At 61.5% G+C, this 43,001-nt stretch carries 33 protein-coding genes and 1 tRNA gene (1 of these 34 running past the window's edge); 16 read left to right on the top strand and 18 right to left on the bottom strand.

Going from position 1 to position 43,001, the window contains the following annotated elements; translation table 11 throughout:
• Positions 1-148: 148 nt before the first annotated feature.
• Complete coding sequence (locus tag ACTJKT_RS19330) at positions 149-913, bottom strand: TOBE domain-containing protein (RefSeq protein WP_440788193.1); 765 nt, start codon at positions 911-913, stop codon at positions 149-151.
• 64 nt (positions 914-977) lie between these two features.
• Positions 978-1,718, bottom strand: coding sequence for a ComF family protein (locus ACTJKT_RS19325; protein WP_440788192.1), 741 nt, complete (start codon positions 1,716-1,718; stop codon positions 978-980).
• 91 nt (positions 1,719-1,809) lie between these two features.
• Between ACTJKT_RS19325 and bioB the strand changes: the two genes are divergently transcribed.
• The 10 genes from bioB to ACTJKT_RS19275 all read left to right on the top strand — a co-directional run bounded on the left by bioB (position 1,810) and on the right by ACTJKT_RS19275 (position 14,281).
• On the top strand, positions 1,810-2,865 hold the full coding sequence (bioB, locus tag ACTJKT_RS19320; protein WP_007926062.1) for a biotin synthase BioB: 1,056 nt from the start codon (positions 1,810-1,812) through the stop codon (positions 2,863-2,865).
• Between the two features lie 140 nt (positions 2,866-3,005).
• A complete protein-coding gene (bioF, locus tag ACTJKT_RS19315) occupies positions 3,006-4,184 on the top strand; it encodes an 8-amino-7-oxononanoate synthase (protein WP_440788191.1) in 1,179 nt (392 codons plus the stop codon).
• Complete coding sequence (locus ACTJKT_RS19310; RefSeq protein ID WP_440788190.1) at positions 4,177-4,908, top strand: alpha/beta fold hydrolase; 732 nt, start codon at positions 4,177-4,179, stop codon at positions 4,906-4,908. Before bioF ends, ACTJKT_RS19310 begins: the two co-directional genes overlap by 8 nt.
• Positions 4,901-5,713: a malonyl-ACP O-methyltransferase BioC gene (gene bioC, locus ACTJKT_RS19305; RefSeq protein ID WP_210688550.1), complete on the top strand. Its 813-nt coding sequence runs from the start codon at positions 4,901-4,903 to the stop codon at positions 5,711-5,713. Before ACTJKT_RS19310 ends, bioC begins: the two co-directional genes overlap by 8 nt.
• Positions 5,710-6,390 (top strand): dethiobiotin synthase, encoded by a 681-nt coding sequence (gene bioD, locus ACTJKT_RS19300; RefSeq protein WP_025807318.1) that lies wholly within the window; start codon positions 5,710-5,712, stop codon positions 6,388-6,390. Before bioC ends, bioD begins: the two co-directional genes overlap by 4 nt.
• Positions 6,391-6,497: 107 nt before the next feature.
• Positions 6,498-6,794, top strand: a complete 297-nt coding sequence (locus ACTJKT_RS19295; protein ID WP_009051193.1) for a hypothetical protein — start codon at positions 6,498-6,500, stop codon at positions 6,792-6,794.
• A 302-nt stretch (positions 6,795-7,096) separates the two neighbouring features.
• Positions 7,097-8,902 carry a phenylacyl-CoA dehydrogenase gene (locus tag ACTJKT_RS19290; protein WP_025807319.1) on the top strand — a complete coding sequence of 602 codons (1,806 nt, stop codon included), beginning with the start codon at positions 7,097-7,099 and terminating at the stop codon, positions 8,900-8,902.
• 219 nt (positions 8,903-9,121) lie between these two features.
• Complete coding sequence (locus ACTJKT_RS19285) at positions 9,122-10,414, top strand: GGDEF domain-containing protein (protein WP_440788189.1); 1,293 nt, start codon at positions 9,122-9,124, stop codon at positions 10,412-10,414.
• Between the two features lie 90 nt (positions 10,415-10,504).
• On the top strand, positions 10,505-12,301 hold the full coding sequence (locus tag ACTJKT_RS19280; RefSeq protein WP_440788188.1) for an acyl-CoA dehydrogenase C-terminal domain-containing protein: 1,797 nt from the start codon (positions 10,505-10,507) through the stop codon (positions 12,299-12,301).
• Between the two features lie 201 nt (positions 12,302-12,502).
• The gene (locus tag ACTJKT_RS19275) at positions 12,503-14,281 is read left to right on the top strand and encodes an acyl-CoA dehydrogenase C-terminal domain-containing protein (RefSeq protein WP_440788187.1); all 1,779 of its coding nucleotides are present in this window, start codon (positions 12,503-12,505) and stop codon (positions 14,279-14,281) included.
• Between the two features lie 237 nt (positions 14,282-14,518).
• On the opposite strand, the gene ACTJKT_RS19270 is transcribed toward ACTJKT_RS19275, so the two are convergent.
• Complete coding sequence (locus ACTJKT_RS19270) at positions 14,519-15,448, bottom strand: LysR family transcriptional regulator (protein WP_440788186.1); 930 nt, start codon at positions 15,446-15,448, stop codon at positions 14,519-14,521.
• A 102-nt stretch (positions 15,449-15,550) separates the two neighbouring features.
• Here ACTJKT_RS19270 and ACTJKT_RS19265 point away from each other — a divergent pair, with 102 nt between their 5' ends.
• From ACTJKT_RS19265 to ACTJKT_RS19245, 5 genes are all read left to right on the top strand, one after another.
• The gene (locus ACTJKT_RS19265) at positions 15,551-16,249 is read left to right on the top strand and encodes an MOSC domain-containing protein (RefSeq protein ID WP_440788185.1); all 699 of its coding nucleotides are present in this window, start codon (positions 15,551-15,553) and stop codon (positions 16,247-16,249) included.
• Entirely contained in the window at positions 16,246-17,529 is a 1,284-nt protein-coding gene (locus ACTJKT_RS19260) for an aspartate aminotransferase family protein (protein ID WP_440788184.1), read from the top strand. Before ACTJKT_RS19265 ends, ACTJKT_RS19260 begins: the two co-directional genes overlap by 4 nt.
• A gap of 275 nt (positions 17,530-17,804) precedes the next feature.
• Positions 17,805-18,176 carry a type II toxin-antitoxin system RelE/ParE family toxin gene (locus ACTJKT_RS19255; RefSeq protein ID WP_440788183.1) on the top strand — a complete coding sequence of 124 codons (372 nt, stop codon included), beginning with the start codon at positions 17,805-17,807 and terminating at the stop codon, positions 18,174-18,176.
• Positions 18,154-18,474, top strand: a complete 321-nt coding sequence (locus ACTJKT_RS19250; protein ID WP_440788182.1) for a helix-turn-helix domain-containing protein — start codon at positions 18,154-18,156, stop codon at positions 18,472-18,474. Before ACTJKT_RS19255 ends, ACTJKT_RS19250 begins: the two co-directional genes overlap by 23 nt.
• Before the next feature lie 131 nt (positions 18,475-18,605).
• A complete protein-coding gene (locus ACTJKT_RS19245) occupies positions 18,606-18,764 on the top strand; it encodes a YqaE/Pmp3 family membrane protein (RefSeq protein WP_003228885.1) in 159 nt (52 codons plus the stop codon).
• A gap of 51 nt (positions 18,765-18,815) precedes the next feature.
• On the opposite strand, the gene ACTJKT_RS19240 is transcribed toward ACTJKT_RS19245, so the two are convergent.
• The 10 genes from ACTJKT_RS19240 to ACTJKT_RS19195 form a co-directional block, all read right to left on the bottom strand.
• Positions 18,816-20,657, bottom strand: coding sequence for a S9 family peptidase (locus ACTJKT_RS19240; protein WP_440788181.1), 1,842 nt, complete (start codon positions 20,655-20,657; stop codon positions 18,816-18,818).
• Positions 20,623-21,795 carry a pyrroloquinoline quinone biosynthesis protein PqqE gene (pqqE, locus tag ACTJKT_RS19235; RefSeq protein WP_440788180.1) on the bottom strand — a complete coding sequence of 391 codons (1,173 nt, stop codon included), beginning with the start codon at positions 21,793-21,795 and terminating at the stop codon, positions 20,623-20,625. Before pqqE ends, ACTJKT_RS19240 begins: the two co-directional genes overlap by 35 nt.
• Positions 21,767-22,042, bottom strand: coding sequence for a pyrroloquinoline quinone biosynthesis peptide chaperone PqqD (pqqD, locus tag ACTJKT_RS19230; protein WP_025807331.1), 276 nt, complete (start codon positions 22,040-22,042; stop codon positions 21,767-21,769). The genes pqqE and pqqD overlap by 29 nt, the downstream gene beginning before the upstream one ends.
• Positions 22,039-22,791, bottom strand: a complete 753-nt coding sequence (gene pqqC / locus ACTJKT_RS19225; RefSeq protein WP_016704071.1) for a pyrroloquinoline-quinone synthase PqqC — start codon at positions 22,789-22,791, stop codon at positions 22,039-22,041. The genes pqqD and pqqC overlap by 4 nt, the downstream gene beginning before the upstream one ends.
• 136 nt (positions 22,792-22,927) lie before the next feature.
• Positions 22,928-23,839, bottom strand: a complete 912-nt coding sequence (gene pqqB, locus ACTJKT_RS19220; RefSeq protein ID WP_053281165.1) for a pyrroloquinoline quinone biosynthesis protein PqqB — start codon at positions 23,837-23,839, stop codon at positions 22,928-22,930.
• Positions 23,840-23,910: 71 nt separating this feature from the next.
• Positions 23,911-23,985, bottom strand: coding sequence for a pyrroloquinoline quinone precursor peptide PqqA (gene pqqA, locus ACTJKT_RS19215; protein ID WP_009045898.1), 75 nt, complete (start codon positions 23,983-23,985; stop codon positions 23,911-23,913).
• Between the two features lie 156 nt (positions 23,986-24,141).
• Positions 24,142-26,607, bottom strand: a complete 2,466-nt coding sequence (gene pqqF, locus ACTJKT_RS19210; protein ID WP_440788179.1) for a pyrroloquinoline quinone biosynthesis protein PqqF — start codon at positions 26,605-26,607, stop codon at positions 24,142-24,144.
• 48 nt (positions 26,608-26,655) lie between these two features.
• The gene (locus tag ACTJKT_RS19205; RefSeq protein WP_440788178.1) at positions 26,656-27,450 is read right to left on the bottom strand and encodes a carbon-nitrogen hydrolase family protein; all 795 of its coding nucleotides are present in this window, start codon (positions 27,448-27,450) and stop codon (positions 26,656-26,658) included.
• A 107-nt stretch (positions 27,451-27,557) separates the two neighbouring features.
• Complete coding sequence (locus tag ACTJKT_RS19200) at positions 27,558-29,240, bottom strand: flavin monoamine oxidase family protein (RefSeq protein ID WP_063433212.1); 1,683 nt, start codon at positions 29,238-29,240, stop codon at positions 27,558-27,560.
• A gap of 182 nt (positions 29,241-29,422) precedes the next feature.
• Positions 29,423-29,884 carry an Lrp/AsnC family transcriptional regulator gene (locus ACTJKT_RS19195; protein WP_440788177.1) on the bottom strand — a complete coding sequence of 154 codons (462 nt, stop codon included), beginning with the start codon at positions 29,882-29,884 and terminating at the stop codon, positions 29,423-29,425.
• 221 nt (positions 29,885-30,105) lie between these two features.
• On the opposite strand from ACTJKT_RS19195, the gene ACTJKT_RS19190 reads away from it, so the two are divergent.
• Complete coding sequence (locus ACTJKT_RS19190; RefSeq protein WP_440788176.1) at positions 30,106-32,463, top strand: glucose/quinate/shikimate family membrane-bound PQQ-dependent dehydrogenase; 2,358 nt, start codon at positions 30,106-30,108, stop codon at positions 32,461-32,463.
• 87 nt (positions 32,464-32,550) lie between these two features.
• On the opposite strand, the gene ACTJKT_RS19185 is transcribed toward ACTJKT_RS19190, so the two are convergent.
• The 5 genes from ACTJKT_RS19185 to ACTJKT_RS19165 all read right to left on the bottom strand — a co-directional run.
• Positions 32,551-33,354, bottom strand: coding sequence for a lipopolysaccharide biosynthesis protein (locus ACTJKT_RS19185; protein ID WP_440788175.1), 804 nt, complete (start codon positions 33,352-33,354; stop codon positions 32,551-32,553).
• Between the two features lie 665 nt (positions 33,355-34,019).
• Positions 34,020-36,722, bottom strand: a complete 2,703-nt coding sequence (gene rdrB / locus ACTJKT_RS19180; protein ID WP_440788174.1) for an antiviral RADAR system adenosine deaminase RdrB — start codon at positions 36,720-36,722, stop codon at positions 34,020-34,022.
• On the bottom strand, positions 36,722-39,337 hold the full coding sequence (rdrA, locus tag ACTJKT_RS19175) for an antiviral RADAR system adenosine triphosphatase RdrA (RefSeq protein WP_440788173.1): 2,616 nt from the start codon (positions 39,335-39,337) through the stop codon (positions 36,722-36,724). Before rdrA ends, rdrB begins: the two co-directional genes overlap by 1 nt.
• Before the next feature lie 516 nt (positions 39,338-39,853).
• Positions 39,854-39,930 (bottom strand) — tRNA-Ile (locus ACTJKT_RS19170).
• A 15-nt stretch (positions 39,931-39,945) separates the two neighbouring features.
• Positions 39,946-43,001 carry the 3' portion of a bifunctional diguanylate cyclase/phosphodiesterase gene (locus tag ACTJKT_RS19165; protein WP_440788172.1) on the bottom strand. It continues 688 nt past the right edge of the window, so only the last 3,056 of its 3,744 coding nucleotides appear in the window; its start codon lies off the right edge, out of view; the stop codon is at positions 39,946-39,948.

Here is a 43,001-nt window from a genome sequence, read left to right as displayed (position 1 = left end):
CTACAGGGGGAACCCAATAGTTCGCGGTACACGCGGGCAATGTAGCCGCTGCCGTAGGCTGCGATAGGTCCGCAGGACCTTCTGCGAGATCAGCAGCGCCGCCCGCTGCGCGGCCGAGTACATGGGGCCGCGGGTTATTCCGGTCTGTTTACAGCGGCGTGCCGAGCAGCACATTGGATGGCGAGAACTGCACCCGCACCGGCTTGCCGACGCTCAAGCCCAGGGTCCGCAGTTGCAGCGGTTCGGCCAGGGCGCAGAGGGTCTGGCCGCTGGGCAGGACGATGCGGATTTCGCTGGGGCCGTCTTCGGCGTCGAGGATGGCTTCCAGGCTGCCTTGCAGGCAGTTGTATCCGGAGGTTGCGGGCTGATCGATGGCCAGCAGTTCCAGCCAACCAGCCTTGATCAAGGCCACCACTCCGGTGCCGGGCTCCAGTTCCAGACGCAGGGTGCTGTCATGGGTGATCTGCGCCTGGATCACCAGGTCTTCCGCAAGCGCCAGGCGCACCAGGTCGTTGCGCCCTTGGGCTTCGACGGCCTGCACCGTGCCGTGCAGCTGGTTGCGGGCGCTGGTCCGCAGCATCAGGCGTCCCAGCAGGTCGAGGTCGGCGGCATCTTCGGCGGCTTCCAGCACCTGGGCCTGCAAGGCCTGCAAGCGCTGGTAGAGACGCAGCACCCGCTCGCCTTCGGCGGAGAGCCGGGCGCCACCGCCGCCTTTGCCGCCGACACTGCGTTCGACCAGGGGTTTCTGCGCCAGGTTGTTCAACTCGTCGATGGCGTCCCAGGCGGCCTTGTAGCTCAGGCCGGCACTTTTCGCGGCACGGGTGATCGAGCCCTGTTCGGCGATGTGCTGCAGCAGGGCGATGCGCTGCGGGCGGCGGACGATGTGCTGGGTCAACAAGGTGGGCAAGGACATGGCTGAACGCTTTGAACGCTGGGAATGGAAAGGGAGTTTGCGGCTTGAGGGGCGAGAGTCAAGCTCAGTCGGGCTCGCCGGGTTTTGGCGTGCGTGCCAGGCAATACACATCGACCCGCCGTGCCCCAGCCGTGAGCAACAGTCGCGCCAGGGCGTGGGCGGTCGTACCTGTGGTGAGCACGTCGTCCACTAGCGCCAGGTGCCGGCCACGGACTGCCGCTCCGGGCATCAGGGCGAAGGCGTGGCGCAGGTTGCGTTGCCGCGCCCTGGCATCCAGGCCTTGCTGCGATGGCGTGTCCTGGGTGCGCTGCAACGAGGTTTCGTCGCAGGGGATCTGCAGGATCTCACCCAGCCAGCGCGCGAGCATCGCCGCCTGGTTATAGCCGCGCTGACGCAGGCGCTTGCGGGCCAGGGGCACCGGCAGCAGGGCGTCGGGTTGCATCAGGTCCTCGCTAAAGCGATGTTGCAGTGATTGTGCGAGAAGTTCGGCCAAAAGTCGGCCAAAGGGCCATTTACCGTTGTGCTTGAAACGGCTGACCAGGCTATCGACCGGAAAGCCATAACGCCAGGGCGCCACCACCTGGGCGAAGGCGGGCGGTCGCTTGAGGCACTGGCCGCAGGTCAGGCCGGCAGCGGGCAGGGGCAGGGCGCACACCTGGCAATGATTGCCGAGCCACGGCAGTTCGGTTTCACAGGCGGTGCAAATGGCTTGGGGCGTGTCGGTCGGCTCGTCGCAGAGCAAACAGGTTTGTTTGTTTTTTAACCAGATGTAAACCGGTCCTTGGTAATGTGGTTGACACTGCATGGCGCTTCCTTAAATATGCCCAACATCCGTGTCGCGGCTGTGGGTATTCCCTTCCCGCAGTCGCTTGCCAAGCATAATCAAGGAATCGCCCATGAGCGCCAGCACCACCGCCAATCTGCGTCATGACTGGACTTTGGCTGAAGTCAAAGCCCTCTTCGTCCAGCCGTTCAATGACTTGCTGTTCCAGGCGCAGACGGTGCACCGCGCGCATTTCGACGCCAACCGCGTCCAGGTTTCCACCCTGTTGTCGATCAAGACCGGCGCCTGCCCGGAAGATTGCAAATATTGTCCACAGTCCGGTCACTACAACACCGGCCTGGAAAAAGAAAAACTGATGGAAGTGCAGAAGGTTCTCGAAGAGGCTGCGCGCGCCAAGGCCATAGGTTCGACCCGTTTCTGCATGGGCGCGGCCTGGAAACACCCGTCGGCCAAAGACATGCCGTACGTGCTGGAAATGGTCAAGGGCGTGAAGGCCATGGGCCTGGAAACCTGCATGACCCTCGGTCGCCTGGACCAGGACCAGACCGAAGCGCTGGCCAAGGCCGGCCTGGACTACTACAACCACAACCTCGATACCTCGCCGGAGTTCTACGGCAGCATCATCACCACCCGTACCTACAGCGAGCGCCTGCAGACCCTGGCCTACGTGCGCGATGCCGGGATGAAGATCTGCTCCGGCGGCATCCTCGGCATGGGTGAGTCCCTCGATGACCGCGCCGGCCTGCTGATTCAACTGGCCAACCTGCCGGAGCACCCGGAGTCGGTACCGATCAACATGCTGGTGAAAGTGGCCGGCACGCCGTTGGAAAACTCCGAGGATGTCGATCCGTTCGACTTCATCCGCATGCTCGCCGTGGCTCGTATCCTGATGCCGAAATCCCACGTGCGCCTGTCCGCCGGCCGCGAAGCGATGAACGAGCAGATGCAGGCCCTGGCGTTCTTCGCCGGCGCCAACTCGATCTTCTACGGCGAGAAGTTGCTGACCACCGCCAACCCGCAGGCCGACAAGGACATGCAACTGTTCGCGCGCCTGGGCATCCAGCCGGAAGCCCGCGAAGAGCACGCCGACGAGGTGCACCAGGCCGCCATCGAGCAGGCACTGGTGGAGCAGAAGAGCAGCGAGCAGTTCTATAACGCCGCGGTTTAAGCCTCTCTCCCTGTAGCCGCTGCCGCAGGCTGCGATAGGTCCGCAGGACCTCGACGGACTCAAGATCCTCGCGCCCCTTCGGGTCGATCGCAGCCTGCGGCAGCGGTTACGGTAAATATCGTCCGATCATCGAGGCCTGCATGTCTTTCGATCTCCGCGCGCGTCTCGCTGCCCGTCGTGCCGAAAACCTCTACCGTCAGCGCCCACTGCTGGAAAGCCCGCAAGGGCCAAAAGTGGTGGTCGATGGCCAGCCGTTGCTGGCGTTCTGCAACAACGATTACCTGGGCCTGGCCAATCACCCGCAAGTGATCGAAGCCTGGCGCGCTGGCGCGTCCCGCTGGGGCGTGGGCGGTGGCGCTTCGCACCTGGTGATCGGCCACAGCACGCCCCACCACCAGTTGGAAGAGGCCCTGGCCGAGTTCACCGGCCGCCCGCGGGCATTGTTGTTCACCACCGGTTACATGGCCAATCTCGGCGCGGTCACCGCGCTGGTGGGGCAGGGCGACACAGTGCTGGAAGACCGCCTCAACCACGCTTCGTTGCTGGATGCCGGCCTGCTCTCCGGCGCGCGTTTCAACCGTTACCTGCACAACGATGCCGAGAGCCTGGCCAAGCGCCTGGAGAAAGCCACCGGCAATACCCTGGTGGTCACCGATGGCGTGTTCAGCATGGACGGCGACCTGGCCGACCTGCCGGCGCTGGCTCGCGAAACCCGGGCCAAGGGCGCCTGGTTGATGGTCGACGACGCCCATGGGTTCGGGCCGCTGGGGGCCAACGGCGCAGGTATAGTCGAGCATTTCGGCTTGAGCCAGGAAGATGTACCGGTCCTGGTGGGCACCCTCGGCAAGGCGTTCGGCACCGCCGGCGCCTTTGTCGCCGGCAGCGAGGAACTGATCGAAAGCCTGATCCAGTTCGCCCGTCCTTATATCTACACCACCAGCCAGCCGCCGGCCCTGGCCTGTGCCACCCTGAAAAGCCTGGAGTTGTTGCGTAGCGAGCACTGGCGGCGTGAACACCTGAACAGGCTGATCCGCCAGTTCCGCCTGGGCGCCGAGCAGATCGGGCTGACCCTGATGGACAGCTTCACGCCGATCCAGCCGATCCTGATCGGCGACAGCGCGCGGGCGATTCGCCTGTCACAGATGCTGCGCGAGCGCGGCCTGATGGTCACCGCGATTCGTCCACCTACCGTGCCCGCGGGGAGCGCCCGCTTGCGGGTGACCCTGTCCGCCGCCCACAGTGAGGCTCAGGTCCAGCTATTGTTGAATGCACTGGCGGATTGTTTTAGCGAACTGGGACCGGAGCCAAGCCATGCGTGATCGACTGATTCTGCTGCCCGGTTGGGGTCTTGGCGTATCGCCGCTGGAGCCCTTGGCGGCGGCACTGCAGGGACTGGACGAACACCTGCGGGTCGAGATCGAACCGTTGCCGGAGCTGGAGTCCAGCGACTTGAATGAGTGGCTCGACGAACTGGATGCCAGTGTGCCGGACAACGCCTGGCTCGGTGGCTGGTCACTGGGCGGCATGCTGGCTTCCGAGCTGGCGGCGCGTCGTGGCGAACGTTGCTGCGGTCTGCTGACCCTGGCCAGCAACCCCAGTTTCGTAGCGCATGCCGAGTGGTCGAGCGCGATGCCGGGGGAGACCTTCGACGGGTTTCTGGCCGGCTGCAACGCCGACCCGCGCACCACCCTCAAGCGCTTCAGTTTGCTCTGTGCCCAGGGCGCCGAAGATCCACGCGGTCTTTCGCGCCTGCTGTCGGGCGGCGCTCCGCATACCTCGGGCGCGGTGTTGATGGCCGGCCTGGAGCTGCTGGCGCAGTTGGATACCCGCCATGCCTTGCAGGCGTTTCGTGGGCCGCAGTTGCATCTGTTCGCCGGGCTCGACGGCTTGGTGCCGGCCGAAGCCGCGGGTGAATTGTTGGCGTTGTTGCCCGATGTCGAAATTGGTCTGATTGAACAGGCCAGCCACGCGTTTCTTCTGGAGGATCCCCACGGTGTGGCGGGGGCGATCCAGGCTTTTTTGCATGAGTCCGGTGATGACTGATCTGTCCCTTCCTAAACTGCCCGGCAGCTTGCCCGACAAGCGCCAGGTGGCGGCTTCCTTTTCCCGCGCGGCATCCAGTTACGACAGCGTGGCGCAACTGCAGCGCGACGTCGGTAACGAGTTGCTGAGCCGCCTGCCGCAAGACCGCGAGCCTGGTCGCTGGCTGGACATGGGCTGCGGCACCGGTTATTTCAGCCGCCTGCTGGGTGAGCGTTTCCAGGCCAGCGAAGGGCTGGCGCTGGACATCGCCGAAGGCATGCTCGAGCACGCCCGTCCGCTGGGCGGGGCGCAGTATTTCATTGCCGGCGATGCCGAGCGTTTGCCGTTGCAGGGGCAGAGCTGCGAGTTGATCTTTTCCAGCCTGGCGGTGCAGTGGTGCGCGGACTTCCGTTCGGTCCTCAGCGAGGCGCATCGGGTGTTGAAGCCGGGTGGCGTGCTGGCCTTTGCCAGCCTGTGCGTCGGTACGCTGTACGAATTGCGCGACAGTTGGCGTCAGGTCGACGGCATGGTGCATGTCAACCGCTTCCGTGAGTTCAGCACTTATCAACAGCTGTGCGCGGCGAGCGGTTTGCATGTGCTGAGCCTGGAGACCCGTCCTCATGTGCTGCACTACCCTGATGTGCGCAGCCTGACCCATGAGTTGAAAGCGCTGGGGGCACACAACCTCAACCCTGGACGGCCCGGCGGGTTGACAGGGCGGGCGCGGATCAAGGGCCTGATCGACGCTTATGAACAGTTTCGTCAAGCGCAGGGACTGCCCGCGACGTACCAGGTGGTCTACGCCGTATTGGAGAAGCCGCTATGAGCCAAGCCTATTTCGTTACCGGAACAGACACCGATGTTGGCAAGACCACCATCGCCGCTGGCTTGCTGCATGCCGCGCGCCTTTCGGGGCTGAGCACGGCGGCTGGGAAACCGGTGGCTTCGGGCTGCGAGCTGACCCCCAAGGGGCTACGCAACGCCGATGCCTTGGCCTTGCTGGCGGAGTGCTCATTGCCGCTGACCTACGACGAGGTCAATCCACTGGCCTTCGAACCCGCCATCGCTCCCCATCTGGCGGCCCGCGAGGCTGGCGTGGCGTTGACCGTGCAAACCTTGCTGGCGCCGATGCGCCAGGTGCTGGCCAAGGGTGCGGACTTCACCCTGATCGAAGGGGCCGGCGGCTGGCGTGTGCCGCTGGCCGACCAGGACAACCTGTCCGACCTGGCCATGGCCCTGGATCTGCCAGTGATCCTGGTGGTGGGCGTGCGTCTGGGCTGTATCAACCATGCCCTGCTGACGGCCGAGGCGATCGCCCAGGACGGTTTGCAGCTGGCGGGCTGGGTGGCCAATATCATCGAGCCGAAGACTTCGCGGCTTGAGGAGAACCTCGCCACGTTGGCGGAGCGTTTGCCTGCACCTTGTCTGGGCCGGGTCCCAAGATTGAAGACGGTCAGCGCCGAAGCGGTGGCCGAGTATCTGCAACTGGACCTGCTTGACTAGATTTTGCCTATGGTAAGGCACTGTGCCATTAGTGTTTTTGACGGGTCTTTTTCTGGCGCGTCTGGTTCAATAGCCACTGTTCATTTCTTGCAGGGTCGAGTTCTCCCATGGAAATTTCCGGGAATACCGCTTTCTACGCCGGCCTGAGTACCGTGCAGACCGGGCAGAATCGTGTCGATCAGGCTGCCAGCCAGATCGCCAGCACGACCATCGAACGTTCTGTCACCAGCCAGTCTTCCGAAGTCCAGGTCGAGCGCTTGCGGTCCGTCGATCGCAGCCAGCAATCGGACCTGGCCAGCAACATGGTCGAGATGTCCATGGGCAAGATCCAGGCGGAGCTGGGCGTGAAAGTCGCCAAGGCCGCCGATGAAGTGCTCGGTACGCTGATCGACACCTACGCTTGACCCTCCCTCGGTAGCCCTGTCCGTTTTTGCGGGCAGGCTGACCCGCGCAAGAACGCCCTGCACAGCCCCATCTTCCGTCTTGCTGGTCTGCCAGCCCCTACATTCAATTTAGCTTCCGAATATTTCATGGCATTCGCTGTGGGCCTTTGCGTGCAAGGCTTGCAGAGGGGCGATGACGAACGGTGTTTGCATGGTGCTTGACAAGGTTTAGGCGTAAACGTATGTTTCAAACAACTGTTTGACCGCCACAATAAATCAACGCGGTCGTTCATTCCCGGTTACATCAGCAGAGGTTTATCGCTATGCCTGACTACAAGGCCCCCTTGCGTGATATTCGCTTCGTTCGTGACGAGCTGCTCGGCTATGAAGCGCACTATCAGAGCCTGCCGGCTTGCCAGGACGCTACTCCAGACATGGTTGACGCCATCCTCGAGGAAGGCGCGAAGTTTTGTGAGCAGGTACTGGCCCCTCTGAACCGTGTGGGTGACCTGGAAGGCTGCACCTGGAGCGAGTCCGGCGTTAAGACCCCGACTGGCTTCAAAGAGGCTTACAAGCAATTCGTCGAAGGCGGCTGGCCAAGCCTGGCTCACGATGTCGAGCATGGCGGTCAAGGCCTGCCGGAGTCCCTGGGCCTGGCGGTCAGCGAAATGGTCGGCGAAGCCAACTGGTCGTGGGGCATGTACCCAGGCCTGTCCCATGGTGCGATGAACACCATCTCCGAACACGGCACGCCTGAGCAGCAAGAGGCTTACCTGACCAAGCTGGTATCCGGCGAGTGGACCGGCACCATGTGCCTGACCGAACCGCACTGCGGCACCGACCTGGGCATGCTGCGCACCAAGGCCGAACCTCAGGCTGATGGTTCCTACAAAGTCACCGGCACCAAGATCTTCATCTCGGCCGGTGAGCACGACATGGCCGACAACATCGTCCATATCGTTCTGGCCCGCCTGCCGGATGCTCCGGCTGGCACCAAAGGCATCTCGCTGTTCATCGTGCCGAAGTTCCTGCCGAACGCCGATGGCACTGTCGGCCAGCGCAACGCCGTGAGCTGTGGTTCCCTGGAACACAAGATGGGTATCCACGGCAACGCCACCTGCGTGATGAACTTCGACGCGGCTACCGGTTTCCTGATCGGCCCGGCGAACAAAGGCCTGAACTGCATGTTCACCTTCATGAACACCGCTCGCCTGGGTACCGCGCTGCAAGGCCTGGCCCACGCCGAGATCGGTTTCCAGGGCGGCCTGAAATACGCTCGCGATCGTCTGCAAATGCGTTCCCTGACTGGCCCGAAAGCGCCGGACAAGGCCGCCGACCCGATCATCGTGCACCCTGACGTACGTCGCATGCTGTTGACCATGAAGGCTTTCGCCGAGGGCAACCGTGCCATGGTCTACTTCACCGCCAAGCAGGTCGACATCGTCAAATACGGCGTGGACGAAGAAGAGAAGAAGAAAGCCGACGCACTGCTGGCCTTCATGACTCCGATCGCCAAGGCCTTCATGACCGAAGTCGGCTTCGAAGCCGCCAACCACGGTGTGCAGATCTACGGTGGCCACGGCTTCATCGCCGAGTGGGGCATGGAGCAGAACGTTCGCGACAGCCGCATTTCCATGCTGTACGAAGGCACCACCGGCATCCAGGCGCTGGACCTGCTGGGCCGTAAAGTGCTGATGACCCAAGGCGAAGCCCTGAAAGGCTTCACCAAGATCGTCCACAAGTTCTGCCAGAGCAACGAAGGCAACGAGTCGGTCAAAGAGTTCGTCGCACCGCTGGCTGCACTGAACAAGGAGTGGGGCGAGCTGACCATGAAGGTCGGTATGGCGGCCATGAAAGACCGTGAAGAAGTCGGTGCCGCGTCCGTGGACTACCTGATGTACTCCGGTTATGCCTGCCTGGCTTACTTCTGGGCCGACATGGCGCGCCTGGCTGCCGAGAAGCTGGCTGCCGGTACCACCGAAGAGGCGTTCTACACCGCCAAGCTGCAGACCGCGCGCTTCTACTTCCAGCGCATCCTGCCGCGTACCCGCACTCACGTTGCGGCCATGCTGTCGGGTGCCAACAACCTGATGGACATGAAAGAAGAAGATTTCGGCCTGGCTTACTAAGCCTTACCGAGGTCCATTCAGAAGCCGCTTTTCCTTCGGGAGAAGCGGCTTTTTTGTGCGCGGGAGGAATCTGAAAATAATCCGACTAAAACGTTAAGAAGAAGCAACTCCCTGCCGTTACAGAGATGGCAATGTGACACGTGTCACATTTGTCGTGTTTTACTACGCCCCGTGAAGGCATAGTGCCATCTACTGTTTAGCCGCGTCGGAGCTTTACCCTTGCCGCGTTCTTCAGCTGTACGTTTCAGCCATTTTCTACCCTCATTGCTACTCTTGCTTGCGGGGCTCGCGGCCGCCTACGTCAAGGATCTCAACGTCTTCTTCACCTCGCTGTTCAACGTCTTGCCGACCCTGGTGCTGTTGCTCGGCGGCGCCTACTGCGCGGTGTATCGGCGCCAGCGTGAACTGTTCCTGATGGTCACGGTGTACATCGCCTATTTCCTGCTCGATACCCAGACCGACTATTACCGCGACAACGGCAAGGTGCGCGAGGATGCGGCCGTGGTGTTCCACTTGGTCTGCCTGCTGCTGCCGCTGCTGTTCGGCCTGTTCGCGGCCTGGCAGGAGCGCACCCACCTGTTCCAGGACATGGTGGCGCGCTTTGCCGTACTGCTTGCCTTTGGCAGTGTGGCGCTGGGGTTGGAGCAGAGTTATCCCCAGGCGCTGCTGGCCTGGCTGGCGGAAATCCGTTGGCCGGCCCTGCACGGCACCTGGATGAGCCTGATCCAGTTGTCGTACCCGGTGTTTCTTGCGGCCTTCCTGTTGCTGGCGATCCAGTACTGGCGCAACCCGCGTCCGCTGCATGCGGCGCAACTGGTGGGGTTGCTGGGCCTGTTCTGGATGCTGCCCAAGACTTTCATCCTGCCCTTTACCCTGAACATCATGTGCAGCCAGGTGATGCTGATGATCGCCGCGGCCGTTGCCCATGAGGCATATCAGATGGCCTTCCGCGACGAGCTGACCGGCTTGCCGGGCCGCCGCGCGTTGAACGAGCGCATGCAGCGCCTGGGCCGCAACTACGTGCTGGCGATGAGCGATGTCGATCACTTCAAGAAATTCAACGACACCCACGGCCACGATGTGGGTGACCAGGTGTTGCGCCTGGTGGCCAGCAAGCTGTCGAAAGTCAGCGGCGGCGGTCGCGCCTACCGTTATGGCGGCGAGGAGTTTGCAGTGGTGTTCGCCGGCAAGACCCTCGAGGAATGCATGCCGCACCTGGAGATCATTCGCGAGACCATCGCCAACTACAACATCCAGTTGCGCAATCAGGAGAACCGCCCCCAGGACGACCAGCAGGGTCGTCAGCGCCGGGGCGCGGCCGGGGCGTCCAGCGTATCGGTGACCGTCAGTATCGGTGTCGCCGAGCGGCAGATGGAGCACCGCACGCCGGAAGAGGTGCTCAAGTCTGCCGACCAGGCGCTGTACAGCGCCAAGGGCGCGGGGCGTAACTGCGTCATGGCCTTCGGTCAGAACCGCCGTGGCGCGGTGCGCATGGACACCGCTGCGGGTTGAGTGATAGTGGCGCATTCAGCGTCTGGACTGTGATTGGCAGGTCGGATGGGCGGCAGTAGGTTGGATCGATCTGCTGCCGGAGAAACGACCATGCCCGAGTACAAAGCTCCCCTGCGCGACATGCGCTTTCTGATCGACCATGTCTTCGACTTTCACACCAGCTACGCTGCTCTGGGGGCCAGCGATGCCAGCCCGGACATGGTGGCCGCGATCCTCGAAGAAGGGGCGAAGTTCTGTGAAAACGTACTGGCGCCGCTGAACCGCTCCGGCGACGAAGAAGGCTGCCATTTCGACAATGGCGTGGTCACCACGCCAAAGGGCTTCAAGCAGGCCTTCGCCCAATATGTGGAAGGCGGCTGGCACGGCCTGGCGGCTGACCCGAGCTACGGCGGCCAGGGCCTGCCGCATTCGCTGGGGCTGGTGATCAGCGAGATGGTCGGCTCCAGCAACACCTCCTGGGGCATGTACCCGGGGCTGACCCACGGTGCCATGTCGGCGATTCACGCCCACGGCAGCGAAGAGCAGAAGCAGACCTACCTGAGCAAGCTCACCGCCGGCCAATGGACCGGCACCATGTGCCTGACCGAAGCCCATTGCGGCACCGACCTGGGCATCATCAAGACCCGTGCCGTGCCCCAGGCCGATGGCAGCTATGCGGTCTCCGGCAGCAAGATTTTCATCTCGGCCGGCGAGCACGACATGAGTGAAAACATCATCCACCTGGTGCTGGCCAAGCTGCCGGATGCACCGGCGGGCACCAAGGGCATTTCGCTGTTCATCGTGCCCAAGTTTTTGCCCAACGCCGAAGGCGAGGCGGGCGAGCGCAACGGGGTGAGCTGTGGCTCCATTGAGCACAAGATGGGCATCAAGGCTTCGGCCACCTGCGTGCTGAACTTCGATGGCGCCAAGGGATTTCTGATCGGTGAGGCCAACAAGGGCCTGAACTGCATGTTCACCATGATGAACCACGCGCGTCTCGGTACCGGAATGCAGGGGCTGTGCCTGGGCGAGGCAAGCTTCCAGGGCGCGATCAAATATGCCAACGACCGTCTGCAGATGCGCTCCCTGACCGGGCCGAAGGCGCCGGACAAGGCCGCCGACCCGATCATTGTCCACCCCGATGTGCGGCGCATGCTGCTGACCATGAAAGCCTTCAACGAAGGCAATCGCGCCCTGGCCTATTTCACCGCGCAGTTGCTGGATGTGGCGCACTTGGCCGCTGATGAAACCCAGCGTCAGGATGCCGAGAACCTGCTGGCCTTCCTGACACCGATCTGCAAGGCCTTCATGACTGAAACCGGGCTGGAAGTGACCAACCACGGCATGCAGGTGTTTGGCGGTCATGGCTTTATCCGCGAATGGGGCATGGAGCAACTGGTGCGCGACTGCCGCATCGCCCCGATCTATGAAGGCACCAACGGCATCCAGGCCCTGGACCTGCTGGGGCGCAAGGTGCTTGGCAGCCAGGGCAAGCTGCTGATGGGCTTCACCAAGATCGTCCACAAGTTCTGTGCGGCCAATGCCGAGCATCCACAGCTCAAGGGGCATGTGGCGCAGCTCAATGGGCTCAACCAGCAGTGGGGCGCGCTGACCACCAAGGTCGGGATGGCGGCGATGAAGAACCCCGATGAGGTCGGGGCCGCGGCGCTGGATTACCTGATGTACAGCGGTTACATCATCCTCGCCTACCTGTGGCTGCGCATGGCGCTGGTGGCCCAGGCCCGGCTGGATGCTGGTGAAGAGGATGCCGATTATTGCCAGGCCAAGCTGGCGACCTGCGAGTTCTACTTCAAGCGCCTGCTGCCGCGCACGGCGGCCCATCAGGCAGCGATCGAGGCGGGCAGTGACTGCCTGATGAAGTTGCCGGCGGAGTTGTTTGCGCTCTAGGTTGTCATGTAATCGTCCATCGTCGGCAAACCCATTCCTGCAGACTTTTGCGGGGGTGGGTTTGTCTGCGATTTGATGTGACTAAAAATTACATAAAAGTCATGAGTTGACCCTATGTGTCGCAAAAGTTGTTCGGGTACACTCGAGCTTTCGTAAATGGGGCCGTTCGGGTCCACTTGTTTAGATCTTGCGAGGTTTGCCATGGCTGACTACAAAGCGCCCCTGCGCGATATGCGCTTCGTCCTCAATGAAGTTTTCGAGGTCGCCAAACTCTGGGCCGAACTGCCTGCTCTGGCCGACACTGTCGACGCTGAAACCGTCGAAGCGATTCTTGAGGAAGCCGGCAAAGTCACCGGCAAAAGTATCGCCCCGCTGAGCCGCGGCGCCGACGAAGAGGGCTGCCACTGGAGCGACGGCGCGGTCACCACGCCGGCAGGTTTTCCACAGGCCTATCAGACTTATGCCGAAGGCGGCTGGGTTGGCGTTGGTGGCGATCCGGCCTACGGCGGCATGGGTATGCCCAAGGCGGTATCGGCCCAGGTCGAGGAAATGGTCAACTCGGCCAGCCTGTCGTTCGGCCTCTATCCGATGCTGACCGCGGGCGCCTGCCTGTCGATCAACGCCCACGCCAGCGAAGAGTTGAAGGCGGCCTACCTGCCGAACATGTATGCGGGCGTCTGGGCCGGCTCCATGTGCCTCACCGAGCCGCATGCCGGCACCGACCTGGGCATCATCCGCACCAAGGCCGAACCGCAGGCCGACGGCTCCTACAAGGTCAGCGGCACCAAGATCTTCATCACCGGCGGTGAGCACGACCTGACCGAGAACATCATCCACCTGGTGCTGGCCAAGCTGCCGGATGCACCGGCGGGGCCGAAGGGCATTTCGCTGTTCCTGGTGCCGAAGTTTCTGGTCAACGCCGACGGCAGCCTGGGTGTGCGCAACCCGGCGAACTGCGGTTCGATCGAACACAAGATGGGCATCCAGGCCTCGGCCACCTGCGTGATGAACTTCGACGAAGCCGTCGGTTACATCGTCGGCGAGCCGAACAAGGGCCTGGCGGCGATGTTCACCATGATGAACTACGAGCGTCTGGGCGTCGGCATCCAAGGCCTGGCCTCGGGCGAGCGTTCCTACCAGAACGCCGTGGAATACGCCCGCGATCGCCTGCAAAGCCGTTCGCCCACCGGTCCGCAAGCCAAGGACAAGGTCGCCGACCCGATCATCGTTCACCCGGACGTGCGTCGTATGCTGCTGACCATGAAAGCCGCGAACGAAGGCGGCCGTGCGTTCTCCACCTATGTGGCCATGCAGCTGGATACCGCCAAGTTCAGCGAAGACGCTGTGGTGCGTAAGCGCGCGGAAGATCTGGTGGCCCTGCTGACGCCGGTGGCCAAGGCTTTCCTCACCGACCTGGGGTTGGAAACCACGGTTCACGGCCAGCAGATCTTCGGTGGCCACGGTTATATCCGCGAGTGGGGCCAGGAGCAGTTGGTGCGCGATGTGCGCATTACCCAGATCTATGAAGGCACCAACGGCATCCAGGCGCTGGACCTGGTCGGGCGCAAGATCGTCGGCAGCGGCGGGGCGTTCTACAAGCTGTTCGTGGACGAGATTCGCCATTTCACCGCGACCGCCAGCGCCGATCTGGCCGAGTTCACCAAACCCTTGAACGATGCGCTGGATAACCTCGACGAACTGACTGCCTGGCTGCTGGATCGGGCCAAGACCAATCCGAACGAAATCGGCGCGGCCTCGGTCGAATACCTGCAAGCGTTCGGATACACGGCGTACGCCTACATGTGGGCGTTGATGGCGAAAGCCGCGCTGGGCAAGGAGTCGCAAGACGATTTCTACGCCAGCAAGCTGGGTACCGCGCGCTTCTATTTCGCCCGTTTGCTGCCGCGTATTCACTCGCTGAGCGCATCGGTGAAGGCGGGTAGCGAATCACTGTTCCTGCTGGATGCGGCGCAGTTCTGAGTACATGGGCGTCATGTAAGCATTCTCTTACATGACGTGCTGCTAATCACCCATATCGGCAGATTGGATCCAGAGCTAATCTACTTCACATGGACGTCGCGCAGGAAGCGCAAAGCAATAACACGGACACGTAGGATTCCGCCAGGATGGTGGAGTGAAAAGGATGTCAGGGAAACAGTCTGCAAAGCCCCGCTTCGGCGGGGTTTTCTTTTGCCCGCGTTTTTTATCTGCGCTGCTTCAGCCTAGCCCTTCCAGCGTTGTCGGGCCTGTGATCCGCCCATCCGGGCCGCTCATTTCTTCTTCCAGCAAGGTTCTCAGCAACTCCAGGGTTGCTTGCTGACGCTGTACATCACGACATACCAGCCCTACTTTCAACGGCACCCTCGGTTCGCTCAGCGGTTTCCATAACAGGTCCGTATGGCTATGGGTCTGACGTGAGCGCCCCGGGAGGACCGTCGCCAGGCGGGTGTTGGGCAGGCTGTCGAGAATCCCCGCCATATTGTTCAGTTCCGCCTGCACCTGCGGCCGGCGTCCGAGATTGGCCAGTTGTACCTGCCAGATCTGGCGTATCTGGAACTCCTCGCCCAGCAACAGCATAGGCAGCTCCGCGGCCTGGCTCATGGAGACTTTCTTGAATTCGCGCAGGGGATGTTCGGCGGGAATCACCAGGGTCAACTCATCCTCGTAGAGCTGCACCCCGTGCAACCCTGGCTGGCGCGGCGGCAGATAACTGATACCGATATCCAACGAGCCGTTGAGCAGGCGCCGTTCGATTTCCAGGCCGGTCAGTTCATAGATCTGCACCACCAGATGTGGCTGGGCCTTGCGCACCCGTTCGAGCATTTGCGGCACCAGGCTGCTGTGCACGGTTTGCAGTACGCCGATCGCCAGCGTGCGCAGGGCCTGGCCCTTGAAGTTGCCCAGGGCTTCGCGAGCCCGCTGCATGCCGTCGAGCAAGGGCAGGGCATGGTTGTACAGGGTATGGGCCGCCAGGGTCGGCAGCAGGCGCTTGCTGCTGCGCTCGAACAGGCTGACGTCGAGGTTCTGTTCCAACTGACGGATCTGTTGCGAGAGCGCGGGTTGGGAGATCGACAGGCGCTCGGCGGCACGTCCCACATGGCCTTCTTCATACACCGCGACGAAATAACGCAGTTGTTTAAAATCCATAAGTTCTGCTTATCGAAAAAGCTGGAAAATCGAAATGGCCCGATATGCCACAGAAGCCTAGTCTAACCCCTATTCACAGGGCTTACAGGGCCAGAAGGCGCGATGAATACCGTTTACGTGGATGGTGTTTACATAGGCAAGGCAAAAAACCTCGGACAAGGTTTGATCAGTGATACGGACAAACGTCCGGTTGCAAACCGACTCTGGTTATGGCCTCAGGGCCTGGGCAGCGACGAACATGGCGACCCACGGTTTCATACCGGCCCGGAGCGGGCGCTGCACCATTATCCCGCCGAGCACTACAGCTACTGGCGCAAGCGCCATCCACAGATCGACTGGTGTGCACCGGCCTTTGGCGAAAACCTGTCTACCCATGGCCTGACCGAAGAGCAGGTCTGCCTGGGCGATATGTTCCGCTGGGGCGGCGCGCTGCTGCAGGTCAGCCAGCCGCGTTCGCCCTGTTATCGCCTGAGCCACTGCTGGGGTATCCCCGAGCTGCCACAACAGGCGCAAAACAATGGTCGCTGCGGCTGGTTCTACCGGGTGCTCAAACCCGGCTTCGTCAGTGCCGATCAGCCCTTCGAGCTGATCCAGCGCAGCTATCCGGGGCTGACCGTGGCCTGGGCGCTGCGCTGTTTTTATCGAGAACCTCTGGAGCATGCGGGCTTGAAGAAACTGGTGGACTGTCCGGCACTGGCGTCGCGTTGGCGCGACATCGCGATCAAGCGCATGCGCACCGGCCTGGTCGAGGATTGGTCATCGCGCCTGCTGGGCCTGCCGCTGGAGGGGTTGAGCGCATGAACCTGTTCAGCCTGCGCCGCCCGCAGCCGAGCCTTGATGATCTGGCGGCCGAGCCCTGCCTGTCGCCGACGAGCGACAACCTTTCCAGTGAGTGCCTGATGCCCAGCGTCCAGCGACCCCATCCAGTATTTATACGCGGCCAGGGCTCATGGCTGTGGGACAGCGATGACCGCGCCTATCTCGACTTCGTCCAGGGCAACGCCGCCAACAGCCTTGGCCATAGCCCCTCGGCGCTGGTCAAGGCGCTGACGGCCCAGGCCCAGTCGCTGATCAACCCCGGCTCGGGCTTTTACAACCGCGGCATGCTCAACCTCAGCGAGCGCTTGTGCCGCAGCACCGGCAGCGATCAGGCCTATCTGCTGAGCAGTGGCAGCGAAGCCTGCGAGGCGGCGATCAAGCTGGCCCGCAAATGGGGCCAGCTGCATCGCGGTGGGGCCGCGAAGATCATCACCGCCAGTGGCAGCTGTCACGGTCGCAGCTTCGCGGCAATATCAGCGTCGGCAAGCCCGAACATCGGCAATCGCTTCGAGCCACAGTTGGCGGGTTTCAGCCATGTCCCTTTCAACGACCTGCCGGCCCTGCATGCTGCGGTGGACGCGCAGACCGTGGCGATCATGCTCGAGCCGATCCAGGGCGAGGCCGGGGTGATTCCGGCGACCGAGCATTACCTCAAGGGTGTCGAGCGTCTGTGTCGCGAACTCGGCATCCTGCTGATCCTGGATGAAGTGCAAACCGGTATCGGCCGCTGTGGCACCTTGCTGGCCGAACAGGTCTACGGCGTGCGCGCCGACATCCTTGTCCTGGGTAAAGGCCTTGGCGGTGGCGTGCCCTTGGCGGCCCTGCTGGCACGTGGCAAGGCCTGCTGCTTCGAGGTGGGAGAGCTGAACGGCACCCATCATGGCAATGCCCTGATGACCGCCGCGGGCCTGGCGGTGCTCGATAGCGTGCTGGACAACAGCTTTCTCGAGCATGTGCGGGACAACGGCCAGTACTTGCGCGAAGGGTTGGCCCGCCTGGCTAACCGTTATGCCCAGGGAGAATTGCGCGGGCAGGGCTTGTTCTGGGGCCTGAGCCTGGCCGACGACTCGGCCGAGGCCGTGGTCAAGGCAGCCCGCTACGAAGGTCTGTTGCTGGCCGCGACGCAGCCGGACTGCCTGCGGTTCACCCCGGCGCTGACGGTGAGCAAGGCGAATATCGACGAAATGCTGCTGCGCCTGGCGCGGGCCTTTTCGCGAGTGCGTACCGCGCAGCTGCAATGCCGCAAGGGGCTGGTGGTTTGAAGCCGGCCCTGATCCCGCCATGTCCGATCTTGCCCTGACAGAATTCCTGAACCGTCTCGCGGTATAACGCATCGCCCCGTGTCCGATTTTTCGCACGGGGCGTTTTTTTGTCTCGGGCTTTTGCAAAACCGCCATCAGGTCTTGAAGGCCATCATCCAGGGAGGGTTCCTTAGGCTCATCCGCCAGGACGGTGGGGCTGCATGGGTGAAAGACCATCGGGCAGCTTGGGTTGAACCTATATACCACTGAGTGGTATGTTTTTTGGAAAGGAAGCCATGACCATCAGGTTGTTCAAAACCAAAGGTTTTGCTGTCGCGGCGAAAAAAGCCTTGATCCGTGACGACGAGTTGCTGGCCGCATTCCGCGAGTTATGCCGCGGCCAGGCTGATGATCTGGGTGGCGGGGTCTGGAAAAAACGCCTGAACGCCAACCGCCATCGTTCGATCGTCCTGGCCAGAGGCCGACGTTACTGGGTGTTCCAGTTCCTGTTCGCCAAGCAGGACCAGGGCAATATCAGCCATCAGGAGCTGCAGGCGTTCCGCGCGCTGGCCAAGGCTTACGAAGGACTGGATGGCTGGCAGATCCAGCAGCTACTCGAGATGAAAGCGTTTGTGGAGATCAGACATGAGCAAGCCATTCAAGACTGAAGCCCTTGAATCGATACACGAGTCGGCCAGTGCCCTGCACACCATCGGCGCCATTGGCAAAACCACCATGCGCCAGTTCGATGAGGCCTGTATCGCGCCAGTCCCGGCGAATATTCCCGCGGAGCAGATCAAGCTGCTGCGCGAGCGGAGCAATGTCAGCCAACCGGTCTTTGCCCGCTACCTGAACACCAGCGCGTCCACGGTGAAGCAGTGGGAGTCCGGCGAGAAACACCCGAGTGGCATGGCGCTCAAGCTGCTGAGCATCGTACAGAAGCACGGCCTGGAAATACTGGCGTGAGCCGGCACTGAAACGCCGGCCGCCTGGGGATAAAAACTGGCCCTTGGCCAGAGTTGACTGAACCCTGCCGAACGCCACGGGTCGATTAGCTGTGAGGCTCGTACGAGCCAATTTCTATCAGGAGCTGCCCCATGGACTTTATCCGCATCATCATCGCCATTCTGTTGCCGCCATTGGGAGTGTTTCTGCAAGTGGGGTTCGGCGGTGCGTTCTGGCTGAATATCCTGCTGACTCTGTGCGGCTACATTCCGGGCATCGTGCATGCGGTGTACATCATCGCCAAGCGCTGAGCCTGACTCCCGCTCCCGTACAGGAGCGGGGTTGTCTCCCTTGGGCGCCGATTACTGCGGTGTGCCCGTCTGTTCCATTACCTGTCGATAAAACAGCCATTCCTGTTCCAGGGCGTGGGCCTGATTGGCGGCCTTGCGAAAGCCGTGGCGTTCATCCGGGTAATAGTGTGCTTCGGCGGCAATGCCGTTGTCCTGCAATGCCTTGAGCATGTCCCGGGTTTGCTGGGGCACTACCACAGCGTCGAGTTCGCCCTGGAAGAAGATGACGGGCACGCGGATATTGCCGGCATGCAACAGCGGGGTGCGGGCCTTGTAGCGTTCGGCATCCTGTTCGGGGTCGCCGATCAGCCAGTCCAGGTAGTCGCCTTCGAACTTGTGGGTGGTTCGTCCCAGGGCGAGCGGGTCGCTGACGCCATACAGGCTGGCGCCGGCACGGAACACATCGGCAAAGGCCAGGGCGCAAAGGGTGGTGTAGCCGCCGGCACTGCCACCGCGAATGAAAGCCCGGTCGCCATCGATCAGGCCTTGGCTGGCCAGATACGTGACCACCGCGCAGGCGTCCTGCACATCCACCTCGCCCCAACTCAGATTCAAGGCTTGTCGGTACTCACGGCCATAGCCGGTGCTGCCGCGATAGTTCAGGTCGGCCACGGCGAAACCCCGTTGTGCCCAGTACTGGATGCGCGGGTCGAGTATCGGGTAACAGGCCGAGGTCGGGCCGCCATGGATGAACACCACCAGTGGCGGCCGATCGCCATCGCTCATGGCCGGGTAGAAAAAGCCGTGGGCCTCGCCCTGGCCGCTGGGGTAGCGCAGGGTTTGCGGACGGCTGATCTGTTCGGGTGGCAGGGGCGCCACACCGCCTGCCAGGACTGTGACCTGCTGCGACTGACGATCAATGGCGATCACCGCGGACGGACTGACAGGTGAAGCCGCGATGCAGTAGATAAATCGCTCATCCAGCGCCAGGTTGCGGAAGCGACTGTAGTCACCGCTGAAGTTCTGCTGTGAACCCTTGGCCAGGCGCAGCCCCAGACGGCCGAAGCCGTCTTGCGTCCAGGTACCCAGCCAGTTGTCGCCGCCAAGCGGCAGCCAGGTGCAGCCGCCCAATTGCCAGGGCGCCGGGGCGTGATCGGCGGCGGCGCAGGGTAGCGCCTGCAGGCCGCTTGGGGTTTCACCCCAGGGCTGCCAGAAGCCGGCGCGGTCGGTCAGGCAATACAGGCGGCCGGTTTCATCGAAGCGTGGTTGTTGCAGCGACTCTTCTGCACTGTCGCCAGCCAGGCACTGTGGGTCATCCCAACGGCCATTGGCCAGGCGCTCGGCGACCATCAGGCGGGTCGAGGTCCAGGGCTGATGTGGTCGATCCCATTCGATCCATGCCAGGCGTTGGCCGTCCGGGCTCAAGGTGGGAGCGGCGTAGAAGTCCGCCCCTTCGGCCAGCAATTGGCGTTTGCCGTTACCCAGGTCGATGGCCACCAGGCGATGCTGATTGTTGTGTTCTTCCACCGCCAACACCTGGCCGGCGGCGAACTGCAGGTCACCATAACGGCACTCGCCGGAGGTCAGGGCTACCGGCGTTTCGCTTTGCAGCGACTGTCGGTAGAGCTGCTGATCCGCTTCGTTGACGAACACCAGCCCGTCATCGCTCAGGCAAAAGGCGCCGCCGCCGTATTCGTAGACCCGGCTGCGCACGCTGAAACCTTGCGGCGTCAGGCAGTGGGCCTGGTTGCCGCGCCAGTGCCAGATCCGGCAGGCGGCATCTTCGGGGCGGTATTCGTTCCAGAACAGGCCGCTGGCGCCGAGCCGCAGCTCGGCGAAATCGATGCCGGCGGCGACGGCTTGGGCGGCGCTGAAGGATTCAGCCTTTGGCGATGAGGCGCGAGTTTCGTTCATTACGGAAGGCCAGTTGCTCGATGGTCTGGGTAGCGTGCTCGGCTTCTTCGCGGGCCTTGAGGATCACGCCGTGATGGTGCGACTTGCTGCACACCGGGTCGGCATTGCTGGCGTCGCCCGTGAGCATGAAGGCCTGGCAGCGGCAGCCGCCGAAGTCCTTTTCCTTTTCATCGCAGGAGCGGCACGGCTCGGGCATCCAGTCGTAGCCGCGGAAGCGGTTGAAGCCGAAGGAGTCGTACCAGATGTGTTGCATGCTGTGGTCGCGCACATTGGGGAACTGCACGGGCATCTGCCGGGCGCCGTGGCAGGGCAGGGCGGTGCCGTCCGGCGTGACCGTTAGGAAGATGCTGCCCCAGCCGTTCATGCAGGCTTTTGGGCGTTCCTCGTAGTAATCCGGGGTGACGAAAATCAGTTTGCACGGATGCCCTTCGGCTTCCAGCCTGGCGCGGTATTCGTTGGTGATGCGTTCGGCGCGTACCAGTTGTTCCTTGGTCGGCAACAGGCCGACACGGTTGAGCTGGGCCCAGCCGTAGAACTGGCAGGTGGCGAGCTCGACGAAGTCGGCTTCCAGGGCGATGCACAGCTCGATGATGCGGTCGATCCGGTCGATGTTGTGCCGATGGGTGACGAAGTTCAGCACCATCGGATAGCCGTGGGCTTTCACCGCCCGGGCCATTTCCAGCTTCTGGGCGAAGGCTTTCTTCGAGCCGGCCAGCAGGTTGTTCATCTGCTCGTCGCTGGCCTGGAAGCTGATCTGGATATGATCGAGCCCGGCCTTTTTGAAGTCGCTGATCTTCTGCTCGGTCAGGCCAATGCCCGAGGTAATAAGGTTGGTGTAGAACCCCAGCTTGCGCGCCTCGCCGATCAGCTCGGCGAGGTCCTGGCGCACCAGCGGCTCGCCACCGGAAAAGCCCAGCTGCGCGGCGCCCATTTCCCGGGCTTCGCGAAACACCTTGAGCCACTGCTCGGTGCTCAGCTCCTTGCCCTGCTCGGCGAAATCCAGCGGGTTGGAGCAATACGGGCATTGCAGCGGGCAGCGGTACGTCAGCTCGGCCAGCAGCCACAGCGGCAGGCCGACTTCCGGCTTGGGCGGTATCGGCGCTGGCGAATCAGCCAAGTTCGATCCAGTGCTGTGCACGGGCGACCTCCATGAATTGCTCGATGTCGTCACCGAGTTCGGGCACGCCGGGGAACTGGATCTCCAGCTCCTTGATGATCGCAGCGACATCCCGCTCGCCGTCGATCAACCCGCCGATCAGCGCGGCGCTCTCGTTGAGCTTGATCATGCCTTCAGGGTAGAGCAGTACATGGCCCTTCTGCGCCGGTTCGTACTGGAAGCGGTAGCCGGGGCGCCAGGTCGGGGTCTTGCTGCGATCGAAGCTCATAGGGTGATTCCTTTATGCCAGACCCGTTGTGCGGTGACGCTGTGATACGGCGGGCGATTGAGTTCGTAGGCCATGCTCATGGCGTCGAGCATGCTCCAAAGGATGTCCAGTTTGAACTGGAGAATTTCCAGCATGCGCTCCTGCCCGGCGCGGGTGGTGTAATGCTGCAGGGTGATCGCCAGGCCGTGCTCGACATCGCGCCGCGCCTGGCCCAGGCGCGTGCGGAAGTATTCATAGCCGGCTGGGTCGATCCACGGGTAGTGCTGGGGCCAGCTGTCGAGGCGCGACTGGTGGATCTGCGGCGCGAACAGCTCGGTCAGCGAGCTGCTGGCGGCTTCCTGCCAGCTGGCGCGGCGGGCGAAGTTGACGTAGGCGTCGACGGCGAAACGCACGCCCGGCAGCACCAGCTCTTGCGAGCGCAATTGGTCCGGGTCGAGACCGACCGCCTGCCCCAGGCGCAACCAGGCCTCGATGCCACCGTCTTCGCCGGGGGCGCCGTCGTGGTCCAGCAGGCGCTGAATCCATTCGCGACGAATTTCCCGATCCGGGCAGTTGGCGAGGATCGCCGCGTCCTTGAGCGGGATGTTCACCTGGTAGTAGAAGCGGTTGGCGACCCAGCCCTGGATCTGCTCGCGGGTCGCCCGGCCTTCGTACATCGCCACGTGGTACGGGTGGTGGATGTGGTAGTAGGCGCCCTTGGCCCGCAGGGCCTGCTCGAATTCGGCGGGGGACATTGCTGTGTCAGTCATTGCGGTTCTCCGGGGAACAACCGTGGATAGTGTTGCCTGATCGGGCCTTATCGCGGGCAAGCCTCGCTCCTACGGACAGCGCTACCTGTAGGAGCGAGCGGGCGGCGATCCGACTTGCCCGCGATAGCTCCTGTGGTTACAGCTCGATACTCATGCCGTCGTAAGCCACTTCAACGTTACGCCGCGCCAGTTCCGCGCGTTCGGCGGAATCCTCGTCGAGGATCGGGTTGGTGTTGTTGATGTGGATAAGAATCTTGCGCTGCTCTGGCAACTGCTCCAGCACTTCCAGCATGCCGCCGGGGCCGTTCTGCGCCAGGTGGCCCATTTCCCGCCCGGTCCGGGTGCCGACGCCGCGGCGCTGCATCTCGTCGTCTTCCCACAGGGTGCCGTCCACCAGCAGGCAGTCGCTGCCGCTCATGATTTCCAGCAGCGCTGCGTCGACCTTGCCCAGTCCTGGGGCGTAGAACAGCTTGCCGCCGGTGCGCAGGTCTTCGACGATCAGGCCGATGTTATCGCCCGGGTGCGGGTCGAAGCGATGGGGCGAATAGGGCGGCGCGGCGCTGCGCAACGGCAGCGGGCTGAAACGCAGGTTCGGGCAGGCCGGGATGGTGAAGCTCTGGTCGAGTTCGATGCGGTTCCAGTTCAGCCCGCCGTTCCAGTGGGTGAGCATGGTGAACAGCGGGAAGCCGCTGCTGAGGTCTTCATGGACCATGTCGGTGCACCAGACCTGATGCGGGCAGCCTTCGCGCAGGCTGAGCAGGCCGGTGGTGTGGTCGATCTGACTGTCCATCAGGATGATCGCGCTGATCCCGGTGTCGCGCAGGGCGCGGCCCGGTTGCATCGGGGCGAAGCTCTGGAGCTGGGCGCGGATGTCCGGCGAGGCGTTGCACAGGACCCAGTTCACGCCGTCATCGGAAATGGCGATGGACGATTGGGTGCGAGCCTTTGCCCGCAGGCTGCCGTCGCGAAAGCCCGCGCAGTTCGCGCAGTTGCAGTTCCACTGCGGAAAACCGCCACCGGCGGCGGAACCTAGAATCTGGACAAACATGGCCGCTCCATCAGGTTAAAGCTGAAAATAAAAACGCCCCGGCGAGCCGAGGCGTTGCACTGCGCGAGCAATCAACGGCTGGCGAAGTACATGGTGACTTCAAAGCCGATACGCAGGTCGGTGTAAGCAGGTTTGGACCAGGACATAGAGGTGCTCCTTCAGGTGGGTGGGACGGTTGAGATCTATACATATAGTCCACCTCCAACCGGAGATGTTCAGATGCTTAGGGGGCTATCTTACTAAATTCCCCCTGGGGAATGACCGCAATTGTTGAAGAAAGCTCGTTGCAGCCAGGGTAATGATCATTTTGCCGCTTGCCAGGGTTCGTCCGGGCAGGCACCGCTGGCCAGGCAGCGCCAGCCGCCTTGCGCCTGCCGCAATTGTTCGGCCGCGAGCAACAGCTGTGCCTGGGTCGCCGCCATAATCTCCTGTTGCAATTGCTCCAGGTAATCCGACGGATGGCCGGCCAGTCGCCCCTGCCAGAGCAGTTCGGCCAGTTGCGCCACGGGCAACGCACGGGCATCGAACTGGGCGGCCAGGTTGGCTTTCAAGTCGTCCAGGGAGGCGTCATCCAGGGCCTCGATCAACTCGGGCAACTGCGCCAGGAACGCCCGGATATGTTCGAGGATCTCGCTCAGCGAAGCGCTGGGCGACTGCACGCCGAACAGCAGGCCGGTCTGGCCGTTGATCTGCCGCACGCCGCTGAACACCGCATAGCCCAGTTGTAGCTCGACCCGCAGGCGCTGATAGAACGGCATCTGGCCAAGCTGCCCCAGCAGCCGCCAGCTGGCTTCCTGCTGAAGGGTGGTGTCCGGTGCCGGGCAAAACAGCAGCAGGGCCTGTTCGCCGGAGCCGGTTGCGATCTCATGCCAGTGCTGCTGCGCGGCTATCGAGGGCGGCGCTGAAAGCTGGCTGTCGGCGGTCCCCGGGGTTTTGCTCAATGCCGCGCCGATCACGCTTTGGGCATGGGCCAGGCCGATGGCCAGGCCATCCCAGCGGGCGCCCTCCCATAGCGTTTGCCAGCCTTGTTCATCCAGTGGATGCGACTCCTGGGAAACGGACAGGTCCAGGCAGCGCTCGGGCAGTTCCTGGAGCAATTGGCGGATCGGCAACAGCGGCGTGGGAGCAACAGGGGGCATTTGCCAGAACGCCGCGCCGGGTTGGCTCAGTTCCAGCAGCGCCTGCTGGAGCATGGCCGGCATCGGTTCGGGAAGCCCTTTCAGCGTCAGCAAACACTGGTTGCCCGAGACACCGAAAGACAACTCGACGCCTGCTTGAAGCCCATCGTCCCGCAGGTTGCGCAGGTGGTTTTGCAAGCGGCTGCGCAGTTCCTGCGGCAACAGGCTTTGCAGGCGCCAGCGCAAGTACAGGGCGGCCTCGCCGGAGTCGTCGGCGAGGGTCTGGCTGAAGGTCATGGCCGATGATTCGCGACGTTGACGCAAGCGGTCCTGGGCGAAGGTCCGCAAGCCGCGGTGGGCGCTGGTTTGCCCGCGAATCAGACCAGTCCGGGCAGCTGGCGCGGAGCTGCGCAGGAAAGGATTGGGCGTAGGCAGTTGCCAGCTGATTCCGCTGCTGGCTGCCCGCGGGGTTTGAAGTTGCGACAGCAGGGCCTTGAGGGCTGTGACGCCGTGGTCGGACAGTTGCGGTTCCAGCTGTTCGTTATTCAGTCTTGCCAATTCCAGCGCACTGGTGACCTGGCGTTGGCGCTGTTGCAGCAGGGCGTATTCGTCGCGCAATGCCGGCCAGTCGTCCTGGCTGCTGAAAAAGGCCAGCCAATCGAAGAACAACTCACTCACCTGCTCCGGCTGTTGGGCGCCTTGCTCGGTCAAGCTGAACTGGATATGCAGCAGCGCCTGACCGGCAAACTGATACAGCGGCGCGGCCTTCAACCCTTCGACCAGCTTGCGCTCCTTGAGCCTGGCCAGCAGCCCGCCGGGTTTGCCGGAGGTCAGCCAGGTACCGAGAAAATCCAGCGCTTCGCGCGCGGCCGTGGGCAGTTGCTCGCAGGCGATCAGCAGGTTCAGGTGGTTCCCTTCGAGCTGCTGATAGTGCTGCTGCGCAGATCTCAGCAAGGGCACAGGGGCCTCTTGCGGCTGCGCTTTACCGACGGCGAGGACGGCGCCGAAACCCTGCGCCAAGGCTTTCAGCTCCTCCAGGGATTGTGGGCCGGCCAGGCTCAGGGTCATTTGCCCGCTGTGGTAGTGAGCCTGATAGAAGGCCAGCAGCGCCTGCTGAAACGCCGGGCGCGGCACCTTGAGGCTGTAGCGATTGCCGGCGTGGAATGCCCGCAGCGGATGCTCCGCAGACAGGCCGTCGAGCAAGGCGAACTGCTGTTGCGCCGCCGCATCCCGCGACCAGGCGATGAACTCCGCGTGCAGCACCTCGCGCTCGCGCAACTGGTCTTCCTGGCTCATGCGCGGGTGGGCGAGCATATCGGCCAGGCGCTCCAGCCCGCCGGCGAAGTCCATTGGGGGCAGTTCGAAGAAAAAGTCGGTGTGGCGTTCGCCGGTGCTGGCGTTCACCTGGCCGCCGTGGCGTTGCACATAGGCCATCAGGCCTTGTTCCGCGGGAAAACGCTCGGTGCCGAGAAACAGCAGGTGTTCGAGAAAGTGCGCCAGCCCGGGCCAGGCCAGCGGTACGTCGTGACTGCCGGCCGAGACCCGCAGGGCCGCCGCGCAGCGCTTCAATCGAGGGACGTGGTGCAGTGAAACCCGCAGGCCGTTGGCCAGGGTTTCTTGATGAGGCAGAGGGTGGTTCAGCGCGGGCATGAGCACTTCCAGAACAGTGAAGCGCCCATGCTAGCGGATAACCCCGGATCAGCGCTTGTTCAGGTCATCGTAAAGCTCCGGGCGACGGTCATGGAAGTAGCGGTTGGCGGCACGGGAGTCGAGCATCAACTGGCGGTCCAGGGTGCCGGCTATCAGGGCCTCATCCAGCCCGGCGAGGGCAATCCGCTGGCCATCGGGGGCGGCAATGCTGCTCTGGCCACAGTAGTGGATCTCGTCTTCGTGGCCGCAGTAGTTGGCGTAGGCCACATAACATTGGTTTTCGAAGGCGCGCGAACGCACGGTGACATCGGCGACGAAGTCGTAAGGCAGCATGTTGGCGGTGGGCACCAGAATCAGCTCGGCCCCGGCCAGTGCCAGGCGCCTGGCGTTCTCCGGGAACTCGATGTCGTAGCAGATCAGGAAACCGAGCTTCCAGCCATTGAGCTCCACCAATGGGAAATCGTCCGGGCCGGGGCTGAACATCGAGCGGTCGAGATCGCCGAACAGGTGGGTCTTGCGATAATTGCACAGCCGCTGGCCGTTGCGGTCGATCAGTTGCACGGCGTTATAGATCTGGCCGTCGTCGGCGCGTTCCGGGTAGCCATACAGGATCGCGATGCCCGCAGATTGCGCGACGTTGGCAATGTATTGCGCCGACGGGCCGTCCTGGGCCTCGGCCAGGGCGCCCACGGCCTCTACGCCGATGTTGTAGCCGCTGAGGAACATCTCCGGCAGCACCAGCAGGTCGGTGCCGGAGGCTTCCACGGCGACTTTCTGCAGGCGTTGCAAGTTGCCGGCGACATCCAACGGTTGTGGGGCACATTGATAAAGCGCTACACGCATGGCGATGACTCCTCTGTGCGCTGGACTGTCACTGTAGCCGTTGCCGCGGGCTGCTCAAAGGCCACGAGCGTTGCGCTCGATCGCAGCCTGCGGCAGCGGCTACAGGTTCAGTCGGCCAGGGCGATCGGGCCGATTTCGTGGAACACGTCGCCCGGTCCCGGGTTTTCGGCGTGGGTCTGCCCGCCGAAGTGCTTCATGATGCCCCAGACCGCGTTGAGGGAGGTCTGTACCGCGCCCTCGACCCAGGCCGGAGTCCAGGACACGTCGTCGCCGGCGATGAAAATGCCGCGCTGTTCGGCGGGCAGGTCGTCCTGCATGAAGTGCGCGTACATGCGCTGGTTGTAGCGGTAGTGGCCGGGCAGCGCGCCCTTGAACGCGCCGAGGAAGTGCGGATCGGCTTCCCAGGACACTGTGATCGGATCGCCGATGATGCGCCCGGCGATATCGACTTTCGGGTAGATCTTCTTCAGCGCGTCGAGAGCCAGCTTGACCCGTTTCTCCACCGGGTGCGGCAGCATCTTCAGAGCGTCGCTCATCCACGAATAGGACAGGCAGATGACCCCCGGCTTGTCGTCGCCGTTGTCGAACAGGTAGGTACCACGGGTCAGGCGGTCGGTGAGGGTCATGCTCATCAGGTCGCGACCGGTTTCCGGATCCTTGTCCTTCCAGAACGGCCGGTCGACCATGACGAAGGTCTTCGACGACTGCATGTAGCGGGTGCGGTCCAGGGCCATCCACATCTTCTGCGAGAACAGCGACTCTTCGCATTCGATCTGGGTGGTCAGCAGCCAGCTCTGGCAGGTGGTCAGCACCGCCGCGTATTCGCGGGTATCGCCCCAGTTGTCGGTGACGCTGAAGCGGCCATCGGCGGCCCGGGCGATACGTTTCACCCCGGGACGCGGCGCGCCATGGTGCAGCGAACTGAGGCTGGTGCCTTGCGGCCAGTGGGCGCAGCGCTCCGGCACATGGCGCCAGATGCCCAGCGGCACCTGCTCGACGCCGCCGACCACCAGGTGCTGGTGATCGTCGCAGTTGGTCATCACCACGCGGAAGATTTCCAGCATTGAGTTGGGGAAGTCCGAATCCCAGCCGCCGGTGCCAAAGCCGACCTGGCCGAACACTTCGCGGTGATGGAACGACAGCTTGGCGAAGGCTTTCGAGGTGGCGACGAAGTCATAGAAGGTGCGGTCGTCCCACAGCGGCACCAGGGTGTTCCACAGCTCCTTGAGGCGCGGCACGTCGCGATCGCGAATGGCCTGCTGGATTTCGCCGAAGCGCGAACCGTCTTCCAGGGCATCGGCCCAGGCGTCGGCCACTTCCTGGAACAGCGCTGGCAGATCGGCGAGCTTCTGCGCGTAGTGCGTCTGGCCTTCGAGGTCGATCACGGTGCTGCCGGAAGCCGGCGTCAGCGGGTTGGGAAAGGGCTTGGTCTCCAGGCCCAGCTTGTCGACGTAGTGGTAGAAGGCCGTGGAGGACACTGGAAAGCGCATGCCGCCCAGTTCGGCGATGATCCCTTCGGCACCTTCGAATGCCTGGGAGCGCAGCCGGCCGCCCATTTTCGACGCTTCGTACACCACCGGCTTGAGGCCCAGTTTCATCAGCTCGTAGGCCGCCACCAGCCCGGCGATACCGGCACCGACAATCGCCACTTCGGCGCCATGGTTGGCCTCGGGGATGCTGCCCAGGCCGGCCGGGTGCTCGATCCAGTCATCGAAGGCGAACGGGAAGTCCGGGCCGAAAATGGTGATGGGTTTCTTACCGTCTGCAGGATGGCGATTGTTCTTGTTCATGGCTGACCTTGCTGGCAACTCGAGCAGAGCGCTGAGTATAGGAAAAGATGGCAGCCATTCTAGGGAGCGTTGCGCACGTTAATAAGACGCAAAGTGTCGTCGTTTTGAATGATAGACGAACAATATGACGGTTCTTTTGTGCGAAATGACGAGCTATGGGTTTCGGAGCAGGGAAAGGCTCTTCAGACCGGATGCCCGCGGTCGATCTTGCTGCTGAGGATGATCGAGGTGGTGGTCTTGTCCACGCCGTCGACACTGCCGATCTGGTCGAGCAATTGGTCCAGCTGCTCCGGCGAATCGGTGCGCAGCCAGGCGACATAGTCGAATTCCCCACTTACCGCGCAGAGCTGCTGGACCTGGGCCATGGCGCTCAGGCGCCGCAGTACCTCCTTGCCGGAACGCGGCTGCACCTTGATCCCCACGTAGGCCTGCAAGCCGCCATCGATGACCCGCTGACCCAGGCGCACGCCATAACCGGTAATCACCCGTGCCTTTTCCAGCCGCGCCAGGCGCGAGGTCACGGTGGTACGGGCGATCCCCAGCTGCCTGGCGAGCATGGCCACGCTTTCGCGGGCATTGATCTGCAAGGCCGCGATCAGTTGGCGGTCGATTTCGTCGAGGACGGGAGGGCGGCTGTCAGACAAGGTGAACTCCGGCGCGGGCAACGGTGGCCGAGCATGTTACAGGCTCGCTGGGGGCGATGCTTGTGGCATGGCGTCAGTTGTATGTGCCGTAAGCCCTGTTGTGACGGCCAGGCTCAGCGGCACGCGTGACATTTTTTGCCACGAATTACCTGCGACAAGTTTTCATAAGTAACTGGTTAGTACATTCTCTCGCCACGCAAGGAATGGGAGAAACTTCCGACATGAATAATTCTGGGGCTGCCACCGGCAGTAAATGGCTGCTGTGGGCGCTGGGTGTGCTGATCGCACTGATCGGCCTGGGACTGGCCGGCGGGGGCGGGTATCTGGTCAGTCTGGGTGGCAGTTGGTTCTTCCTGCTGATGGGCCTGGCGATGATCCTTTCCGGGTTGCTGATCGCCCGGCGCAACCCGCGCGGCGCCTGGTTGTACGGGGTGGCACTGGTGCTGACGGCGATCTGGGCGGTCTGGGATGCCGGGCTGGAGTACTGGCCGCTGGTTTCGCGGGTACTGACCTTCGCCGTGATCGGCCTGGTGGTGGCGCTGATCTATCCAACCCTGGTGCGTGCTTCGGGCGCGACCGCCGGCCGTGGCGCTTATGGCCTGGCGGCTGTGCTGGGCATTGGCGTCGTGGCGACCCTGGCCTACATGTTTGTGCCGACCCATGTGGTCAAGGCCAGCAGCGAGCCGGCGATCAAGCCTGTGGCTCCAGGTACCGAGCAGAAGGACTGGGCCCATTGGGGCAACACCACCGCCGGCAATCGTTTTGCCGCGCTGGACCAGATCAACAAGGGCAACATCGACCAGTTGCAGGTGGCCTGGACTTTCCGCACCGGCGATATTCCGCAAAGCACCGGCGTGGGCGCCGAAGACCAGAACACACCGCTGCAGATCGGTGACAGGGTCTATACCTGCACCGCCTACGGCAAGGTGTTCGCCCTGGACGCCGACACCGGCGCCGAACGCTGGAAGTTCGACCCGCAAGGCTCGGCGCCTAACTGGCAGCGTTGCCGCGGCCTGGGGTACTTCGATGCATCCGCCGAGCCTGCCGCCGAACCCTCGGCCGTCTGCGCCAAGCGCTTGTTCCTGCCGACCGGCGATGCGCGCCTGATTGCGATCAACGCAGAAACCGGCAAACCGTGCGAAGACTTCGGCGATAAAGGCACGGTCGACCTGAAAACCGACATGGGCGAAGTGAAGCCTGGCTACTACCAGCAGACCTCGACGCCGCTGGTGGCCGGCAATGTGGTCATAGTCGGCGGCCGGGTGGCGGACAACTATTCCATCGGCGAGCCACCGGGCGTGGTTCGCGCCTTCGACGCGCGCAGCGGCGAACTGGTCTGGGCCTGGGATCCGGGCAACCCGAACACCACCAAGCGTCCACCGGCTGGCGAGACCTACACCCGCGGTACACCGAACGTCTGGTCGGCCATGTCCTATGACGCCAAGCTCGGTCTGGTCTACCTGCCGACCGGCAACGCCACGCCAGACTTCTTCGCTGGCCAGCGCACGGAACTCGACGACAAATGGAGTTCGTCCATCGTCGCCCTGGACGTGAAAACCGGTCAGGTGCGCTGGCACTTCCAGACCACTCACCACGACCTGTGGGACTTCGACCTGCCGGCGCAGCCGCTGTTGTACGACGTGCCGGACGACAAGGGCGGAGTGCAGCCGGCGCTGGCGCAGGTTACCAAGCAGGGTGAAATCTTCCTGCTCAACCGCGAAACCGGAGTGCCTATCGCCCGGGTGGAAGAGCGTCGGGTACCGCAGGGCAATATGCCCGGCGAACGCTACTCGCCAACCCAGCCGTTCTCGGTGGAGATGCCGTCGATCGGCAACCAGACCCTCACTGAGTCGGACATGTGGGGCGCCACGCCGTTCGACCAGTTGATGTGCCGCATCCAGTTCAAGGGCATGCGCCATGAAGGCGTCTACACCCCGCCAGACATGGATCATGCCTTGCAGTTCCCAGGCTCCCTGGGCGGCATGAACTGGGGCAGCGTGTCGGTGGACCCGAACAGCAACTATATGTTCGTCAACGATATGCGCCTGGGCCTGGCCAACTACATGATCCCGCGCGCGAAGATCGCGGCCGGGGCCAGCGGCATCGAAATGGGCGTAGTGCCTCAGGACGGTACGCCGTTTGGGGCGATGCGCCAGCGTTTCCTCTCGCCTGCCGGTATTCCGTGCCAGAAGCCACCGTTCGGCACCATGTCGGCCATCGATCTGAAAACCAAGAAGCTGGTGTGGCAGGTGCCGGTCGGTACCGTGCAGGACACTGGTCCTCTGGGCATTCGCATGCACATGCCAATCCCGATCGGCATGCCGACCCTGGGCGCGTCCCTGGCAACCCAGTCCGGCCTGTTGTTCTTTGCAGGCACCCAGGACTTCTACCTGCGCGCCTTCGATACCGGCAATGGCAACGAACTCTGGAAAGCCCGCCTGCCGGTGGGTAGCCAGTCGGGGCCGATGACCTACGTTTCGCCGAAGACCGGCCGGCAGTACATCCTGCTGACCGCGGGTGGCGCGCGCCAGTCGCCGGACCGTGGGGACTATGTGATCGCTTATGCATTGCCCGAATAACGGCTGATCCTGGCCTTACAGAAAAACCGCGCCCTGCGCGGTTTTTTTGTGGGCGGATACAGCCTGTCCGTTCGCTTGCGAAAAAACTCAGCGATCAACCAGTTTGCCGAGCTCGTCGAGGCTGATGTTGGGGATGATCGAGCTGGGAATGCGCGACGTGGGGGACAGGTTGTACACCGCGAAGTCCTTGCCCATGACCTTGTCCGACATCAGCTTCAAGGACGGCAGGATCCGCGATTGCAGGTGCTGGTCCAGGCCGCAGGGCGACTTGACGCTGTCTGGCGTTTCATAAAAGCGCCCCTGGGCAGGGCTCAGGTCGACGCCCACCAGGATCGCCGTATCGAAGCCGGCGTGATAGGCGAGTTGCAGTGCCAGATAGGCCACCGTGCGGGCGTCGAAGAAACCCAGCTCGAGATTCTTGCTGAAGCCGATGGTCCGGCTCCTGTTGCCCGAGAGCAGGGGAGGGCGAACCAGATCGCTGTCGCGCCTGAGCAACCGCTCCTTCCAGGTCTGTCGTGGTGCTTTCTTCAGTAGAAACAGCTCGCCGCGAGGCTGGACCGGAATCGCCCGGGCATGTTCTTCCCAGAGCGCCACACGCTGGCTGAGATCCATCGCCTGGGCGAAGAGTTCGGGTTGTTGGAGGGAGAAACTGGTATCGGTGCAGGCATAGAAAAAAGGCCGTATACCGGTCCCGCGGAACATCGAGATGGCCCCGTTCATGGTGATCATCGGGATGTTCGCAAAGGCTTCGATGGGAAAGTTCTTTGCCGAACTACCGGATGCAATGATGAAAACAGGGCCTTGCTGAATATTTCGGCAACGTGCAAATCCCGTTACCCGGCCAGGTGAAGGCGCCGTAGATATTACTTCCATGTGTTGTGTCCGAATCATCAGGCCACTCTGATTATTATGGGTGGCTTAGGTGGTGCATCACGCCGGGGAAAGGACAGGCTCTCCCCCATTGATAGAAATGCAGTCTAGGACTGAACGGAGGCCACGTGCGACCTCCGTAGGGTTATGACCGTCGCGGTTTTTAATAGTTGTGCGCCAGGGCTGATTTCTTGGAAGAAATGATCGGCTGCTTTGCCGGGCTGGCGGTCGAATCGAGGGGTTTACAGCGCTTTAAATACGCAAAAGCCGCGCAATGCGCGGCTTTCAAAGATGGTGGGCCCACACGGACTCGAACCGTGGACCAAAGGATTATGAGTTGCCGGGCGAGCTGGTATGCCTAGAGAAAGCGTTCGTAGGTGAACGTAGGTTGGCATAGCTGGAGGGCCCGGCGTTACTGGTGTTGAGCGTAATCTTTAGAAGGTTGCTCAAGCTGCTGACTGTACCGTAGTTGTACTGATTTTGCACCGAGAGGTTCTGACCCGTACAGTGAGCGCCCTGGTGCGGGCGTTTGGCCGGCAGGTGATCCTGAGGGTGTGGATAAGGTCGAGCACGGAGAGTTGCTTATGGGACTTGGCTGCGAACGTGGCGCAGGGCTACGGCATTGTCCGGCCGATAGTCGGGTTAGATCTAGGTGATCTACACCCGCATCAATGAGTAGTACAACGCTAGACATACCCGTATCGGTCCCGGAATATCGGCTGGTGCGTGCGGTGGAACTGATCGTTGGCATACACCCGTAGCCGCTCCAGCCACTCCTCGGCACACGTGCGCGATACGCCCAGCGCACGGGCGGCCTCCAGCAACAGGGCGTATTCGGTGCGCAAGGTGGTCGGAATTACGCCAGGATCGTCCGTGTTCACTGTTACCCGTATCGGTCCCCGACGCAGCCCGAACCGATTGTGCCGTGCGCCCTGCTCCAGCACGCTTTCGTCAGGTGGGTTCCAGCGGAAAATCGGGTGGTCCTCGTAGCGGCGTATTCGCGCGATATACACGTTGGAGCTGGGATTGGTCTCGAATATCACACCGCGCTGGTCATACTCGTCGATCAGCCAGTCCTGAAGGGCCTCCATCAGTTCAAGGTCGTCTTCGGTTTCGTAGTCATGCAACAGTTGCAGATGGGCGTCATGGCGAGGTAGCAGGTAATCGGTTGTCGCATGGGGGCGGACACTGACCCGCACGGTCAGTGACTTGCCGCTGCCATGCTTGATGTGTGTCGAGCGGCGCCAGTAGAGCAGCTCGGGGGTAGGGTCGGCATGGCTACCATTGAGCTTGTCGAAATCAATGGCCGACAGCAGCGTCAGATCCGGAACTGCGGCAAGGACCTTGGCATCTTTCATGCGATTGCTGCGGTAGCCTTCCAGCATGTGGAAGCAGTTGCGCCTCAGGCTCCAGGCGTCGTGCAAGGTGTGCGGACTGATAAAACGTGCGGTTGCGGTGGTGGCGGGAGTGTTCTTGTGCGTGTCGGGATAGAGCGCATTTAGGTAGTTTGTGCCAACCCATGGAACCTGGGCTGCAAACTGTGCAATACGACGCTCCAGGCGTGGCAATACTTTGTTGGCCAGTGGCAGGCGCGGCGCCAGTAGTGTCGCGTTTTGCCAGAGCCATACCAGGTTGTCTAGGTGCTCATCAACCGGCAACAACATGTCGCCCTGGTTTTCGCACCAGGTACGCGGGGATACTCCCAGTGCCAAGGCATGACCGATGCGATCACCGTGGCGCATTTCGCAGAAGCGAACGGTTTCATCGATATGGCGCATACCCGATAGCGGGTGGGCATAGTCTTCGCCGGTATGGATGCTCAAATGAAAGCCGCTGTGTGCGACAGCTTGGCGCAAGTTGGGCTGCAAGCCTGAACGAAGCCAACGCAGCATGGGGGCGTAGATTTCATTGCGAGTCTTGTTTTCGTCACCCGCAACATCGAGCCCGCGAACCCAGGCATCCGGTTCGAAGTGAAAATGTGGGCTTAGATACCCACCTAGGAACGCAGGATCAGACCAGCCAGTCTGTTGACTGAGTTTCTGAAAAAGGTTTTCACCCTCGAGCCAGAGTTTGCTGCGATTTTTCAGGTGCTCGGTGCGGCGCAGGAAATGTACACAAAAATGCCAGCGCTCCATCTGTGCTTTGACGCGCACGGCTTGTTTCGTACTGACCTGTTTTAGAAACGGCGCACTGTCCAGGTCTTGATGGTGATTGATCGCCAGGGCCCAGCCCCGAATACTCTCGGGGCTGAACACTTGCTCGCTGATCTTGATTTCGGCGACGTCGTCGGCACCTTGAAATAGTTTTCGCACGCTGCCTTGTGCAAAAGAGCTACGTTGTTTCGGGGTGTGAGATTTCGAGCCCGACGCCGAGGCAAATTTCCTGTATATACCGGAGAATCGCGAGAGGCCTTGGCCGTCCATGATCAGTTGACGACGCTTGGTCATCAACGCCGATATCAGAAAGAAGATGCTCATCCGCAACATGGTGGGGGCGATGTCAGACTGGTACTGAGTCCAGAGCCATATCAGCAGCCAGAGCCATGCCTTGTCCAGGTCACCGATGGTGACCGCGAGAGCAATCTGGCGCTTGAGCCAGTTTGGTTTTCGGACGTCGTCTTCGCAAACTTGCAGGTGGGCCAGACTGGACCAGTCAAGGATTGTCACTGGGTTCGTCATGTGTTGATCACCCAGGGCACGCCGGCAGAGGTTCAGGATGTGTACCTGCTGGGGTTTGCCCACGGCTTCGCGGGACGGCCATTCACTTAGCAAGGCGTGCGTAAGCCGATGTAGCGGGGCAAAGTCCTCCAAGCCTGGTTCGTTGGCTAGTTGGTTCATCAGGATGATGCCGTCGAAATGAATACCGCCCAGATGGACATGGCCTTCGGCGAATGGCTTGTTACTGATCGGAGGGGGGCTGAACAACGGCTGTTGGGCCTGCACAATACGGTAGATATCGACAGCGTGCAGCCCAGCAGATTTTTTGAACTGCTTTGCCAGGTGCCAGGCCACGACTACGCTAGGGTCTAGTTTCGCGCACAGGCTGGCGTAGTCCCGCAGCCGTTCTGGACGATAGTGGATGTAATCACCATTGCACAGGAACAGTTCCTCGAACATGGCATCCAGCGGCTTGATGTCCGGTGTTCGCAACAGCGTTGCCGGCCACGCATGCACCGCTGCGCTATCCAAGTCGTTCAGGCGAAAGCGGCCATGGTGGCGCTGGTCGATTTCTTGCGCCAGGCGTTGCAGGTAAATCTTGTGGCGCTTGTCGAATTCACCGAGTCGCTCGGCGGCTTGCGGCGACAGTAAGTCAGTACGCAGCTGATCGACCAGGCTCTGGCTTGACATCAGGCTTGCAATAGTCAGCCCAAGCAGGGATTGCTCGAGCATCAATTATCCTCAGTCACATGATCTGCGAGGTAGGAGAAGTGTTTGCTCTTGAGGAATGTCTCCTCCTTGAGATTGTTTTTCAGACCTTCGTCCACAATTTCAGATAGATCTTTTTTAGTAACGACTAGGCTTTCGATTTCATCATCAATTCGCCCTTTGACGTTGAAGTGCTTCTTGATAATTGCGGTCAGCTGGCGTCCTTCACTTGCGTAGAAAGGCGTATCAGAACTGTCCGCCTTATTGCTGGGCATCTCACTGACTTGCTGGTGAACCCTTTCAATAAGAGCTCTCAGCGGGTGCGATGCCAGAGCGTGAGTGTAGGAGTGGGTTTCGCGTCCAAAGGAACGATTTCCGGAACGGTGCATAAACGGCGAAATATTTTGCCGGTAAAGGTCGCTGTTTTCGAAGCTTTCACCCTCGCCGACGTTTACGTTAGCGATAATGTTGGGCATGCCGAAAACTTCGCCTTTTTCCAGCATTGCGAACGCACTCCAGAGGCTTCGATAGGCACGCCTGGAAACATCTGTGAGGTGCGAGTGACTTTCCTTGGCCGGATTCTGGTTGATTTTCAACGGCTGATTGAAGTGCCAGGCTTGTTTGAAGTAGCGATTCATCACGTTGAATACCAGCCAGCCAGACAGTAGTTGCTGGTCAATCTGCTCGACGCGCCGCCACTCATTGATTCGTTGTATCAGGTCGGCAATGGCAGAGTCATAATCTGTTTCAACGTCGGTTTCCGCAGGTGCTGTTTCCAGTTCACCATTCTCTGTCCCGGCGATAGCTGCCAGGGAGTAGAACGGCGGTCGAGCCACGATATGGGTGATATCTCGCGGCTCCAAGTCTCTCACCAGACTGGCGATGACCAGTTCAAACAGCCTGCCGCAGTAAATCAGATTGGCTTTCTTATTTTCGTTGTAGAAGCTTCGATGAAGCATGAGGTCAATGAGCAACTGAGTTTCTTCATTGAAAACGAGTGAGTTTCTGGTCTTGGTGGCAAAACCGGCTTCTGGCAGCGTATAGGGGAAATCCTCATCAAACGGCAGGCCCTTCAACCAACTGTAGGGTGCCCGTTCAAATAGCGCGCTGTCATCAAGCTGTGGTTCGCTAAGTGGAAAGGATTCGGCGGTTTGTTTGGACAGCAGCTGGGGCTTGAACAACATGCTCTCGAACAAGTCGGCCAGTTTCCAGCTAGGGTTTTTCATTAGTTGCGCGAAATGCAGGTCGGCATCCAATGCCAAATACTCGGCTGTTTTGCTGTATTCATGGCGTAGGTGACGGATTAATACGCCTTTGCAGTCAAGAATCATCGTATGCCAATAGGTCAGGTCCGGTGCCTCTACTTCTTGTCGTGGACTCAGGAAATCCGTATAGGCTCGATTGCGTGCGGTCTCTCGTTGACTTTTTCCAGGCAGATTCTGTGCCCGCTGGTAGTCATCGGAAAACTGCTCGATGCGTAAGGCAGCGCTAGCGGGCATAAATATCAGACGCTGCAGAGTGTGTTCACTCCATGCGCCAGCCTTAAGATTGACGAGGAATTCGTGCAGCTTGGGAATCTCGTTCTTGAAAGAAAATATGAGTTGGGCTAGCTCGCGAACTGTGTCGACTGAAACCCAAAGTCGATGCTCCTTGACGCAATTGGTTCGATCATTAAGCAATGCGTCAATCCAACGCCAGAATGTGTGGAGCGAAAAGTATTCTGCACTGCCGTTGCAAAGCACTATGTCCTTGCGCTCGAGGTAGCTGCTGGTCGACGGCATTTTTCTGCGTAGTTGTAGCGGCATTACCTTGCGCTGGTACTCTGTTGCCAATTCCTTGGCCTTCGTAACCGCACTTTCCGAGTTGGCGCTACTATCTTTAGTGATCTTCGAGTGAAAATCCCTCCAAGTGACTTCGTGGTAAAGCGATAGGTCGCCACTGATAATAGGTTGTGCAAAGGGGGAGGTGAGGTAACGCCTAACCACTTCCAGATTTTCGAAAGCGCGGTTCATCGAAGTGTCGACATCATCGATTGGCAACACCAGCAACTTTTTACCGACTAGATCTAACGCTTTCTTGAATAGGATATGAACCTGCTGCATCAGGTCATGGCTGCCCATGAACGCCCGAAGTTTATCTAAGCCGTACTTATCCCGCTGTGACTGCAGGTTTTCCAGTGTGTTGCCCAATACCTGGAGCTGATGATGGAACGCTTCTGCTTTGTGGTCAGCACAGCTGAGCGCGCGAGCAATGGCTTTGTCGCGAATTACGGCCGCAACAATAACGTTCAAAAACAGGTCATCAGTATCTTCGAGCAGGGTTGGGTCGACCGGTTTGAGGATATGGACCTGGTTTTCCAGTTCCGGGTGCTCACGTTCGAGATACAACTTCAGATTGACTAGCACTGAGCTCTTGCCAGCGCCGCGCTTGCCATCAATCAGGATTGCGCTGTGAGAACGATACAGGTCGACATCGTCATCGTTGTCCGGTTGGTTGTTAAGACTGTCGGCCAGCAGGGTGGCTAAATCGTGATAGATCTCGCGGGCCAGCAGCGTGCTCGCATCCTTTTGAGCAGCCTGTTCTTTCTGTTCGATGGGGAGACGTATGATCGATCTATCTGCGCTTCTTGCGTTGAACACCGGTACATTCCTAGTAAGGCGCCGAATGCCTGGATCAAGTGATCAAGGCACGTGTCGTCCCCAGGGAACGGGCGGCGGGTGGATTTAGTCATGCTACTGGTGCCCTAAGCTGCTCGCAACAGATCATAGGGGCTGAGCTACCACTACTTACAGGCCCAAAGGGCTAGAATTTCTGACTATGGGAGGGCTTTTGGCTTGTTTGCTTCGTCCATATTTCCCAGGCTCCGGCCAGCAGACGGCAAGTTACTTGGTCCGTTTTGATAGGCTAATTATGAGGCCCTTATGAGCGCTCATGTGGGTAGCTAAGGTCGCATGGACGGGCTCTGAGATCTGTAATGCGACGAAGTACAACCTGTCTCCGTTTGGAAGCAGATGACGTGCCAGATCCCGAAAAAACGCTATCGAGGCAGGCTGGCGAACTAGCACTGTACTTAATTTGTACCCTCGGACCATAGGGCTGTATCTGTGACGAGCCAACCAGAAACGCAAAAGCCGCGCAATGCGCGGCTTTCAAGGTGGTGGGCCCACACGGACTCGAACCGTGGACCAAAGGATTATGAGTCCTCTGCTCTAACCGACTGAGCTATAGGCCCTCAGTAGGCCGCGGATTATAGCGACGGTTTCTCGGCTGTGCTATCCGAAAAATCCGAAACGGGAAGGCGCAGAAAGGTCGCGGCGAATTCGTCGGCGCTCAGCGGCAGGCTGATGATGTAGCCCTGGATCTGTTCGCAGCCTTCATTCCCGAGGAATACCTGCTGCTCATGGGTTTCCACGCCTTCGGCGATCACGGTGAATTGCATGCTGCGGCCCAGGGCGATGATGGCCCGCACGATCGCCACATCGTGGGGATCATCGGGCAGGCCACGGACGAAGGATTGATCGATTTTCAGGAAATCCAGCGGCAGGCGCTTGAGGTAGCTCAGGGACGAGTAGCCGGTACCGAAATCGTCGATGGCCAGCTGAACGCCCAGGCGCTTGAGCTGGTGCAGGACCGCCAGGGCTTCCTCGGCCTGGCTCATGATGAAGTTCTCGGTGATTTCCAGCTGCAGGAAGCCGGGTTTGAGGTGGTTGTCTTTCAGCAGTTGTTCAATCCGCCCCAGCAGGTTCGGCTGGCGCAACTGGGCGCCGGCGAGGTTGACCGAGAGCGGGCCGAAACTCTCGTAGCACTGGTTCCACTCACGCAACTGCTGGCAGGCGTGTTCCAGTACCCAGTCGCCGATCTGCAGGATCATGCCGTTCTCTTCGGCCAGGGGGATGAAGTGCTCGGGCGGGACATCGCCAAAGGTCGGGTGATGCCAGCGAATCAGCGCTTCGGCGCCCACCAGCTCTTGGTCGACCAGCCTGATCTTGGGCTGGTAGTAGAGGTACAGCTCGTTGCGTTCGATGGCTCGTCGCAGTTCATGTTCCAGGGCCACGCGCTCGCTGGCCTGGGCGGTCAGGTCGCGGGTATAGCTTTCGACCCGGTTGCGGCCCTTGGCCTTGGAGCGGTACATGGCGGCGTCGGCATTCTTGACCAGCGTGGCCACGTCGCAACCGTCCTTGGGGTAGAGGCTGGTGCCGATGCTGGCACTGATGAAGAACTCATGCTCGCCCGCCTGGAACGGTGCGGTGAAGCAGTTCAGCAGCTTGTTGGCGATATGGTCGGCATCGCTGGGCTGCTGCAGCCCGGGCAGCAGGATGATGAACTCGTCCCCGCCCAGGCGGGCGACGGTGTCGATATCCCGCAGCTGCTCTTTCAGGCGCACGGCGATGCCCTTGAGCAGCAGGTCGCCGACCGGGTGGCCGAGGCTGTCATTGATGTGCTTGAAGCGGTCCAGGTCGAGAAACAGCACGGCGCCCTGGCCGCCGTTCTCCTGCTGGCTGTTAAGCGCGGTCAGCAGGCGGCTTTCGAACAGGGTACGGTTCGGCAGGCCGGTCAGCGGATCATGGTGCGCCTGGTAATCGAGTTTGGCCTGGGCGTGCTTGAGGCTGGAGATATCGGCGAATACCGCGACGAAGTGGGTGATGAAGCGGTCTTTGTTGCGCACGGCGCTGATGGTCAGCCAACTGGGGTACAGCTCGCCATTTTTGCGCCGATTGCAGATTTCCCCCTGCCAATGGCCTTCGGCGGTCAGTTGGTGCCACATGGCGGCGTAGAAGGCGCTGTCATGCAGGCCGGAAGCCAGCAGGCGTGGGGTGTGGCCCAGGGCTTCGGTTTCGCTGTAGCCGGTGATTTCGGTGAACGCCCGGTTGACCGCACTGATGTGTTGTTGGGTATCGGTGATCAGTACGCCTTCAGCGGTGCTCTCGAACACGGTGGCGGCCTGTTGCAGCTTCTCCTGCATCAGGTGGCGCTCGGTAATGTCGCGGGCGATGGTCAGCATGCAATCCTCGTCGCCGATCGGCAGCGGCCGGCTGGAGAGCTCACAGAGGCGGATCTGACCGTCATTGCGGCGAATATGGCAGCTGAAATCCCGCACGAAGCCATCCCGTTGCATCAGGTCGAGCATCTGCCGGCGTTCGTTGAGGTTGACCCAGATGCCCAGGTCCAGCGTGGAACGATCGACGGACATGGCGCTGTTGAAGCCGGTGATGCGGCTGAAACCTTCGTTGACCTCTATCAGCAAGCCATCGCGCTGGCGGCTTAGCAGCAGGCCGTCGGGCGAGGCGTGAAAAGCCTTGGCGAACTTCTCTTCGGAGGTTTGCAACTGCTGCTGGGTTTCCTTCAACTGACTGATGTCGCGAACCACCACGACCAGGGCGGGCGTGGTGTCGAGGTCGAAGGGTTCGGCGGAGATCAGCCCGGTGAACAGCTGGCCGTTGCTGCGCCGAAAGGGCATTTCCAGGTTGCGGATGCTGCCGGCCTGCAAGCGTTGCAGCAGCCCCGGGCCGACGCCCTGGATGCCCCAGATATTCAGTTCGGTGGCCGTCTGGCCCACGACTTGCCCGGCACTCAGGCCAATCTGTTCTTCGAACGCCTCGTTGACCTCCAGCAGGCAGCCATCCGACAGGCGGGCAATGACCAGGATGTCCGGGCACTGCTGGAAGACCGAGGCGAATTTCTGTTCCGAGAGCTGCAGGGCCTCTTCGGTGCGTTTTGTTTCGCTGATGTCGATCATCAGGCCGCGCATGATCGGTTCATGCCCATGCTCGATCAGGCTGACGATGTCGCGAACCCACAGGCAGCGGCCATCGGCGGTGATCACCCGGTAATCCAGGCTGTGATCGCGCCCGGCCAGGACTTCGTGGTCGCAGAAGTGCTGGGCGCGCGTCAGGTCGGCGGGGTGGATGATGTTTCTCCAGAACCCGGGAATCAGCCAATGGGAAAGGGGATAGCCCAGCAGTTGCTCGGCATGGGGCGACACGTAGCTGTAGGTGAAGTCGCTGATGCGCGCTTCCCAGGCGATCGCCGAAAGGCTTTCGACCAGGCCGCGGTAGTGGTATTCGCTGCTGCGCAGTTCCTGCTCCAGGGCCACGCGCCGTGCGATCTCGGAGCTCAGCCGGCGATTGATGCGGATCACTGCCGCCAGCACGGCAAACAGCAGGAGCAGCCCTGGCAGGCCATAGAACAGCAGGTCCGACCAGAACGAACGATGGTCGAGCACATTGCCAACCCAGCGCTGCTGGATTTCGTTGACCTCCGCCGGGCTTATGTCGGCCAGCACCTTGTCGAGAATGCTTACCA

This window comes from Pseudomonas sp. 22526, assembly GCF_052044735.1.
Classification (GTDB): domain Bacteria; phylum Pseudomonadota; class Gammaproteobacteria; order Pseudomonadales; family Pseudomonadaceae; genus Aquipseudomonas; species Aquipseudomonas piscium.
Note: the sequence above shows the minus strand (reverse complement) of the source record. Positions and strands in the feature narration are given on the sequence as shown.

Bases quoted from the DNA above. Each gene is read 5' to 3' on its own strand.
- ACTJKT_RS19255 (WP_440788183.1), top strand. From the start codon at position 17,805: ATGACCATCAGGTTGTTCAAAACCAAAGGTTTTGCTGTCGCGGCGAAA.
- ACTJKT_RS19260 (WP_440788184.1), top strand. From the start codon at position 16,246: ATGAACCTGTTCAGCCTGCGCCGCCCGCAGCCGAGCCTTGATGATCTG.
- ACTJKT_RS19295 (WP_009051193.1), top strand. From the start codon at position 6,498: ATGGAAATTTCCGGGAATACCGCTTTCTACGCCGGCCTGAGTACCGTG.
- pqqB (WP_053281165.1), bottom strand. From the start codon at position 23,839: ATGTTTGTCCAGATTCTAGGTTCCGCCGCCGGTGGCGGTTTTCCGCAG.
- ACTJKT_RS19205 (WP_440788178.1), bottom strand. From the start codon at position 27,450: ATGCGTGTAGCGCTTTATCAATGTGCCCCACAACCGTTGGATGTCGCC.
- ACTJKT_RS19325 (WP_440788192.1), bottom strand. From the start codon at position 1,718: ATGCAGTGTCAACCACATTACCAAGGACCGGTTTACATCTGGTTAAAA.
- pqqD (WP_025807331.1), bottom strand. From the start codon at position 22,042: ATGAGCTTCGATCGCAGCAAGACCCCGACCTGGCGCCCCGGCTACCGC.
- bioB (WP_007926062.1), top strand. From the start codon at position 1,810: ATGAGCGCCAGCACCACCGCCAATCTGCGTCATGACTGGACTTTGGCT.
- ACTJKT_RS19240 (WP_440788181.1), bottom strand. From the start codon at position 20,657: ATGAACGAAACTCGCGCCTCATCGCCAAAGGCTGAATCCTTCAGCGCC.
- ACTJKT_RS19330 (WP_440788193.1), bottom strand. From the start codon at position 913: ATGTCCTTGCCCACCTTGTTGACCCAGCACATCGTCCGCCGCCCGCAG.
- pqqF (WP_440788179.1), bottom strand. From the start codon at position 26,607: ATGCCCGCGCTGAACCACCCTCTGCCTCATCAAGAAACCCTGGCCAAC.
- ACTJKT_RS19290 (WP_025807319.1), top strand. From the start codon at position 7,097: ATGCCTGACTACAAGGCCCCCTTGCGTGATATTCGCTTCGTTCGTGAC.
- ACTJKT_RS19250 (WP_440788182.1), top strand. From the start codon at position 18,154: ATGAGCAAGCCATTCAAGACTGAAGCCCTTGAATCGATACACGAGTCG.
- ACTJKT_RS19310 (WP_440788190.1), top strand. From the start codon at position 4,177: ATGCGTGATCGACTGATTCTGCTGCCCGGTTGGGGTCTTGGCGTATCG.
- bioD (WP_025807318.1), top strand. From the start codon at position 5,710: ATGAGCCAAGCCTATTTCGTTACCGGAACAGACACCGATGTTGGCAAG.
- pqqC (WP_016704071.1), bottom strand. From the start codon at position 22,791: ATGACTGACACAGCAATGTCCCCCGCCGAATTCGAGCAGGCCCTGCGG.
- ACTJKT_RS19200 (WP_063433212.1), bottom strand. From the start codon at position 29,240: ATGAACAAGAACAATCGCCATCCTGCAGACGGTAAGAAACCCATCACC.
- ACTJKT_RS19275 (WP_440788187.1), top strand. From the start codon at position 12,503: ATGGCTGACTACAAAGCGCCCCTGCGCGATATGCGCTTCGTCCTCAAT.
- bioC (WP_210688550.1), top strand. From the start codon at position 4,901: ATGACTGATCTGTCCCTTCCTAAACTGCCCGGCAGCTTGCCCGACAAG.
- rdrB (WP_440788174.1), bottom strand. From the start codon at position 36,722: ATGCTCGAGCAATCCCTGCTTGGGCTGACTATTGCAAGCCTGATGTCA.
- ACTJKT_RS19245 (WP_003228885.1), top strand. From the start codon at position 18,606: ATGGACTTTATCCGCATCATCATCGCCATTCTGTTGCCGCCATTGGGA.
- ACTJKT_RS19265 (WP_440788185.1), top strand. From the start codon at position 15,551: ATGAATACCGTTTACGTGGATGGTGTTTACATAGGCAAGGCAAAAAAC.
- ACTJKT_RS19270 (WP_440788186.1), bottom strand. From the start codon at position 15,448: ATGGATTTTAAACAACTGCGTTATTTCGTCGCGGTGTATGAAGAAGGC.
- ACTJKT_RS19190 (WP_440788176.1), top strand. From the start codon at position 30,106: ATGAATAATTCTGGGGCTGCCACCGGCAGTAAATGGCTGCTGTGGGCG.
- bioF (WP_440788191.1), top strand. From the start codon at position 3,006: ATGTCTTTCGATCTCCGCGCGCGTCTCGCTGCCCGTCGTGCCGAAAAC.
- ACTJKT_RS19280 (WP_440788188.1), top strand. From the start codon at position 10,505: ATGCCCGAGTACAAAGCTCCCCTGCGCGACATGCGCTTTCTGATCGAC.
- ACTJKT_RS19185 (WP_440788175.1), bottom strand. From the start codon at position 33,354: ATGATTCGGACACAACACATGGAAGTAATATCTACGGCGCCTTCACCT.